Consider the following 57,133-nt stretch of genomic DNA (forward strand, 5'->3'; position numbering starts at 1 on the left):
ATGTGTCCGATGGAGGTCACGGCAGCCCCGGTCGCCCCCTGAACGGCAGCCACCTGGGCGCGGATCTCGTCCGTGGCCTTGGCCGTCTGCATCGCCAGCGCCTTGACCTCGTGCGCCACGACGGCGAAGCCCTTGCCCGCCTCTCCGGCCCGCGCCGCCTCGATGGTGGCGTTCAAGGCCAGCAGGTTGGTTTGCCCGGCGATGCCGTTGATCAAGTCCACGACATGGCCGATCTGGCCCGTCGCCTCCTGCAGGGTGGCCACTTGGTTGGCGGCGCGGCGCGCCTCGTCGGCACCGGTGCTGGAGGTGCCGGCCGTCTCCGCCGCGCGGGCGCTGATTTCCCGGATGGAGGCGGACAATTCCTCGGTCGCGGCCGCCACGGTCTGCACGTTGGCCGCCGTCCGGTTGGTGGCCGTGGAGGCCTGGTCGGTGCGCACGCTGGTTTCCTGCGCCGCCTGTGACAGGTGCTGGGAACTGGTGCGGAGGTGGCCGGCCTCTTCGTTCAAATCCCCCGACATGCCGTTCATCCGCGCGACGAAGGACTCCACCAGGGCCAGCCGTTGGGCCTGCTTGGCCTCCCGCTCCGCGCGGTCGCGCGCCTGTTGCGCTTCCAATTCATCGGCCCGCCGCATCTCATCCCGGCAGACGGTGATGGCCCGCACCATGTCCCCAACCTCATCCGCGCGGTTGGCCCCGGCGAGGTCGAAGGCATAGTCCTTGCTGGCCAGACGAGCCATGGCCTGGGTGACCCGGATTATGGGCTCGGTCACGGCGCGCCGAGCGATCAACAGCGACAGCGCGACGCCCACCACGATGCCCAGCAACGCCGTGGCGATCATGATTCCAAGGGTCGTCGACTGCGTGGCCGACAGGTCGGTCGCCTCCTCGGCGATGCGGGCGATGCCGCGCTCGATCAAGGGGTCGGTCAGCGCGGATGCCGCCCTTTCCGCCGTTCGCACCTGGGTCCGGAAGGTGGCCCGCGCCTCCTCCGCCTTGCCCGCCGCGACCTGGGCGCGTACCAGTTCCAACGCCGCCATGACATCGCGTTCCAGGGGCCCCAGGCGGCCCGCCTCCGGCGCCTTGGCCGCCATCAGCAGCGGTTCCAGCCTATCGTTCAGGTCTGCCATTTCCTTCAAGCGGCTGTTGAAGCGCTGCAGGATTTCGCCGCGGCCGGCCGCTTCCTCGGCGATGAGGTTCAAGGCGTCGCGTTGCAAGGCCCGACTGGTGGCACGAAGTTCAGCGGCGGTCAGGATTTGGGTGTTGGACCGGACCACGGCGTTGGCGCCCTGATTGACCCGGGACAATCCTACCATACCCGACAAGAAGACCAGGAAAGCAACCATGGCAAGAATGATGACCGGCGACAGAATCTTCGTGCCCAGCTTCATCGTCTTCTCCCATGAAATACGGCAGTGATGACTTGTGACCTGCTTTTCCCCGGCGCCACCGGCACGGCAGGGCCCTCAATCCTCCCGTCAACGTGCTTAACAAATAATGAATAGTCTGGTCCTAGACTTATGGACGCGTGGCCTTCCCCTTCACCTCCACACGCCGCCCAGTGAAAGGGTTCCAGCCCACCTCCGCCAGGGCGGCCCAGGCGGTCGCCCCCAGATGGGGTTGGTGGTAGTAGCGGAAGTCGTCGGTGGTGGAGGCCGGCCCCACCGCCAGGCCGGTACTGACCGTGCCGGCGGCGGTGGCGTAGAACAGCCCGCCCGGCTCCCTGGCCGCCTGGACGGTGGCCAGGGCCGCCGCCGCCTTGTCCGGCTGCCCCAGCATCTTATAGGTGAGGGCCGCCTGCGCCGTGCCTTCGATCCACACGCCGTCGCGGTCGTCATTGAAGTCGAAGCCGCCGGCGGTGGCGTGGTGCGCCTCCACCCAGGCCAACGACCGGCGCCAGTCCGCCGGCGCGTCGACGATACCCAGGTGCACCCACAACTGGATGTCCAGCGCCGCCCCGGGCGCCCAGCCGCGGCCGTCGGGCTTGGTGCCGATGCGGAAACGTCCTTCCGTCCCATCCCAAGCCGCCGCCACGAAGCCGCGCGCCAGATCGGCGTGGCGGGTCCAGGCGGCGTCGCCCGTCAAGCGCGCCAGCCAAGCGAAGGCCGCCGCCGCATCGATGTTGTGTTCCGTCGCCTTGTAATTCAGGCGCTGTTGGGCGGGATCGAAACCATCCAGCCCACCGACGAACCCGCCGGGCTGGGCCGGGTCGGCCATCAAATCCGCCACCCAGCGCATCAGGCCGGCGGCACGGTCACGATAGGTCGCCTCGCCCGTCGCCTCGTGCAGCGTCAGCAGGGCCAGCGCCGCCCAAATCACGTTTCCCGTGGCGCTACCGTCCTGATAGCCGTCCTCCGCCCACTGGCCGGCCTTGTCATCCCACCAGCCGGGCGGGAGGGGCGGGCTGGCGGCGGCACCGGCGCGGTAGGCGTTACGCACCCGCCCATCCTTGAAGGTCCGGTCCGTCGTGGCCGCCCGCGCCAGGGCGTCGCCAACAAGGCGGGCATCCTCGACATGGCCGCATGCCACCAAGGCGATGGCGGTCAGGGCGTTGTCGTAGGTGAACGCACTGTGCGCCAGGGCGGGATGGGTGTCGCCGGGGTAGCTGATCACGAAACGGGGGCCAGATCCGGGGGCCGCGTCCCGGGCGGCATGCTGCAGCGCAATACAGGTCTGCGCCGCCGCCGACCCCAGGGGGCTGGCCAGGCAAAAATAGATCGCCGCCAGAGCAATTTTCCTAAAATGCATGGTAATTTCCCAGAACAAACGGCAAGTGTATTCTCACAATTTGTCGGAATGACGGCGGCGGGGCAGTTGGTTGTCCAAATATACACCTCACCGGTTCCACCACCCCGCGTCCGACGCAGCCCAACGATGCATGCGGGACTTGTTTTCATCTTGGTAAGGTTTTGCTAATAAACCGACCGTAAACAATTGGCCGCCGTCGCAGGTGCAGCATAAGGCTTTGGGTCCAACACCCCCTTGTGCTGCGCCGCCCAGAATGGCGGACCACCGGGGCAGCAGAGAAGAGAGATCAGCGATGAACACGAAGTTCCTGGGCATTTTGGCCACCGTTTCCCTTTTTGTCGCCGGCCCCGCGCTGGCCGAGTGCAGCACGCACGCCAACCCGCCGTCCATCCCCGATGGCGCCGGCGCCACCACCGAGCAGATGACCAGCGCCAGCGCCTCGGTGAAGGGCTACATGGCCGACATGCAGGACTTCCTGAAGTGCCTGGAGAACGACAAGGCCGCCGGCTCCGCCAAGTACAACGCCGCCGTCGACCAGATGCAGAGCATCGCCAACGAGTTCAACAAGCAGCTGCGCGCCTTCAAGGCCAAGGGCTGATTGCCCGCGCCCGCAGCGTTCGATTTAAAAAAGGAAGGATGGGCCGCCGCCCGTTCTTCCTTTTTTATTGGCCGCGGCGAAGGCCGCCGTCAGGCGGCGGCCGACCAGTCCAGCCTATCGGCGCGCCGCAGGGCCGGGAACAGCACGCACCACAGGGCCACCACGGCCACGGTGCCGATGCCGCCCACCACCACCGCCAGTTCCGTTCCCAGCCAGGACGCGGTCAGACCGGACTCGAACTCGCCCAGCTGGTTGGACGCGCCGATGAACAGGCCGCTGACGGCGCTGACGCGGCCGCGCATCTCATCGGGCGTGCCCAGCTGCACCAAGGTCTGGCGCACGAAGACGCTGACCATGTCGACCGCCCCCATGACCAGCAGGCTGAGCAGGGCGATGGCCGGTGAATGGGTCAGGCCGAAGACGATGGTCGCCAGGCCGAACACGCCGACACAGGCCAGCATGATGGGCCCAACGCGCCGCTTCAGCGGTCGGGCGGCCAAGGTCAGGCCCACCAGGATCGCCCCGGCCCCCGGGGCGCCGCGCATGACGCCCAACAGCATGGGGCCCGTCAGCCCCAGGAGGCCGGCGTCGACGGAGAACTGATCGCGCGCCAGGGCCGGCAGCAAGGCGGTGGCGCCCCCCAGCAGCACGGCGAACAGGTCCAGGGAAATGGCGCCCAAGACGATGGGCTGCCGGCGGATATAGCGGATGCCACCCAGGATGCCGTCCCAGCTGACCGGGGCGCGGGCCACGGCGCGGGAGGGGGCGGAGATGCCGATGACGATCAGGCCGGCCAGCAGCAGGAAGCCGGCGCCGACGCCGAACACCCAGTCATGCAGGCCAGCATAGAGCACACCGCCCAGCGCCGGCCCCAGCACCCCCGCCACCTGCATGGCCGAAGAACTGATGGCCACCGCATTGGGGAAGTCGGCCTTGGGCACCAGGTTGGGCAGCAGGGCGGATGAGGCCGGCGCCTCGAACGCGCGGGCGGCGCCGAACAGCATGACGGCGGCATAGACCAGCCACACCGGCAGGTCGGGGGAGGCCAACACCACCCCCGTCATGGCCATGGCCGCCGCCTCCACACCCACGCAGATGGTGATGATCATGCGCCGGTCCAGCCGGTCGGCGGCATGGCCGGTGACCAGCACCAGCCCGACGGAGGGCAGGAACTGCGCCAGGCCGATCAGGCCCAGGTTCATGGTGCTGCCGGTACGGTCGTAAATGGCCCAGCCGGCCGCCACCGCCTGGATCTGCAGGGCCCCCATGGACAGGATGCGCGCCAGCCAATAGCGCAGGAAGGCCGGATGGCGCAGCGCCCCGCCCCAGCCCTTGCGGGCCGGCCCGTCCTGGGGCGCGGGGTCAGGGGCGGCGGCGTTGGAAGGGGTGCTGCTCATCACGTCTCTGCTGCTCACGGGCCGGCTGGGTCGGGCACGGCGACAAAGGATCCGGCGGGGCCCGGATAGACCACCGGGCTGGCATAGCCGTCCTTGGAAACGGCCGCGACGCCAAAGAACCAGTCGTCGATGACGACATTGGGCAGGGTCACGGTGGTGGCGTCGCCGGCCCAGCGGTCATGCTGCCAGGTGGGCGCCAGGGTGTCGCGCCACCAGGCGCGGTAGCCTGCAGCGCCCGGCACCTTGGTCCAGCTCAGCGTGGTGTCATGCTTAAGGGCACCCTCGACCTTCACGTCGGCGGGCGGGGCCGGAGCCCAGGCCAGGCTGGCCATGGTCAGCGCGTTCAGGCGGGTCACTTGGGCCAGATAGGTGAAGTCCACGCCGTCGATGGTGTCGCCATACCGCACCCCACCCTCACTGCGCAGGTCCTGGTGCTGGCGGGTGTAGTTCTCATGCGCCTCGGTCACGCGGACGGCGGGGAAGCCCGCCTCGAGGAACGGCACCTGGTCGCCACCGCGACCGAAGCGGTCGGTGCGATAGACCATGCGCACGCTGAAATTATCCAGGTAGCGGGTGGCGATGCCGTCCATGTAGCGCGCCAGGTTGCGCGAAGGGCTGTCAACCTCGCCCCCGGAATAGCGACGCTGGTTGGCCTGCTTCGCCGTCTCCACCGCCTTGGTGCCCTCGGAGAAGACGCGGACATGGGTGTTGTCCACCACGCCGTCCTCGCCCTGGGTGTTGCCGATGATATCGTTGTTGAGGTCGGCCTCCACCTGCCAGCCCTGCTCCTTGGCATAATCGGCCAGCACCTTGCCGCCCAGCAGGCCCTGTTCCTCGCCCGACAGGGCCGCGAACACCAGGGTGGCGCGGAACTTGTGGTGGGACAGCACCCGCGCCGCCTCGATGGCCGCCGCCACGCCGGAGGCGTCGTCGTTGGCCCCGGGCGCGTCGGCCGTGGCGTTCATGACGTCCGTCACGCGGCTGTCCAGGTGGCCGGCGATGACGACCACCCGCTGCGGCACCTCCGTGCCCTTCAGCACGGCCACCACATCCATGACCTCCGTCGGGGTAGGCACGCGCTTGCCCGACACCGTTTGCGCCGGCGTCACCACGGTCAGGCAACCGCCGCAGTCCTTGGAGATGGCCTCGAACCGGCTTTTGACCCAGGCACGGGCGGCGCCGATGCCCCGGTCGGGGGAGTTGGTGTCGGACAGGGTGTGGCGGGTGCCGAAGGATACCAGCTTTTCGATCGTGGCATGCAGCTGCGCCGGGTCCACCTGGGCGGCGATGTCACGCAGCACCGGATGGTCATCCACGGGGCCTACAGGCGACACCTCGGGCGCCGAGGCTTCCGGTTTGGCGGGCTTGGCCCAAGCGTTCACGCCATGGAGCGTGGCTCCGGTCAGCAGGAGGACGGACAGCGTACGCACAGACCGGTGGCGCTGAGGCATGGGGTTTCCCTGTGGTTTGGTGACTGAACTGCCGGATTATTATGGCGCCACGATGCGTTAGCGGTGACATGCAGGCAAGTGCCACCGCGCGGGGCGCATGGTCGCAATCCACAGCCCTGCCATGCCCCACGCGACACGATTGTGTTAGGATCACGAAGGGCCATTCGCGCACGAGGGGTTCCGTGGGAGCGAAAATACGCAAGACCGTCCTGTTCATCGTCATGGCTTTGATGATCGGCGGCGGCGGTTACATCATTGAGCGGCAACTTCTGTCCCACCATGCCATTTTCTGGCGCGGCCTGTTCATGGGTGGCTTCCTGCTGGCCTTCGGCATCTATTTGCTGGTCGACGACTTCATCAATCCGGCGCTACGTCGCCTGCGAGCCAACCCTTAATAGTCCCCAGCCAAATGGGCCGCCGCCGCCCGGGCGATGGCCAGCAGGCGGGCGTCGGCGCCGCGCGGGGCCAGCAACTGCAAGCCCACGGGACAACCGGCGGCGTCCGTGCCCACCGGCAGGGTGACCGCCGCCATGTCCCCCAGATTGGCGACGCAGCAGTTGCGCAGCGCCATCAGGTTGGCGCGGCCATAGGCCGACGGCACCGCCAGGTCGGCCAGCGGCGGCGGGGTGATGGCCACCGTGGGCATCGCCACCACATCGACGTCGTGGAACAGGGCCTGCACGCCATTGGCGAAGCGGTCGAGGAAGGCGACGCGCGCGTCATAGTCCAGCACATCGGCCGAGGCGCGGATACGGGGGCCGACATAGGCGTCCAAACTGGGCAGCCAGGCCGGCAGTTCCTGGCTAAGAAAGCCATAAATCTCCGCCCCCGCCAGGCCGCCCCGGCGGAATAGGGCCAGGGCCTCATCCAATTCCGGAATGGTCACGCTGTCCACCGGGCGGAACACACTGGTCAAGCGGTCCAGCGCGGTGTCCACCGCCGTCACCACGCCGGGGCTGCAGTCCTGCCACAGCGCGTCCGGCGCGCGGCCGATGCGGATGACGCCGGGGTCCGTCAGCGGATCGATGGCGGTGCCGGTCAACAGGCGATAGCCTTGGGCCAGGTCATGTGCCGTCAGCGCCAGGATGCCCACGGTGTCCAGGCGCGGCGACAGCGGCACGATACCGTCGGTCGCCAGGTGCCCCCGCGCGCTTTTGTAGCCATAAAGACCATTCCAGGCCGCCGGGATGCGGACCGACCCCGCCGTGTCGGTGCCCAGCGCCAGCAGGGCGGACCCCTCATGCAGGCTAAGCGGCGCGCCGGTGCTGGATCCTCCGGGCACGCGGTGGTGATCACGGTCCCAGGGGTTGCGCGGCGTGCCCCAATGGCCGTTGGCCCCCAGGCCGCCGAAGGCGAACTCCACCATGCGGGTCTTCCCGGTAACGACCGCGCCCTGGGCCAGCAGGCGGCTGACCACGCCGCCCGGCTGGTTCCACATGGGTGGCAGGCGACGGGGGGACCCGGCGAATACCGGCCACGTGCCGCCACAAACCGTTCCGGTTCCGTAATTGTCCTTCAGCGATACGGGGATGCCGTCGAAGTCGCTGAGCGGCTGACCCGCCGTTCGCCGAACATCGGCGGCGTCCGCCTGGGCGCGCAGCAGGCTGGCGCTGAAGGCGACATAGGGATTGTCGCGGGCGTCGGGCCGCTCCGCCCGGGCGGCGATGCAGGCCTCGGCCAAGTCACGGGCGGTCAGGGTGCCGTCCTTCAGGGCGGCGAGGGCGGTGGTGAGATCCATGGGACGGCGCCTTCGGATGGGGCGTTTTTCGGGGCCGGTGGAACCCTGGCATGGGGACCGTCCCGCCCGCAACCCGGCAAGAGGTGCGACAACCGGACGCCATATCCGGTCGCTATGGATTTCATATCCCCCCTGCATTTCACAGGGCGGGGGGATCGGGGTTAGCGTCTGCCCATCGCAACCACCCACCAAACCTGAGGGGATTTTGAAAATGCAGACCACCACCACTCGCCGCCTGGGCCTGGGCTTGATCGTCGCCACCGCCGTCGCCGGCGCCACCCTGGCCGCCGCCCCGGCCAAGGCCGCGGACATGGAGAAGTGCTACGGCGTCGTGAAGGCCGGCCACAACGACTGCAAGACCGACAGCAACTCCTGCGCCGGCCATGCCACCAAGGACCGCGACCCCGGCGCCTTCATCGCCGTGCCGGCCGGCACCTGCGCCAAGATCTCCGGCGGCAGCACCGAACCCGCCAAGAAGTAAGCCGTAACGCCGTCAAGCCAGGGAGGGAGCCGCCATGGGCATCACCGGTATAGGCCTCAAGGCCCGTCACACGGCCGAGCTGCTGGCCGGCCGCCCCTCCCTGCGCTTTCTGGAAGTGCACGCCGAGAATTACATGGGCGCCGGCGGCCCGGCCCATCGCTGGCTGACCGCCCTGCGTGACATCTACCCCCTGTCCATCCATGGCGTCGGCCTGTCCCTGGGCGGGGCGGAGCCGCTGGACGCCGGGCATCTGGCCGACCTGGCGGCCCTGGTGGAACGCTATCAGCCGGAACTGGTGTCGGAGCACCTGGCCTGGTGCCGTATCGACGGCACCTATCTCAACGACCTGCTGCCCATCCCGTATACCAATGCCAGCCTGGGCGTCGTGGCCGAGCATATCGACCAGACGCAGACGGCCCTGCGCCGCCGCATCCTGGTCGAGAACCCGTCCAGCTACCTGTCCTTCCCGGAAAGCGACTGGGACGAGGCGGCGTTCCTGGCGGAACTGGCCCGACGCACCGGCTGCGGCATCCTGCTGGACGTGAACAACATCCATGTCAGCGCCCACAATGTCGGCCTGGACGCGGGCGCTTACCTGGCCGCCCTACCGGCCAACGTCGTGGGCGAAATCCATGTGGCGGGGCACGAGCCCGTGGACCACGACGGCCGCACCGTCCTGCTGGACACCCATGGCGCCCCCGTCACCGCCGCCGTGTGGGACCTGTACCGCCAGGCCCTGACCCGCTTCGGCCCCGTTCCCACCTTGGTGGAACGGGACGCCAACGTCCCGCCCCTAGCCGACCTGCTGGCCGAGGCCGCCACGGCCGACGGCATCGCCGAGGCCCTATCCACGCGGGAAGGTGGCCATGCCCACGCTGCTTGAACGTCAACGCGAGCTTCGTGACTGGGTGCTGACCCCCAACCGCATACCGCCCTGGCCCAACGCCGGCTTGCATCGCGACAATACCCTGGGTGGCCTGGCCGCAACCCTGGCCGGCACTTTCCCCGTGGTCCAGCGCCTGGTGGGCGAGGCCTGCTTCATCGGCCTGGCCCAGGCCTATGTCCGCCACCAGCCGCCCCATGAGGCGCCGCTGCTGCGCTACGGCGCCGGCTTTCCCGCCTGGCTGGCCGGGCAGGACGTGGCGCGGCAACTGCCCTATCTGGCCGATGTCGCCCGGCTGGAGGCGGCGTGGACCCACGCCTATCACGCGGCGGAGGCCACGCCCGTGGATACGGGCGCCCTGGCCGCCCTGGGCGACGCGGTGGAGGAGACCGTCTGGCGCCTGCACCCCAGCCACCGCTTCGTCGCCAGCCCCTGGCCGGTGGACCGCATCTGGCGGGCCAACCAGCCGGGCTCGGACGACGCGGCGGTGGATTTGGACGGCGACCGCGACACCCATCTGCTGGTGGTGCGGCCGGCGGCCGACGTGCTGCTGATCCGCCTCAGCCCCAGCGCCTTCGCCCTGCTGATGGCTTTGGGCGCCGGTTTACCCCTGGGTAGCGCCTGGGACAACGCGCTGGCCCTGGACGCGGGCTTCAATCTGGAACACGAATTAACCGGCCTGCTGGCGGCGCAGGTCTTCATCGGAGTGGAATTGCCATGACCCTGCCCGTGACCACCACCGCGACGGCCAAGCCGGCACCCGTGGCCTTGGCGCTCGCCCTCATCCACCGGCTGGAACGGTTTCCCCGGGGGCTTGACGCCCTGCTGTGGCGCCTGGCCGCCGCCACCGTCTTCTGGCGTTCCGGCCAGACCAAGGTGACGGGCTTCCACATCAACGACACCACCTTCGACCTGTTCCGGGACGAGTACAAGGTGCCCCTGGTCCCGCCGGAGGTGGCGGCCGTGCTGGCCAGCATCACGGAAAACCTGTGCGCCGTGCTGCTGGTCATCGGCCTGGCGTCGCGCCTGTCCGCCGGCGCCCTGTTCGGCATGACGATGGTGATCGAGATCTTCGTCTATCCTGACAGCTGGCCGGACCACCTGCTGTGGTCGGCGGTGCTGGTCCCCATCATCCTGCGCGGCCCCGGCGCCCTGTCGCTGGACCATCTGATCCGCCGCCGGTTGGATACCGGTCACAACTTGTAAGATCATAGGGATTGGAACAAACCCGTCGAGCGGACATTCTCAGGCCGTTCCCCCTGCCTGAGGAGCACCACCATGAGCGTCCAGTACGGCACCAACATCATCACCTTCCAGCCCACCATCAACATGGCGGGCGACCTGCCCGGCCTGTTCTCCACCACCCTGTTCTTCCCCAACCAGGCCAGCCACGGCGTGAACATCGACACGGGCTCGGTCGGCATCGTGGTGCCCATCGCGGCGCTGCAGGATGGCCAGGGCAATTTCCTGCCCTGGGCCGTGCCCACGGATGAGACGCTGACCTTCACCTATGAGCCCAGCGGCAACACCCGCACCGGGCCGGTGGTGACGGTCACCGGCCTGCAGGTGGGCGACGGCACGCCGCAGGGCACCGCCGTCCTGGCCCCCGTGCGCGTCATGGCCTGCACCAATGACGACACGGTCTACATGCTGGGCGTGGGCATCGGGCTGGAAGCCAAGGCCACGCTGACGCCATCCGGCAACGCCGCCACCGCCCTGGACAATCCCTTCCTGAACCTGCGCGACATGGGCGGCGACAATCCCGGCGTGCTGCCGGCCTATGCCTTGACGGCGGCGCTGCAGGACAATGGCAAGCATGGCCTGGTCACCCTGGGGCAGAACGCCGACAGCCTGCAGGGCTACCGCTTCCTGCCCCTGGCGGCCGACGCCGGCAGCCCCAGCGGCCTGCAGCTGCCGTGGGTGCAACTGACGGTGACGCCGCAGGGCGGCACGCCCATCCAGACCCGGGCGCAGATGCTGATGGATGCCGGCATCACCAACATGTTCATCGGCGTCATCCCCCAGCCCGAGCCCCCCATCCCGTGGCTGAACGCCGCCATCACCATCCAGGCGGAGGATGAGGCCGGTTTCACTGCCCTGAATTACAGCTTCGTCAACACCCAGCCCGCCGACGGGCCGGGCCCCAACGTCAACTGCGACCCCAGCCAGCCAGCCTCGCCCAGCCGCATCCTGAACGGCGGCCCCAGCCCGCAAGGGGGCAGCTTCATCAACACCGGCGTCCACCTGTTGGCCGCCTATGACTATGTGGTCGACGCCGTCAACACCCGCCTGGGCCTGCGCCCCCGGTCCTGAACCCCGTGCGGCGACGTTTCCCCGCGACAGGCGGCGTCCGGCATGGTTCAACAAGGCCGGACGCCGCCGTTTCTAGGGAAATGTCGATCTCATGGAAATGAACCCGCGATGGAAATGAACCAGGTGCGCTACTTCGTGGCGCTGTGCGAAACCCTGAACTTCACCAAGGCGGCGGAGGCCTGCGGCGTGGCCCAGCCCTCGCTGACCAAGGCCATCCAGAAGCTGGAGGAGGAACTGGGCGGGCCGCTGTTCGTGCGCGAACGCACCCTGACCCATCTGTCCGACCTGGGTCGCCTGATGCGCCCGCACCTGGAGGCGGTGTTCCACGCCAGCGAGTTGGCGAAATTGGAGGCGCGCAGCTTTGGCAAGCTGGAACGCGGCCGCGTGCGCCTGGGCGTGATGTGCACCATCGGCCCCACCCGCCTGGTGGGCTTCCTGAAGCGCTTCCGCGCCGCCCTGCCCTCGGTGGAGGTGCTGCTGCGCGACGCGCCGGGACGCGAGGTGCTGGCCCTGCTGATGGAGGGGGAGCTGGACTGCGCCCTGCTGGGCCTGCCCGATCTGCCGGAGCGGGTGGAGGCCCGGCCGCTGTATCACGAGCGCTACACCGTCGCCTTCGCCCCCGGCCACCGCTTCGAGGCCATGGACGTGGTGCCGCTGAAGGAACTGGACCAGGAGGATTACCTGAACCGGGTGAACTGCGAATACCCGCAGCATTTCGACGCCCTGGGCATCCCCGATCCCGCCGATGTCCGCGTCTGTTACGAGAGCGAGCGGGAGGACTGGATCCAGGCCATGATCCTGGCCGGCCTGGGCTGCGCCGTGATGCCGGAATTCCTGCCCATGCTGCCCGGCATCGCCACCCGCCCCCTGATCGAGCCGGAACTGTCGCGCACCGTCAGCCTGGCCAGCGTCGCCGGCCGCCGCCATTCCCCCGCCCTGCGCGAATTCATGGCCCTGGCCCGCCGTTACGATTGGGGTGGCACAGCACAGACGGCCGCCGCTTAAGCCCCTTCCCGGCCCCGATCAATCTGTATATTGTATCCAAAATCGGCCCCGCCAAAGAGGGCTGAAGGAACGGATTGGCAAGGGGTCCTGCGATCATGAAGCGTGAGAACAAGCCGGCCGGGGGGCCGCGCCGCCGTGACGTCATGCTGGCCGCCGGTGGCGTTGCGGCCGGGGCCGTGCTGGCGAGCCGTACCCCGGCGATGGCCGGTGCGGCCAAGCCGGCCATGCACGCCTTCGCCCTCACCTTCGACGGTCCCGGCCTGACCAGCCTGCGGGCATCCGGCGACGCCTTCGACACCGATTACCTGGAGCCTGGGCAGGCGCTGGGCCACGTGGCCCTGGCCTATCGCCGTGACGGCAGCGCCCCCTGGCACGCGGTCGACACGGCCAGCCTGACGCCCGCCCGCTTGGACCAGCAAAACGCCCAAAGCCGCTTGGCCGAGTACGAGATCAATGATGAGTCCGGGCCCGCCCTGGGCCTGACCCTGCGGCTGGGCGTGGCCGACGGCGATCTCGCCTGGCAGGTGGCGCTGACCAACCGCACCAGTGCCCCACTGGAGATCGGCGACCTGGCCCTGCCCCTGCCCTTCCATACCGAGTTCAAGGCCAAGCAGCCGGCGACATCCGCGGTGCTGAAGCACAGCTTCGTCTCCGGCCATGGCTCCTTCCTGTTCTGGATGCGGTCCAACAGCGTCGGCCCCTATCTGGTCATGACGCCGGAACGGGAAACGCATTTCGAATACTGGCAGCCGCGCCAAGGCGCCCGGCAGGACAGCGACAGCCCCGTCCGGCCCTACCGTCCCTATCAGGTCTTCATCCACGCCGCCGCCACGGGCGAGACCATGAAAGCGGAGGGCGGCCGCTGGCGCCAGCCGCTGACCAGCCTGACCCTGGGGGCCGGCGAAACCCGCCGCTTCGGCGCCCGCTTCACCTGGGCCGACAGCTATGCCGGTGTGCGCGACGCGCTGGTGAGCCAGGGCGGCATCGATGTGGAGGTGGCGCAGGGCATGACCCTGCCCACCGATCTGCCCGGCCGCATCGCGCTGCGCACCCTGGACACCATTGAGGCCATCGAGGCGGAGCATCCGGACCAGACCACCATCACGCCCCTGGGCCAGCGCAACGGCCGCCACATCTATAAGCTGCGCTTCCGCCGCCTGGGCGAGAATTTGGTCACCATCCGCCACGGGAACGGGCGCGCCACGCATCTGGAGTTCTTCGCCACCGAGCCGGTGGAAACCCTGATTGCCAAGCGCGCCGCCTTCATCGCCGCCCATCAGCACCGCGACCCGACCAAGTGGTACAATGGCCTGCTGGCGGAATGGAACCAGGAGACCCAGACCCTGCTGGGCCCCGACAATTACGACCGCATCAAAGGTTGGCGCATCTATGAGGTGAGCTGCGACGACCCAGGCCTGAGCAAACCCGCCTACCTCGCCAGCAAGAACGCCGAGCACCCGGTGCAGGCGGAGGTGGCGGCGCTGGATGACTATGTGGAGCACTTCGTCTGGGGCGGGCTGCAACGCACGACGGAGGAGGAGGACAGCTACGCCCTCTACGGTATTCCCGACTGGAAGAAGAACCGGGACAGCCCCGACCCCGGCCCCAAGGGGCGCCAGCATTACTGGCGGCCCTACGACTACCCGCACATCATCGCGATGTACCTGGGCCTCTACCGGGTCGCCACCCGCCATCCCGCCATCACCACCCGGCTGGACGCCGCGACATATCTGGAGCGGGCCTACGGCACCACCCGCGCCCTGTTCACCATCCCGATGAAGATCGAGCAGTGGAGCGCCTACGAGACCGGCTTTTATAACGAGGTGGTGATCCCCGAGCTGATCGACGCCCTGGACGCGGCGGGGAAGACGGCCCAGGCGGCGGAGCTGCGCGGCCATTGGGTGCGCAAGGTCGACTTCTTCGTGAACGGCAAGCCCGACCTCTTCGGTTCGGAATATCCCTTCGATTCCACCGGCTTCGAGTCCACCCAGGCCCTGGCCCGCTACGCCCTCGACCATGCCGGCCAGCCGGGCTTCCCCGTCACCCGCGCCGCCGCCCGGCGCTTCGCTGACGCCCAGATCGCCGCCAACCTGTTCTGCCGCGGCACCATAGAGCCCGCCTATTACTACCTGGGCAGCGACTACCGCGCCGCCGGCGGCGACGCCTTCACCCTCACCTACATGGCGCAGATGGGCGGCTGGGCCTTGGCGGACCATGCCCTGAATGACGCCGAAGACGGGCGGCCCCATCTGCGCCTGGCCTGGACCTCGTTCATGAGCGCCTGGGCCCTGGTGAACAGCGGCACGGCGGAAAGCGGTTACGGCTACTGGTATCCGGGCCAGGCCAACGACGGCGCCTCCGGCGGAGGGTTCGAGCCCGCGTCCCACGGCACCACTTGGCTGGGCCAGCCCCACCACCGGGGCAGCTGGTACTATTCCAGCGAAAGCGACCTGGGCTTCTGCGGCGCCCTGCGCATGGCCGCGACCTTGGTCAGCGACGACCCCGTGTTCGGCCGCTTCTGCTTCGGCGGCACCCTGGTGGAGGCCGACGGCTGGCTGAAGATCACCCCGCGCGATGGCGTCCGCCGCCGCCTGCACGCCCGCCTGCAACACGCCCGCCTGGCCCGCCAGCACCTGGACCTGGAGGTGCAGGGCGCCCGCTTCGCCCCCAGCGAGAGCATCGCCTGGCACCCCGCCGACGCCCGCCTGCGCCTGACCCTGGACGGCGAGGCCCAGCGCCAACCGCCCACCCTGCGCCTGCGCGGCCTGCCCAAGGGGCGCTATCAGGTGACGGGGGGCGGTGCGGTCGAGATGGTCGCTGAAACCGCCTGGGTGACGGTGACGCTGCCGACGGGGGTGCGGAAGGTGTCGGTGGAGCGGGTGTAAGGCGCCGCCCCTTCCCCAACGGGGCCATTCGATGCCATAGAGGACGGGTCTTGCCCCACCACCCCGGCTCACCCCATGACCCGTCTCGACCGAATCTGCAAAGTCGCCCTGTGGGTGCTGGGTTTCCTGCTGATCGTGGGCGGATGCATGGCCATCTTCCCCGCCCTGTTCCTGACGGTGGTGGCGGCCAATGATGGCGCCCAGGGCGGGGCGGCGCCGGGGATGGTGTGGCTGCTGATGCCGCTGGTGGTGGCGGGCGTGCCGGTGCTGATCCTGCTGTCGGCGCGCAAGTTCCCGGCCCACGTCAAGCACCATGCCCTGGCCATGGCGCTGGCCTGGGCGGCGGCGCTGTACCTGTTCGGCCGCTTCTGGCTGCGCCGTTGAAGCGGGCGCCTGGATACGATTACTCTTGCCTTCCCATGGAGGGCAAAAATAGTCTTTCCTGCAATGAAACGGCCATGGAACGGTGACGCAGGGGTGCGACAACCGATCGATGGGAGTGGGGGATGACTTGGGGTCCACGCCAGTAGCGCCGGGCACACATGATGGCCTGATCGATTTTTCCCAATATACAGACGCCCAACTGCGTGACTTGCAGCATATCGTCGACCCCGGCACTTCCCCCCTGAACCATGCGAACTTGACGTCCGAAATCGCACGGCGTGCGGTTGGCGAACAGGCTTTGGCCGTGGATGCAGCCAACCAGAGCTTGCCCCGTTGGGCCGTGCGCTTAAGCCCTCATAATGGCCTACTGGGCTGGTTGGAATTTATCCGCGACCGCCAATCCCTGTACGGCGCAGGATCGGTGGAAATTGATGACACGTGCATCACTTTCCACGGTCGGCGGCGCACATGGTTGGGCGTGCCATTGAGGGCGACCTGTGCCATTTCACGCTCCACCATCCGTAACGTCGGCATTGACGGCACACTGGTGCAGTTCGACCAGCGTGGCCTTTCGGGCTGGCTAGCGACTATCGGCCTGGGTAAGGGGAGATTTTCCTTTCAAGCGGAATCAGCGACGGATGCTCAGGCCATCGTCCGCGCGCTGCCCGCCGCCCGTACGGATGGCTTCGACGACAACTGGGCGGCACTCCGACGGTTCGATCGGTTGATGGCGGCAGGCGGTGGGGCCTGGATCACAGCCGCCTTGGTTCTGGTGAATATCCTTGTCTTCGCGGTGATGGCCTGGGGCGGCCAACGCTTCACCGCTTTCGACCTCCAGTCCTTGCTGAGCTGGGGCGGCAACTTCGGCGTTCTGACCATCAACGGTCAATGGTGGCGTCTGTTCACCGCCATGTTCCTGCACCTGGACCCCGCGCATCTGCTCATCAACATGTGGGCGCTGTGGAACGTGGGGCGGCTTACCGAACGCTTGTACGGCCGCTGGTTGTTCTTAGGCCTTTATATGGCCACGGGCATGCTGAGCGGCTTGGCCAGCGTCATCTGGGATCCCGCGCGCGTGAGCGCCGGCGCGTCGGGCGCCATTTTCGGGCTGTTCGGTTTGTTCCTGGCCTATCTCTCCCTGCGCCGTACCCACGTCCCCAGGACGGTTTTCCGCGCCCACTGGCTGAGCACCGGTGTGTTCGTCGTCTTCAGCCTGACCAACGGCATGCTGCAAACCGGCATCGACAACGCTGCTCATGTAGGCGGCCTGCTTGCCGGGCTGATTTTGGGCCGCATCCTGGCCCAACCCTTGGTCGATACAGGCAGCGCACGGCCACGCCCGCTGGCGATGGGTGGCGCCGTGGCGGTGGTTGCCATCGTCTCAATCGCTGGCGTCATCCAGGCACGCAATGAAGGGATGCAACTCAGTCCGTGGGAGCAATATTGGCAATCACACCAGGATCTGGCCCGGGATAACAGCACGGCGGAGCGCCGCTGGAATCAACTGGGCACGCAGGTCAGCGGCGGGTCGATGAGTGTGGCTGACGCGGCGGCGGCCTTTGAAACGGAAATGGTCCCCGCTTGGCAAAAAATGTACGACCGGCTGCGGCGGGAAAAGCCCCTCCTGCCCGCAAACCAAGCCCGCGCGGGGTCCGACGCCCTGGACTATACGGAAAACCGCCTCAACTGGGCCAAGGAGCTGGTTGCCGTACTGAAGAAGAATGATCAATCCAAAGCTGAGGACCTGCTAGGGTTCAGCAAGAAAAACGACCGCCTGTCCGCATATATGCAATGGCAGAACCTACGCGCGGCCTCGGCCCACCGCCCCACTGCACTGTCGAACAGCACCATTGTAACCTATGCCCGTACACTGCTGCGGCACGGTGGCGTCGATTGTGTCCACGGGCCGGCTGCTTTCGGCCGAATCCCCACCGCTAGCGACGCCAAAGGTGACGGCCCCGCCTTGCGGGAAGCCGCTGGATGCGCCGCACAGCAGGCCCTGCGCAAGGGAGACTATGCCACCTTGGAAGCCGCGTTCGCCGAGGGACTACGAACCATCGGTGAAATGCCCGATGGTGGATCGCGGCTGCAGGGAACCGTTGGCGGCCTGAACGACCTGTTCGACTATGAAGGCCTAGGTGTGGACGACCAGTTCGCCCGTATTGCCAACTGGCGCCGCGCCTACCCGCAGTCCGTCTATCCTGATTTGATGGAAGTGGAGGTTCTTTACACCTGGGCTTGGTGGGCACGCGGGCACGGAGGAGCCGATACCGTCAGCGGCCAGGCGCAGGCCTTTTACAGCTTCCGTCTCGCCATGGCGGCGGCGGCACTTAAGGAAATCAAGGAACGGGCGAATGGCACACCGCTTTGGTACATCATGTCCATGGCCATCGGCATCAGTGAGGGCTCGGAGTTGAAGGAACTGCGGGCGACCTTCGATGAAGGGCACGCCAAGTTCCCTCGCTACTATGCCCTGCATAGACAAATGCTGCGCGCCCTTATGCCCCGCTGGTACGGATCAGCTAAAGACCTCACCGAATTTTTTTCCGATATGCGCAACCAAGCCCCAGAGGCCGAGCGTGAGGAAGTATTCGCGCGCTTGGCGTGGGACTATTCGTCGATGGAAGGCGAAGATTACGACATCACGGTGGAGAACCGTTTCGGCTGGCCTTGGCTTATGACCGGGTATCAGGGCCTGATGAAACGCTATCCGGCCAGCGACTACTGGCTCAATGTCTACGCCAATATGGCTTGTCGGGTGGAGAGCGATCTTGAGTACATCAAGCTACGGCCCGACCTTGACACGAGACTGTCGTCCGTCGTGTGGTCAGACAAGATTTCGGTGGCTACCTGCGACAAGAAATTCGAACGACCCATGAAGCGCTATCGTCAGGATCATCCCGACTGGCGCGGTCCGGCCCTCTGAACCGCCAATACGCTCAGTCGCCGCCCCCCTGGTAGTCGCCGCGCTTAACCAGCATCTGGCACAGCTGCTTCCCGAATGTGCTCATGAACTCGTTGATCAGCGCCTCGTCGCGCCGATAGAAGGTCCATTGCCCCACGCGGTGGGAGGTCAGCAGGCCGGCGCGCTGCAGCATGGCCAGGTAGGTCGAGACGGTGGACTGCGACAGGTCCGTCTTTTCCAGGATACGGGTGACGCACACGCCCTTTTCAACGGGATAGCCGTCGGGCTGGGGGCCGAAGTGGGTGGCGGGGTCCTTCAGCCACAGCAGGATGTCGCGCCGGACCGGGTTGGCCAGGGCCTTCAGGATCGCTTCCACATCCATCGCGTCGACATCCACACCCGTGAAACCGGGGAGGGCTCACCACCCTCCCCGGTCCGAAAATCAAACCACCAGCCGGTCCAGCGCGGCGCGGTCGAAGGGGATCACCTCGCCCACGCGGCCATCGCGGACCTTGATGGCCCAATCGGGATCGCTGAGCAAGACCCGGCCCACGCCCAGCAGGTCGAAATCACCCCGCGCCAGGGCCTGGGCCGCCTGGTCCACGTCGGTGGGCTTGACCTCGAAGGCGTCGCGGTTGGCAAACATGCCGACCTTGAAGGCGCCGTCCAGCCCCACACTGCCCACGGCGATGACGGGCTTGCCCGTCAGGCGCTTGGTCCAGGCGGCCAGCGTGTCGGGTGACCCATCAAAGGCGGGTTCCCAATAGCGCCGGGTGCTGACGTGGAAGACGTCCACGCCGGCCTCGGCCAGGGGCTTCAAAATGCGGCCCAGCTCTTCCGGAGTTTGGGCGATCCGGGCGTTGTAGTCGACGCCCTTCCACTGCGAGAAGCGGAAGACGATGGGGAAGTCGGGGCTGACGGCGGCGCGCACGGCCCGCACGATCTCCACCGCGAAGCGCGCGCGGTTCTCCAGGCTGCCGCCATAGGCATCGGTGCGCTGGTTGGTCTGTTCCCAGAAGAAGTCATCGATGATGTAGCCGTGGGCGCCATGCAGCTCCGCCCCGTCGAAGCCCAGGCGCTCCGCATCGGCGGCAGCCTGGGCGAAGGCGGCGACCACGGCGTCGATGTCGGCCTGGGTCATGGCGCGCACCACCTCGACCCCATCCGTGACGATGGCGGAGGGGCCGTAGCCCGGAACGCTGGGGTCCGGCTCCACCCCCGGGCGGCGGGCAATGCCCACGTGCCACAGCTGGGGAATGATGCGCCCGCCCTCGGCATGCACGGCGTCCACCACCCGCTTCCAGCCGGCCAAGGCCGCCTCGCCATGGAAGGCCGGAACCTGGGGATAGCCGTTGGCGGCCGGGTGGTTGATGGTCGTGCCCTCGGTGATCAGCAGGCCCACACCGCCCTGCACACGGCGGCGGTAATAGGCCACCACATCATCCGTAGGCACCCCACCCGGTGACTTGTTCCGGGTCATAGGCGCCATCACCAGACGGTTGGCCAGGGTGTGCCGGCCAAAGGCAAAGGGCTGGAACAAGGGCGCCACCGCCGCGTTGACGGAATGGGTGCCGATGCCGGCACCAGAGGCGGCCGGAGTTGCGCCGGGATTGGCGGTCGGGGCGGGGGTCGCGGTGTCCATGGAGGGCCTTTGGCTGGTTGGCGGAGAAGAGAGGTTTCGGTATATCGCGTTTTCTCGATATATCAAGTCCCTGGTTTGGCGACATTTTCGCGCGGATGAAATGTTGCGCCGCAAACCAACCAATCATTAAGATTTGATCGGCTATGGTAAGCGCTGGGAAATGCGCTACGCTTTGATGACAGGCTTTGAAGAGGCCAGCAAAACAGCAGACGCAGATTGGGTTTATGCGCGCCAGACGGCGCCGTGACAGCAGGAGGACAGCAGGATGGCGGCACCCGTGTCAGCCCGTGCGAGCCTATTGGAAACCGGGCGTAATGATGCGCTGCAGCGGAGCCTGATCCCCTGTTTCGATGCCTTCTACGGCGCGGCGCTGACCCTGATCGACGACTGGGGCGCCCCGACCCGGCCTCGGGTGCTGGACCTGGGTGCCAATGGCGGCCTGTTCGCCTCGCTGGTGCGCGCCCGCCTGCCCCACGCCCACCTGCACTTGGTGGAAGAGACGCCCCAGGCCATGGAGCAGAGCCGCCGCCGCTTCGCCGGCGACGCCCGCGTCAGCTTCGCCCTGGCGGAGCTGGAGGAGGCGGACCTTGGCGGGCCCTGGGATCTCGTCATCTCCTCCCTCGCCATCCACCACCTGGACCACAGCGCCAAGCGCGACCTGTACGGCCGCGTCAACCAGGTACTGGCCCCCGGCGGCCTGTTCATCAGCGCCGAACAAGTGCTGGGCCCCACCGCCGAGGTGGAAAGCCAATATGACCGGCTGTGGCAATCGGAAGCCAGCGACCTGGGCGTGCCGGCGGTGGAGCTGTCGCGCGCCCGCGACCGCCTGCGCCAGGACCATTGCGCCACCCTGGGCGAACAGCTGATGTGGATGGCGGAGGCCGGTCTGCGCGACGTGGACTGCGCCTTCAAATCCTGGCGCTTCGCCGTGATGAGCGCGCGCCACCACTGACCTTTATTGCCCGGCCAGTCTTTCTGGCCGACCAGCGCGGCTTTGGGTGGCAATTGGCGGCCCCGTCCGTAAAGTGGGACGGGTACCCGCCCTTGAGCCGCAGGCCTGCCCCCATGATCCAGTCCCTGGTCCGCCACATCCATTACCGTGTGGAGCGCTTCCTGGCGCTGGATAACTGGGGCGAGATCCTGCTGCTGGCCTTGTCGTTGGCGGGATTGGCCGTGGCCAACTCCAGCTTGGCGCCAAGCTATTTCCATGCGCTGCATGCGCCGCTGGGCGTCGGCCCCGCCACCCTGTCGGTGGAGCAATGGGTCAACGACCTGTTGATGGCGCTGTTCTTCCTGCTGGTGGGGCTGGAGATCAAACGGGAGATGGTGGGCGGCGACCTGTCATCCCCCTCGCAGATCGCCCTGCCCGGCATCGCGGCGCTGGGCGGCGTGCTGTTCCCGGTGCTGATCTACATCGCCCTGAACCGGGGACACGCCGACGCGCTGGCCGGCTGGGCCACGCCCGCCGCCACCGATATCGCCTTCGCGCTGGCCGCCCTGTCGGCCTTCGGGCGCGGCCTGCCCCGTTCCGCCTTCCTGTTCCTGTCGTCGCTGGCCATCTTCGACGACTTGGCGGCCATTCTGATCATCGCCCTGTTCTACAGCGGCGGCCTGTCCTGGCCGGACCTGGGCCTGGCCGCCCTGGCCCTGGCGGTGCTGGCCGGCATGAACCGCCTGGGCGTGCGCCGGCTGGCGCCGTACCTGGTGGTGGGCCTGGTTCTGTGGGTGGCGGTGTTGCGCTCCGGCATCCACGCCACCATGGCCGGGGTGCTGCTGGCCCTGACCATCCCCCTGGGCAGCGAGGAGGACGAGGCCGCCGGCCGGTCCCCCCTGCACCGGTTGGAGTCGGCCCTGCACTCCATCGTCTATTTCGGTGTGCTGCCCCTGTTCGGCTTCGCCAACGCCGGCGTCAGCTTCCAGGGCCTGGACTGGTCCAGCCTGCTGGACCCCGTGCCGCTGGGCATCGCCCTGGGCCTGTTCCTGGGCAAGCAGTTGGGCATCTTCGCGTTCACCCTGGCCGCCGTGCGCCTGGGCCTGGCCAAGCTGCCGGCGCAGGTGGGATGGGGCGCCCTCTACGGCATCGCCATGCTGTGCGGCATCGGCTTCACCATGAGCCTGTTCATCGCCGGCCTGGCCTTTCCCGAGGCGGGGCTGGCGGGGGAGGCCAAGCTGGGCGTGTTCGGCGGATCGCTGCTCTCCGCCCTGGGCGGCGGGCTGTGGCTGGCCGTGGCCCGCCGCAAAGCTCATACCAGCGGCACGACGAGATAGCGCCTCGTGCCGCTGTAGCCCGCGACCGCGGGCGCCGGAGCGAGTACCGCAGGACGCAGCGAGGAAGCCAAGCCAGCGGATGCTGGCGCCCGGCGACTGAGGGGGCGTTTGAGCGACACGATCAAACGCCACGCGTATTAGAGACTGGCGCCGGCCAGCGCGCCCTGGGCCAGCAGCATGTGCAGCATCGCCTGCAAATCCAGTTCCGGCTCCACCAGCAGGCCGGCCTCGGCGGCTTGCGTCAGCATGTCGCCATTCAGCAGGGATTGGATGGCGGCGGCGGCCCCGGGTGGCAACGAGACGCAGACGATGCCGTCGGCCGGGCGCAGTACCAGCACCTCGCCATCCACGGCGTCCGGCACCGGCAGCGGCAGGGCCTCATCCTCCTGCGCCTGGCGCCAGAGGGGCAGCACGTCGTGGCCCAGCCACAGCACCCGGGCGGCGGGGTGGGCGGTGAAGCGCAGCCGGGCGTAGTCGCCCGGAGGGAAAGCCGCCAGTCGCTCCGCCGTCAGGGCGGGGGCGTCGGCGGCGAAGTAGGCCTCCATCACCGCCCATTCCAGGCGCGCCATGTCCGCCGCCCCGGTGTCCAGCGGCGCCAATGCCGCGGGAAAGCCACCGCCATAGGCCGCCAACTGCGGCCGCGTGGGCGGATGGGCGCGCACGAAATCCAGCGCCGCAGCACGGAAGGCCGGCAGGCCCAGCAGCCGCAGGGTGACGGGAAAGGCGGCGGCCAGCGCCTCCGCCAGCGATTGCTGGACATTGGCGCGGTAAATCTTCAGCCGCGCCTCGGCCACCGCGCCGGGCGCCAGGTCCACCCCGCCCCCGCTGGCGGCCAGCAGGGCCCGCTGCATCTGCCGCTGAAAGGCCTCAAGCATGCGGGGCCACCCCATCCAGCAACGACTGGGCGTGAGCCGCCTCCCCCAGCAGCACCTCCAGCGGCGGCACGTCCATGTCCCATTCCACCAGCACCGGCAGCGGCCCGGTGCGGGCCAGCACGCCGGCCAATAAATCCCAGACGGTGTCCGACACCCGGCTGCCATGGTCGTCGATCAGCACCACGCCGCCGGCCCCCGCATCCGGGCCCACCCAGGGGGCGAAGGCCTCGCGCCGATGGCCGGCCACATGGATCTCACCCACCGCCTCCAGCGGGAAGTCCGCCAGGTAGGCGGCGGCGTCGAAGCCCAGGTTGTGGGCGCAGACCACCACGTTGTTCACATCCAGCAGCAGGCCGCAGCCGGTGCGCGCCACCAGGTCCGCCAGGAACTGCGGCTCGGGAATCGCCTCGACCCCTGGCGGCAGGGTCAGCGGCATGTAGAGGGAGGGGTTTTCCACCAGCAGGCGGCGGCCCAGGACATCCTGGGCATGGGCGATGTTGGCCGCCACCACGTCCCGCGTCTCCGCCGTCAGCGGCAAGGGCAGCAGGTCGTTGAGGTAGGTGCCGCCGGCGCCGGTCCAGGCCAGGTGGTCGGAGATCTGTTCCGGCCGCAGCCGGTCATAGAGGCGGCGCAGATTGGCCAGATGGGTGGTGTCCAGGCCGCCGGCGCCGCCCAGCGACAGGCCGACGCCGTGGCAGGACAGGGCATAGTCGCGGCGGATGGCTTCCAGCGCCGACAGACGCGGCCCGCCCGCCACCAGATAGGTCTCGCTGTGCACCTCCACCCAGGCCACGTCCGGCCGGTCTTCAGCCAAAAAGGCCGGAACGTGGGGATGGCGCAGGCCGATGCCGGCGCGGCGCGGCAGCGCGACGGGGCATGCGGTGCCCGGGACCGGGGCGGCGGTGTCCATGGGCGCCCTTCTGTCCACGGGGGGCCGGCCGTTCAGTCTTGCGCCGGCTTCGGCGTGGCCGCCTTTGGCGCCTTGCCGACGCCTTTGAACGGCTTCAGCTTGCCGCCCAGGGTCTTGCACTCGCCCTTGGCCACGTCGATGTATTCCTGGCCGTCATAGTCGATCTTGGACATGGCGCCGCAATCGTGGGTGCCGGCGGCCGACGCGCAGGAATTCTCACCCGCCTTGGCGACGCCATAGCACTTCTCCCGGCCCGGGGGCGTGGGGGCGTCGTGCGCCGCGGCGCTGAGCGCCGTCAGGGCGCCGGCCAGGGCCAAGGCGGCGGTCAGGGTGGTGGTTCTATCGGTCATCAGGCCATCCTTCGGCAAAGACGGGCGCCATCGCGCGCCCCGAAGCCGCCCCGCTGGGCGGGCCCGCCGACCCTACGCCCTTTGGCGCCGTGACAAAACCCCCGGATTGCGTGTGAAATCGCCGCAAGGAAGGGCCGATTGGTGCGACGAATGGAACAATGAATTCCAGGTGACCTTGATTGTGGGCAAGCGCGGCGCGACTTAGATTAAGCCCGTACCGCCGCCCACCACCCGTCCCGCGGGTGGTGGCGGCGTTCCTTCCCCTCCGGCCGCCCGGCCTGCTTCCACAAGGACCATCTCATGAAGCGCATTCCCGCCCTGTTGCTGGCAGCGAGCCTGCTGGCCGCCGCCCCCGCCACGGCCCTGGCCCAGGCGACCACCGACCTGAGCAAGGTCGAGGGTGGCCACTTCACCCTGGACAAGAGCCACGCCAAGGTGGTGTTCGCCATCACCCACTTCGGCTTCTCCACCTATTACGGCGCCTTCCCTGACCTGGAAGGCACGCTGGACTTCGACCCCAAGGCCCCGGCCAAGAGCAAGCTGGACGTGACCATCAACGTGAAGGGCCTGGCCACCGCCAACCCGAAGCTGGATGAGCACCTGAACAGCCCGGACTTCTTCGACACCGCCAAGTTCCCGACCGCCACCTTCAAGACCACCAAGATCGAGGTGACCGGCGCCACCACCGGCAAGATCACCGGCGACCTGACCCTGCACGGCGTGACCAAGCCGGTGACCCTGGACGCCAGCTTCCACGGCGGCGGCAGCAACCCCATGACCAAGGCCTATGTCGTCGGCTTCGACGCCAAGGCGCAGGTGAAGCGGTCCGAATTCGGCGTCGACAAGTACGTGCCGTACGTCGGTGACGAGGTAGAGCTGCTGATCAGCGGTGAATTCGACCGCGCTCAATAACCGCGTTAGTATAATCGCGTGGTTTAACTGAAGGGGGAGCCGGACCATGACCGTCGCGGCACGCTATAACAGTGTGGCCATCCTGGTCCATTGGCTGACCGTCATCGCCATCCTGTCCCTGTTGATCATGGGCTGGACGATGACGTCGCTGCCGCCCGGCTCCCCCGACCAGTTCAAGCTGTTCCAGTTGCACAAGTCGGTGGGCATCACCGTGCTGGCCCTGACCCTGTTCCGGGCGGCTTGGCGGCTGGCCCACCGGCCTCCGCCCCTGCCGGCCCACATGCCGGCGTGGGAGAAATGGGCCGCCCACCTGGGCCACGCAGGCCTGTACGCCCTGTTGCTGGGCATGCCGCTGACCGGCTGGGCGGTCGTCTCCACCTCGAAATTCAACATCCCGACCGTGCTGTACGGCATCATCCCCTTCCCCCACATGCCGGTCCTGGCCGACCTGGAGAACAAGGCGCCGGTCAACGACGTGGTGTCCGAGGCGCACGAGCTGGCCGCCTGGATCCTGGTGGCCCTGGTGGTGGTCCACGCCCTGGCGGCGCTGCGTCACCATTTCCTGGTCAAGGATGACGTGCTGCTGCGCATGGTTCCCCGTTTCGGCCGCCGGGCGCCCGCCCCGGCCGCCCTGCAAGACTGAGGATGCCTATCATGAAGTTCCTCACCCCCTTTGCCGCCGCCGCTACCCTGGGCGCCCTGCTGCTGGCCGGCCCGGCGTCGGCCGCCGACTGGACCGTGGACACCGCCCACAGCAAGCTGGGCTTCACCGGTAGCCAGAGCGGCACCGCCTTCAGCGGCCAGTTCACCCGCTGGGACGCCACCATCGATTTCGACCCGGCCAACCCGGCCACCGGCCACGCCACCGTCACCATCGACATGACCAGCGCCAAGACCGGCGATGTGCAGAAGGACCAGTCCCTGCCCGAGGCCGACTGGTTCAGCACCAAGGCCTTCCCCAAGGCGGTGTTCGAGGCCACCAGTTTCAAGGCCAAGGGCGGCAACCAGTACGACGCGGTGGGCACCCTGACCATCCGCGGCATCAAAAAGGACGTGACCCTGCCCTTCACCCTGGACGTGGCCGGCGGCAAGGCCCACGCGGTGGGCAAGCTGGACCTGGTGCGCACCGATTACGGCGTGGGCCAGGGCGCCTGGTCCGACGGCAAGATGGTGGCCCTGGCCGTCAGCGTCACTGTCGACCTGAACGCGACGTCCAAGTAAGCCGTAACGCCGTAGACACCAAGACGAGAGTCCTGGGCGCCACCCGCGCCCGGGGCTTTTTTCTTACGCTGTATGCTACGCAAGGTCGCAGACTCCGGCGCTGGCGCGTCCATTATTGTGGGGAACCGTCATCGCCATCCGAGGCCATTACCCCGTGATCCCGCGCCCCGCCCTCCTGATTCCCGCCCTGGCTGTCCTGTCGCTGTCCACCCCTGCTGGCGCCGCGGCCTGGACGGTGGACAAGACCCACAGCCAGTTGGGCTTCGTGGGCAAGCAGAGCGGCAAGGAATTCACCGGCCGCTTCGCCACCTGGGACGCCGCCATCGACTTCGACCCGGCCGACCCGGCCGCCGGCCACGCCAAGGTCATCATCGCCATGGGCAGCGCCGCCATCGGCGACGCGGAGAAGGACGAGGCCCTGCCGGGCGCGGACTGGTTCAATGTCCAGGCCTTCCCCGATGCGGTGTTCGAGGCGACGACCTTCCGCGCCAAGGCCCCCAACCAGTACGAGGCGGTGGGCACCCTGACCATCCGCGGCATCAAGAAAGATGTCGTCCTGCCGTTCATCCTGGACATCACCGACGGCCAGGCCCACGCCGTGGGCCGGCTGGATCTGGTGCGCACCGACTATGACGTCGGCGGCCATGGCCTGTTCAGCAAGGGCCGATCGGTGGACCTGGAGGTGGCGGTGACGGTGGATCTGACGGCCACGGCCCAGCCTTGATGACGAACGGCGCGGAAGCCTTCACCAAAGGGTAGGCCCGCGCGACGCATTCGGGGAAGACCGTCGCTGCCATGATGCAGCGCAAAGACTTCCACCATTTCATCGGGTTATCTTTTCCCATGCGAACCCATTGAAAAAGAGAACCCGGCCCCCATGCGCGCCCATGACGTGATGACCGAGAACGTGCTGACCCTGGCGCCCGACACGCCGGTCAGCCGCATCGCCGCCTTGCTGCTGGAACGGGGTGTCAGCGCCGCCCCGGTGGTGGATGGCCACGGGGGCGTCATCGGCATGGTCAGCGAAGGCGACCTGATCGACCGCGAAGGGGCGGGCGCCGCCCATGAAGCGCGGCGCGACTGGTGGCTGGCGCTGGTGGCGGAGGGCGAGCAACTGCCCGCCTATTGGGCGGAGGTGCAGAAGCGGGAACGCACCGCCCGCGACGTCATGGCCGCCCCGGTCATCACCGTCGACATCAACACCGACACGGCCGAGATCGCCCGCCTGCTGATGACCCACGGCATCAAGCGCGTGCCCGTGGTGCTGGACGGGTCGCTGGTGGGCATCGTGTCGCGGGCCGACCTGCTGAAGGTCCTGGCGGCCGAGCCTGCCGAGAAGACGGAGCCGGCGCACCGGTTCGGTCTGTTCCAGCGGTGGGAGCGGAAGGCGCCGCCACCCGCTCAGGCGCCCGCACGGGAGCCGGCGCATGAACCCTTGTTCCGCGCCGCCGACTTCCGCCACCTGGTGGGCAATTTCCACGACGAGAACGCCCGCCTGCTGGCCAACCAGCGCAAGGAGGCGCTGGCCCGCCGGCAGGAGAAGGTGCAGGAACTGATCGACCACCATGTGGCCGACCACGGCTGGCACAAGCTGCTGGAGGGGGCGCACGACGCCGCCGCGCGGGGCGAGAAGGAATTCCTGCTGCTGCGTTTCCCGGCGGAGCTGTGCAGCGACGGCGCCCGCGCCATCAACGCCCCGGAACCGGATTGGCCCCGCACCCTGCGCGGTGAGGCGGCCGAAATCTACCAGCGCTGGCACCATGAACTGCAGCCGGCGGGCTTCAGCCTGACCGCCCGCGTCCTGGACTTCCCCAATGGCTTCCCCGGCGACGTCGGCCTGTTCCTGGTCTGGGGCGACGCGGAGAGCTGAAGGCCGCTCCATCCATATCGGCCTTGCCTTGGCACAACCTCGCCGGATCAGCTAAAGAGCCTGTGTTCCCATAAGACAGGGTGAGGCTGGATTGACGACAGGACGGCGGCGCAACGCCAGGGGCGAAGGCGGGCAACTGCGCGAGGACATCCTGCGCGCGGCCATTGCGCTGATCGAGCATTGCGGCTCCGCTGAGGCCCTGTCCTTGCGTGCCGTCGCCAAGGAGGTTGGCATCGCCGCCCCCTCCGTCTATCCGCATTTCGAGGACCGCGACCAGCTGCTGATCGCGATTCTGCAGCATTTATTCGATGAGCTGATCGCAATTCGCACCCAGGCGGAAGATGCGGCGGCGGCGGCCGGCGGCGGTGCGTGGGAGCGGTTGCGAGCGGCGATCTTCGCCACCGTGCGCTTCGGCCTGGACCGGCCGGGCCATTACAGGATGCTGTATGAGGGTCGGGTCGTCTCCAGCCTCAGCGACCCAAAGGCCGCCACGTTCGGCCGGGCGATACAGGTCCGCGTCATCGCCCTTATCCAGCAGATCCTGTCGTTGACACCTGGCCGCGAGGTGGAGGATGCCGAGCGGCTGTCGCTGCTGCTATGGGCGTCGGTCCATGGCGTCATTTCCCTTCAGATCAACAAGCCAACCTTGGCATGGCCAGACGCCACGGCACTGGTTGAAGACCTGATGCACGCCCTTCTCCGCCCCTCCTGACACCTGAGCGGATCGCGTAGAAGCGGAATCTTCCCTTCTAAACAAAGGCCTGGACCATGGTGCGCTTCAGATTAACGCACCATGGTCTAAAATCGCAACCCGATGCCCTTCAAGATCCGTCGCACCCGGGGCCATTGACCTCAATAAGGTAACACATGTAAACTTACATATGTTACCTTATGGCCGATCGGAGTTCACATGCCCCTGACCGCCGCTAGCCCCATTCTGGGCGGCACTTACACACCCACCGGCACCAATCTGTCTTTCAATCGCCTGGGCTACGGCGCCATCCAATTGACCGGTCCGGTCGCTTGGGGACCGCCCAAGGACCATGCGGCGGCGTTGGCCATCGTCCGCGAGGCGGTGCGCTGCGGAGTGAACCACATCGACACCAGCGACTATTACGGCCCGCATATCGCCAACCACATCATCAAGGAAGCCATCCATCCCTATCCGGATGGCCTAATCATCGTGACCAAGGTAGGCGCCCGCCGGGGACCGGACAGGTCCTGGCCGACGGCGTTGACCCGCCAGGAATTGACCAGTGCCGTCCATGACAATCTGCGCCATCTGGGCCTGGAGGTGCTGGACGTCGTCAATCTGCGGCTGGGTGGCCAATTCGGGCCGGACACCAATTCGGTCGAGGCGCCACTGTCCGTGCTGGCCGAGTTGAAGGAACAGGGCCTGATCCGCCACATCGGGCTCAGCAACGTCTCACCCACCCAGATCGAGGAAGGTCGGCGGATGGCCGACATCATCTGCGTGCAGAACCACTACAATTTGGCCCATCGCACTGACGACGTCCTGATCGACAACCTCGCCATTCAGGGGATCGCCTATGTGCCGTTCTTCCCCCTGGGTGGGTTCCGGCCGCTGACCTCCCCCATCCTGGATGAGGTGGCGGGAAGCCTGGGGGCGACGACACGCCAGGTGGCGTTGGCTTGGCTGCTGCGGCGGTCGCCCAACATCCTGCTCATCGCCGGGACATCGTCGGTCGAGCATCTGCACCAGAACTTCAAGGCGGCCATCCTGGACCTGCCACCCGAAGCCGTTGAGCGACTTGACGGCATCGCGGCGACGGCAAAGCCGGAACGCTGAGGCGCAGCCCCATGCCCCACCCCTCACGATGCCCAACCGTCTTCACCCTGATCCTGGGCGCGTTGTCAACGCTGGGGTCCTTGTCGATCGATATGGGGCTGCCCGCACTCCCAGCCATAGAACTGGCCTTCCCGGAAGCGATGGGCCATGGCGCCCTCACCCTTAGTCTTTTCCTCGTCGGCTTCTGCCTGTCCCCGCTTTTCGCTGGACTGATCTCGGATCGCGTGGGCCGCAAACCTGTCCTGGTCAAGGGGCTTGCACTGTTCGCAGTGGCGGCTACCACCTGCGCCTCTGCCCAAAGTTTTCCAGGCCTGTTGGCCGCACGGCTTATTCAAGGCCTGGCGGCCGGCGCTTGCGTTCTGCTGCCCATTTCCATGGTGCGCGACACCGCTGAAGGGCCAGCGGCACGGGCCCAGCTTGCCCTCATCACCGCCATTCTCGGGTTGGCGCCCCTGGCAGCCCCCCTGCCCGGCGGCTGGCTCATGACCATCGCGACGTGGCGCGCGGTCTTTGGCGCGCAGGCCATCGCTGGGGCCTTGCTGCTTCTGGCGGCGCTGACGATCCTTCCGGAAACCGTTCCCGAGGCCCGGCGACGCGCCCCGCTGCCCATCAGAGCCGCCTATGGCGCCGTCCTTTCCAACCGGACGTTCTGGCGCTTCTGCATTGTGTTCAGCAGTGCGTTCGCGGCTATGTTCGCCTTCATTTCCGCCGCGCCCGCTATCTTCATGGGCCAATACCACCTCAGCGGCGAGCGGTTCTCATGGGCGTTCTCGGTGACAGCATTGGGCGTTCTTCTTGGGACCACCGCCGGTGGCATCCTGAGCCGGGTGGGGCGGTCTGCCCCCGGCATCATCGGGCTGGGGTTGATCGCCCTACTGGCAGCGGTCGGCCTGTTTCCCGTCATCACCCTGACCGGCAAAGCCGCCTTGACCTCCCTGGCCGTGAATGCGGGCGCCGTATTCTTCGCCTTCGGCCTGATCGGCCCCAACGCCACGCATGAGGCCATGCGCCCCTTCGCGCGGGAGGCTGGGGTTGCCGCAGGCGTCTCCCGGTTTGTCCAGATGATGCTGGCGGCCGTGGCCAGTGGCCTGGTGGCAGCCCTCACCCCGCGCCTGGGCGGGTTGGGCACCGCCGCCATCCTGATGGGCGGCTTTGCGGCGGCGGCGGCACTGGCGTTCCTGCTGATTCCATCGGCGCCGCGCCCAAGGGAGGGCTAAGCGCCCCTCCCCACGCCGCCGGATCAGATGTCCGACGTGTCCCGCACCGCCCCGCGCGAGGCGGAGGTGGCGAAGTAGGCGTAGGCCTTGAGCGCGCCGGAGACCTGGCGGTTGCGGGTGGCGGGCTTCCAGGCTTTCGCCCCCTTGGCCTTCATGGCGTCGCGGCGGCGCTCCAGTTCCGCATCATCCACATCCAGGTGGATGCTGCGGTTGGGGATGTCGATGACGATGCGGTCGCCCTCCTCCACCAGCCCGATGGTGCCGCCCTCGGCCGCCTCGGGTGAGACGTGGCCGATGGACAGGCCAGAGCTGCCGCCGGAGAAGCGGCCATCGGTCACCAGGGCGCAGACCTTACCCAGACCCTTGGACTTAAGGTAGCTCGTGGGATACAGCATTTCCTGCATGCCGGGGCCGCCGCGCGGGCCCTCATAGCGGATCAGCACCACGTCGCCCGCCTGCACCCGGTTGCCCAGGATGGCGGAGACCGCGTCGTCCTGGCTTTCGAACACGCGGGCCTTGCCGGTGAAGGTCAGGGCCGCCGGGTCCACGCCCGCCGTCTTCACGATGCAGCCGTCGACCGCCAGGTTGCCGTACAGCACGGCCAAGCCGCCGTCCTGGCTGAAGGCGTTTTCCTTGCCGCGGATGACGCCGTTCACCCGGTCACGGTCCAGGCTGGTATAGCGTGACGCCTGGCTGAAGGCCTGGGTGGTGCGCACGCCGCCGGGGGCGGCCGCGTAGAACTCGGCGATGTCGGCGTCGTTGGCGCGGGTGATGTCCCAACGGTCCACGGCGGCGCCGATGGTGGGGGCGTGCACCGTGGGCACGTCGCGGTGCAGCAGGCCGGCGCGGTCCAGTTCCCCCAGGATGCCCATGATGCCGCCGGCGCGGTGCACGTCCTCGATATGGACGGTGGCGGAGGACGGCGCCACCTTGCACAGATGGGGCACGCGGCGCGACATGCGGTCGATGTCGGCCATGGTGAAGTCCACCCCGCCCTCATACGCCGCCGCCAGCAGGTGCAGCACCGTGTTGGTGGAGCCGCCCATGGCGATGTCCAGCGCGATGGCGTTCTCGAACCCCTCGAACGTGGCGATGGAACGCGGCAGGACGCTGGCGTCGTCCTGTTCATACCAGCGCTTGGCGATTTCCACCGCCGTGCGGCCGGCCCGCAGGAACAGGGCCTTGCGGTCGGCGTGGGTGGCCAGCACCGTGCCGTTGCCGGGCAGGCCCAGGCCCAGCGCCTCCACCAGGCAGTTCATGGAATTGGCGGTGAACATGCCGGAGCAGGAGCCGCAGGTGGGGCAGGCGTTCTGTTCCAGCGCCTGGACCTCGGCATCGCTGACGCTGTCGTCCGCCGCCGCCACCATGGCGTCGATCAGGTCGACGGAGCGGATCTCGCCATGCACGGGGGCCTTGCCGGCCTCCATCGGGCCGCCGGAGACGAACACGGTGGGGATGTTGAGGCGCAGGGCGGCCATCAGCATGCCGGGCGTGATCTTGTCGCAGTTGGAGATGCAGACCAGGGCGTCGGCGCAATGCGCGTTGACCATGTATTCCACGGCGTCGGCGATGACCTCGCGCGAGGGCAGGCTGTACAGCATGCCGGCATGGCCCATGGCGATGCCGTCATCCACCGCGATGGTGTTGAATTCCTTGGCCACGCCACCGGCCGCCGCCACCTCGCCCGCCACCAGCTGGCCCAGGTCCTTCAGATGCACGTGGCCGGGCACGAACTGGGTGAAGGAATTGGCGATGGCCACGATGGGCTTGCCGAAGTCGGCATCCGTCATACCGGTGGCGCGCCACAGGCCGCGGGCGCCGGCCATGTTGCGGCCATGGGTGGTGGTGCGGGAGCGAAGCTGGGGCACGGAACCAGATCCTGAAAGATTGTTACCTGACTGGGGCCAATTTCTAAAACTATCTGGCCGCAGAGGCAACCTTTCCGGCGTTGGCCTGGGCGATCCCCCGGCATGCCCGGCGCGCGGGTCAGCCCCGGGGCAGCCCCGCCGACTTCAGTGCGCCCCGCCGGCGTCCGCCCCGGCGGCAGCCTTTTTTAGGAACAAGATGGCGACGGCCGACAGGGCCATGGCGCTACCCAGGAAGAAGAAGGCGTCGCTGTAGGCCATCAGCCAGGCCTGGGTGCGGACCCCGGCATCCACCTCCGCCACCGCCTGGCGCCAGGCGGTGATGGCGTCAGGCACACCATGCTCCATGAACTTGCCCTGCAGCGTGGCCAGGTGCTGGCGCGTGCTTTCGCCGAACAGGCTGACCTGCCCTGTCATGACGTTGGAATGGAACTGCTCGCGCTTGGTCAGCCAGGTCTGGGTCAGCGCGATGCCGACGGCGCCGCCCAGGTTGCGCATCATATTGAACAACCCGGAGGCGGAGCCCGCGTTCTCCTTCTCGATGCCGCCGGTGGCCAGCACCGACAAGGGCGTCATGACCAGGGCCTGGCCGAAGGCGCGCACGATGTTGGGCCAGAACAGCTGGTCCGACGCGCTGCCCAGCCACAAATGGATGTTCATGAAGTTGCTGCCGGCGAAGACCGCCGCCCCCACCAGGGCCAGCCAACGGGCGTCGAAGCGTTTCATCAGCAGGGGCACCAGGGGGATCAGCACCAGTTGCGGCAGGCCCACCCAGGCCATGACCGACCCGATCTGCTGCGCGTTGTAGCCCTGGATTTGGCCCAGATAGCGCGGCAGCAGGTAGGAGGAGGCGTAGAGCACCACCCCCAGCAGGACATTGGCCACGATGCCCAGGCCGAAATTACGCCGCGCCAGCAGGCGCAGGTTCAGCAGCGGCTTTTCCACCTTAAGCTCGATGACCAGGAACGCGCCCAGCGCCACGGCGGCGATGACCGCCAGCCGCACGATGTAGGCCGAGCCGAACCAGTCATCCTTGTTGCCCTCCTCCAGCACCGTCTGCAGGCAGGCCAGGCCCATCGCCATGGTGGCGATGCCCCACCAGTCGCCCTGGCGCAGCAGGTTCAGGCGCAGGGGCGCCCGTTCCAGCGAGGCCCACAGGGCGGCCACCATGAACACGCCCGGCACCAGGTTGATGTAGAAGATGTACTTCCAGCCGTAGGTCTCGGTCAGGTAGCCGCCGATGGTGGGGCCGATGGCCGGGGCGAAGGTGGCGGTCAGCGCGAACAGGGCCAGCCCCAGCGGATGCCGCGACTTGGGCAGCAGGGTGATGATCAGCGTGAAGGCCATGGGAATCAGCACGCCGCCGCAGAAGCCCTGGATGGCGCGCAGCACGATCATCTGCTGCAGGTTCTGGGCGAAGGCGCAGGCCACGGAGAACAGCAGGAACAGCACCGTGTTGCTGATCAGGTAACGGCGCACGCTGAAAACCTGGCTCATGAAGCCGGACAGCGGAATGACGATGATCTCGCCAATCAGGTAGGCGGTGGCGATCCAGCCGCCGTCATCCACGCCGGCGCCGATGCCGCCCTGGATGTCGGCCAGCGAGGCGTTGACGATCTGGATGTTCAACACGGCCATGAAGGCGCCCAGCACCGAACCCAGCACGGCCAGCCAGGTCTTGAACGGCACATGGTCGGCCGCGGGCGCCAGAGGGGGCGCCAGAAGGGGCGCGGCCTGGCTTCCCCCATGGGAGGAGGCCAGGCCGCTGGCCGGCGGCAGGGTGCGGGGGAGGGTGCCGCCGGCGGTCAGGGTAGGGGTGCTGTCGAGGGGAGCCATGGCGTGTGCGCCTTGAGCGATCCGTAGGGGCCCTCAGCGGGCCATGGGATAGAGACCGGAGGTGGACGTGGCCAGCTGCGGCGCCTGGGGCGCATGCGCCGGCTGCACCCGGGTGTCGATCACCGGCTCGGCCGACATGCCGGGACGCAGCAGTCCGGCCAGGGGCTGGCCCTGGTCCAGCACGATCTTGATGGGGATGCGCTGCACGATCTTGGTGAAGTTGCCGGTGGCGTTGTCCGGCGGCAGCAGGGCGAAGCTGGTGCCGCTGGCGGGCGAGAGGCTATCCACGCGGCCCTTCAGCGTCGTGCCCGGGAAGCTGTCCACCGTCACCTGCACCGGCTGGCCGGGCCGCACCTCGGTCAGCTGCGTTTCCTTGAAGTTGGCCAGCACATAGACCTGGGACAGGGGCACCACGGCCATCAATTGCGTGCCGGCCTGCACCAGCTGGCCAACCCGCAGGCTCCGGGCGCCCACCGTGCCGTCAATGGGGGCGGCGATGGTGGTATAGGACAGGTTCAGCTCCGCCTGGCGGGCCACCGCCTGCGCGCGGTCCAGCACGGTCGCGGCCTTGGCCTCGGCCGTGGCCAGCACATCCACCTGCTTCTGCGCCGCCACCAGGGCCGCCTGGTCGCGCTGCAGGCCGGCGGCCTTGTCGGTCACCGCCGCCTCGGTCTGCTGGGCGCGCTGCACGGTGCCGAATCCGGTCTTCATCAGGTCGCGATAGCGGTCGCGGTCCTGACGGGCGAAGGTCAGGTTGGCCTGGTCGGCGGCCAGCGCCGCCTGGGCCTGGGCCACCACCGCCTGCTGCTGCGCGCGCTGGGCCTGGATGTTGCGGATGTCGGCCTCGGCCGTGGCCACATCGGCCTTGGCCTGGTCCAACGCCGTGCGGAAATCACGGTCATCGATGCGGGCCAGCACCTGGCCGGCCTTGACCGCCTGGTTATCCTCAACCAGCACTTCCGCGATATAGCCCGACACCTTGGGCGCCACCGTCGTGTAATCGGCCTGGACGTAAGCGTCGTCGGTCGATTCGAGGAAGCGCCCCGTTTTCCAATAGTAATTCCCGCCGACGGCGGCCCCACCCAAAAGCGCTATGGCCGCGACGGCGCCGGCCAATACTTTAACGGAAGACTTCTTTACAGCCCCGCTCACCGCTACTCTCCTTACATCCGGGTCCCGCAAGGACGGCCGGCGACGTTCCGGCCCACGAAGGTGGGTCGGGAAGTGAACCGGCGGTCGGCGGGAAGGACCATTTCGCTATGGTCCGTTTCGTAACGGTAAGGTAGTGTGAAACCGGTGTGAGGAGCACTGCGACAAACGAAACGCTGTGTAGCGTTTCATATCCGTGACGGTGCGACGCGCATCACAGACCGGCCCCGGCCAAACAGGGGCCGGCTTAATAACCGGGGCTTCATTATGAGCGAGGAGAGAGGGTGACGGACAAAGCCATGCGGGGGCCTGGGCGGCCCCGGTCAGACCAGGCCCGGGACGCGATCCTGGACGCCGCCTTCCAACTGCTGGAGGAAAACGGCCTGGAACGGTTCACCATCGAGGGAGTGGCCGCCCGTTCGGGCACGGCGAAGACGACCATCTACCGCTGGTGGCCAGGCAAGGGGGCCCTGGCCATGGAGGCGCTGCTGGCGCACGCGGAACTGACGGTGCCGATTCCGCACACGGCGTCGGCCGTGTCCGACCTGCGCACCGTGCTGGACGGCATCGCCCGCAGTTTCGCCGGCGCCACCGGCCGGGTGGTGGCCAGCATCGTGCTGGCGGGCCAGAACGACCCGCCCACGCTGAAGGTCTATCATGAGAAGGTGGTGGAACCCCGGCGCCAGCGCCTGCGCGATATCATCGAGCGGGGCAAGCGCAATGGGGAGTTCCGCCCCGACCTGCATGTGGAAACGCTGGTGGAGGCGATGTACGGCGCCCTCTACACCCGCCTGCTGATCCGCTTCAGCCCGCTGGACGAGCCGGGCTGGATGGACCGCCACATCACCCAGTTGCTGGAAGGCGCCCTGCCCCGGCCGTTATGCGGCCAGGGGATCAAATAGAAAAGGGCCCGGGAACCGTGTGATTTCCGGGCCCTTTCTTTTGGAACCCAGCCCGGCTCTTGTGACCGGGCCGGGCGTCAGGCGGCCAGCGCCGCGGTACCGGTCTTGGCCTGGGCGCCACGGGCCGGGCGCCGGCCCCGCTCCTTCGCCTGGTCGCGCAGGGCCACCAAGGCGCGGGCCCAGTCGCCCAGTTCGTCGCCCCGGGCGGCGGCGGCCATGACGGCGCGCAGATCGTCGTTGCCGGCCCCGGACCACCGGGCCAGCGGGCGGCGCAACAGCATCAGCAGAAACAGGGCGCCCGCCATCATGGCGGCGACCGTGCCCAGCACGCCGCCCCAGGCCGACAGCCCACCGGTCTGGGACCGCAGTCGGCCAGCGTCGGACGCCAGGCTGTCCATGGCCTGGTCCTGGCTGTCGATGAAGGCCTGGGCCAGGCCGGCCGCCTGGGCGTCCAGGGGTCCAACACTGGTGCGTAGGCGGGTCAGGGCCCCGGCCTCGTCACCCGCGCGCACCGCCGTCACCATGGCCGTCATTTCCGTCAGCACCTGGACCTGCGGCGTCAGGAAGGCCGCGTCGGCGGCCCGGTCATGCAAGCCGGCGACCAGCACCCCCATTTCCGTCAGCCGCGCGGACGCGCGGTCGACGAAGGCGCCGCGCTCGCCGCCGGTTCCATCAGGGTATTCAGCGTGTCGCGCTGCACGGCCCGGCTGAGCGCCCGCACGTCGGCGGCCTGCACCAGCACGGTGCGCGCCTGGTCCAGCGACTGGGCCACCCGCGCCGCCCGGTCCTGGCCCATCTGGCCAGCGGCCACCAGCACCCCACCCAGCGCGGCAACACCAATGACAGGCAACAACAACTGGACCTTCACGCGCATCTCTCAAATCCCCCGGATCGTTTCAAAGTCCCGCAGGCGGAACGCCTCAGGACAACCCACCTCGCTTGCTGGAAATACGACCGATGGCATCCCCTTGATCCCATCAGCCCCTCCTACATTCATGATGCTGAATGCATCCTGACCGCCTGGTCAACCAGTATTGGCCACACATAACCGAATGGTCAGATGATGTTGTGGATAGGGTGTCGCGCTGAGTACGGGTGGCTACCCGTGTGCGATGCGACATTTACAGGAAATGGCGCACGATCAGCATGCGCGCGGATAGTTAACATACCGTTAAATACTTGCCGGTCTGATGGTGGCCGCGCCGTCCGGCGGCAGCCCCGCACCTGTGGCATCGGCGCCGCAGCAGGCCTGCCATCCGCCAAGCGCCGGTGCCCAACCCTTTCCCCTCCGCACCACGGAAGTGATATGGTCCGCGCCGATTGACGAGCGATGGGGACCGGAAGGCCGATGGCCGAGACGCAGCGACTGTTCATCACCGGGGCGACGGGGTTCGTCGGCGCGGCCGTGGCTCGCGTGGCCCTGGCGCGTGGCCATGACGTCACCGTGCTGAAGCGCCCGGCCACGCCGCCGACCAACCTGGCCGGCCTGGATGTGCGGGTGGTGGAAGGCGACCTGAACGACCCCGACAGCCTGGCGCGGGGCATGGACGGGGCGGACGCCCTGTTGCATGTGGCGGCCGACTACCGCCTATGGGCGCCCAACCCGGAAGAGATCGTCCAGAACAACCTGCGGGGCACCCGCGCCATCCTGGAACTGGCGCTACGGCACCGGCTGAAGCGCGTCGTCTACACCAGCAGCGTCGCCGTGCTGGCCCCCCGCACCGACGGCGTGGCCGTGGACGAACGCGCGGTGATGGCCCCGGACGCCGCCATCGGCGCCTATAAGCGCAGCAAGATCCTGGCGGAACAGGCCGTGCTGGACATGGTGGCGCGCGACGGCCTGCCGGCCGTCATCGTCAACCCGTCCACCCCCATCGGCCCCCGCGACCTGCGCCCCACCCCCACCGGCCGCATCATCGTGGAGGCCGCCACCGGCAAGATGCCGGCCTTCGTCGACACCGGCCTGAACCTGGTGCACGTCGATGACGTGGCCGAGGGCCACCTGCTGGCCTTCGAGAAGGGCCGGGTGGGTGAACGCTATATCCTGGGCGGACAGGATGTGTCGCTGCAGCGGATGCTGGCCGACATCGCCCACCTGGTGGGCCGCAAGCCACCCACGGTGGCGGTGCCGCGCGGCCTGATCCTGCCCATCGCCGTGGTGGCGGAAGCGGTGGCCAAGGTGACGAAGCGGGAGCCCTTCGTGACCGTGGACGGCCTGCGCATGTCCAAATACCGCATGTTCTTCTCCTCGGCCAAGGCCGAGGCCGAGTTGGGCTATACCGCCCGGCCCTACGGCCAGGCCCTGGCCGACGCCCTCACCTGGTTCAAGACCGCGGGGTATCTTGCATGAGCCTGATCTTCCTCATTGGCCTCATCAGCCTGGCGATCTGGGTGGTCCTGGTCTTCGCCCGCGGCCAGTTCTGGCTGGGGCTGGAACGGGACGACATGGCGGTGGTGCCGGCCAACAGGCCGGGGGACCTGCCCAGCGGCCCAGCTCATGGCCATGGCGGGCTGGAGGGCGGCTGGCCCTCCGTCACCGCGATCATCCCCGCCCGCAACGAGGCTGACGGCATCGCGCAGGTGATCGCGTCCCTGGGCGCGCAAGACTATCCGGGCCACCTCAACATCGTTCTGGTGGATGACGGCAGCGACGACGGCACCGCCGACCTGGCCCGCCATGCGGCGGAGTCCTCCGGCTCCACCGCCGCCCTGACCGTGCTGAGCGGCGCGGAGCTGCCACCGGGCTGGACGGGCAAGCTGTGGGCCGTGCGCCAGGGCATCAATCATGTGCAGGAAGGCGACTTCCCGCCCGATTACCTGTGGCTGACCGACGCCGACATCGCCTACGCCCCCGACACGCTGACCCGCCTGGTCACCCGCGCCCAGACGGAGAACCGCGTGCTGGTCAGCCTGATGGCCAAGCTGCGTTGCCAGAGCTGGGCGGAAAGGGCCTTCATCCCCGCCTTCATCTATTTCTTCCAGATGCTGTACCCCTTCGGCCGGGTGAACGACAGCGGTTCAACCGTCGCGGCCGCCGCCGGCGGCTGCATGCTGGTGGACCGCCAGGCCCTGGCGCGGGCCGGCGGCATCGACAGCATCCGCGACGCCCTGATCGACGATTGCGCCCTGGGCCGCCGCCTGAAGACGCAGGGCTCCATCTGGCTGGGTCTCAGCGACCGCGCCGTCAGCCTGCGCGCTTATGACAAGGTGGATGACATCCGCCGCATGGTCATCCGCAGCGCCTACGCGCAGCTGAACTATTCCCCGGCACTGCTGGCGGGCACGGTGCTGGGCATGCTGCTGACCTATGTGGCGCCCGTGCTGCTGGCCTTGTTCAACCGTGAGGCGGCCGGCATCTTCGGCGCGCTCGCCGTCGGCCTCATGCTGGCCAGCTTCGCCCCCATCCAGGCGTTCTATCGCCTGTCGCCTATGCGGGCCGTCACCTTGCCGCTGATCGGTATCGTCTATACCGTGTGGACCGTGGACAGCGCGGTCCAGCATTGGATGGGCCGTGGCGGCATGTGGAAAGGGCGCGCCCAGGCCCAGCACGTGCATCCGGTGCAACCATCGGGTCAGAACGGAACCACCGCGCCATGACGGCAGCCAACCACCGCACCGGCAAGGGTCACACCGATGAGAATTTCCCCGTCGCCTCGCTGATCATCCGCAAGGACGCCCGGGCCCCGGTCATGGCCTATTACGCCTTCGCCCGCGTGGCCGACGACGTGTCGGACAGTCCCGTGCTGGCGCCGGACATGAAGCTGAAGCTGCTGGACGCCATGGGCGCCAGCCTGCGCGGTGAGCGGGAGAACGAGCCCGAGGCCGTGGCCCTGCGCGAGGTCTTGCGGGAGCGCGGCCTGTCCGACCAGCACGGCCACGACCTGCTGACCGCCTTCCGCCGCGACGTCACCCAGCTGCGCTACACCGACTGGGACGATTTGATGGACTATTGCCGGTATTCCGCCATGCCGGTGGGCCGCTACGTCCTGGACGTGCATGGCGAGAGCCGCGACACCTGGCCCGCGTCCGACGCCTTGTGCGCCGCCCTGCAGGTCATCAACCACCTGCAGGACTGCGGCAAGGACAAGCGGTCGCTGGACCGCGTCTACATCCCCCTGCCCCTGCTGATCGCGGGTGACCTGACGCCCGACGTGCTGCTGGAGCCGGCGGCGCCGCCAGCCCTGCTGGACATCATCCACCATCTGGCCAAGCGCACCGACGCCCTGCTGGACCAGGCGGAGCCGCTGGCCGCCCAGGTGAAGGATTTGCGGCTGGCCATCGAGGTCGCCATCATCCAGCGCCTGGCCCGTCGCCTGGTGCGCCTGCTGCTGATCCGCGACCCGCTGTCCGATCGCGTGCACCTGACCAAGATGGAAACGCTGTGCACCGCCGCCGGGGCCGCCCTGTCCACCCTGTGGCAGCGCCTGACCGGCGGCAGCGCCCGCGCCGTGCCGGCGGGGAAAAAGCCATGAGCCTGGCCGCCGAGATGACCGAGACCAATCCCAATATCCCGGGCCAGAACGAGACCGCCGCCAAGTCGGCCAGCGGCAGCTCGTTCTACACCGCCATGCGCGTCCTGCCCCCGGCGGAACGCGACGCCATGTTCCACATCTACGCCTTCTGCCGGGCGGTGGACGACATCGCCGACGGCGACGACCCGACCGTGGCATCCACCAAGGCGGCGCGGCGCGAGGCGTTGGACAAATGGCGGCGCGATATCGCCGCCGTATGTGAAGGCAAGGGGCCCGCCAAGCTGGCCGGGCTGCAGGCCGCCACCCTGCGCTTCGCCCTGCGGTACGACGACTTCATCGCCGTCATCGACGGCATGCAGATGGACCTGGACGCCGACATCCAGGCGCCGGATATGGCGACCCTGGACCTGTACTGCGACCGGGTGGCCAGCGCCGTGGGCCGCCTGTCCGTCCGCGTCTTCGGCATGCCGGAGGACAGTGGCATCGCCCTGTCCCACCACCTGGGCCGCGCCCTGCAGTTGACCAACGTGCTGCGCGACGTGGATGAGGATGCGGCGATCAACCGGCTGTACCTGCCGGCCGAGCTGCTGCGCAAGCACGGTATCACCGCCACCGACCCCAATGCCGTGGTGGCCGACCCGCGCATCGACGGCGTGGCGCGCGACCTGGCGGTGCGCGCGGCGGAGCATTTCGTTGCGGCTGACCGCCTGTTGGCGGCCGCCCCCCGCCGCGCCGCCCGGGCCCCCCGCCTGATGCGGGACGTCTATAAGGTGTACCTGGACCGCCTGTTGGTGCGCGGCTGGGCCGGGCCCCGCCCCAAGGTTCGCATCGCCAAGCCGCACCTGCTGTGGATCGTGCTGAAGGCCTTCCTGTTCTGATGACCACCCCTGTTCATTTCCCCGGGGCCGCTTCCCCCGGGCCGACCGTGCACGTCGTCGGCGCCGGCCTGGCCGGCCTGGCCGCCGCCGTGCGCCTGACCCAGGCCGGGCGCCGCGTGCGCCTGTATGAGGCCGCGGCCCAGGCCGGCGGCCGCTGCCGCTCGTATGATGAGCCCAACCTGGGCATCCGCATCGACAATGGCAGCCACCTGATGGTCAGCGGCAATCACGCCGCCATGACCTATTTGCGCGCCACGCATGGCCCCGGCCGGGAACCGGCGCTGGAAAAGGTGGAATACCGGTTCTGGGACGGCGCCACCGGCCGGCGCTGGCAGGTGCGGCCCAACGACGGCAAGCTGCCGTGGTGGGCCCTCGTGCCCTCGCGCCGCGTGCCGGGCACCAAGGCCAGCGACTACCTGGCCGGGTGGAAGCTGATGCGGGCCGACCCGCTGGCCCCCATCGGTGAGGTGCTGGCCTGTTCCGGCCCCGCCTGGGACACCTTCTTCCGCCCGGTCCTGCTGGCGGCGCTCAATACCGAGCCGGAGCAGTCGGCCGCGGGCCTGGCCGGCGCCATCATCCGCGAGACCCTGGCCCAGGGCGGTGCGGCCTATCAGCCCTTGCTGGCCAGCGGCGGCCTGTCGCCCGTTTTCGTCGACCCGGCACTGGAGTGGCTGGCGGCGCAGGGGGCAGAGATCGTGTGGCGCCGCCGCCTGCGCGCCCTCACCCGTGTGGACCAGCTGGTCACGGCTCTTGATTTCGGTACCGAAACGATTGAGCTGAAGCCGGAGGACCGGGTAGTGCTGGCGGTGCCGGCCTGGGTGGCGGCCTACTTGTTGCCCGGCCTGACGACGCCGACGGAACACCGCTCCATCCTGAACGTTCATTTCCGCCTGGACCGGCCGGCGGGCATGCCCCGGATGACGGGCATGATCAACACCGTTGGCGAATGGGCCTTCGCTTATGACGACCATGTGTCCGTCACCGTCAGCGGCGCCGACCGCCTGATGGAGTCGGACCGGGAAGAGACCGCACGCGCCATTTGGGGTGAGATCGCGGCCCTCGCCAACCTCGATCCCACCACGCCGCTGCCCCCGTGGCAGGTGGTGAAGGAGAAACGGGCCACCTTTGCCGCACTGCCAGAACAGGCAAAGCGTCGCCCGAATGCAACGGCCGCCGGAAAAAACCTTGTATTGGCAGGGGATTGGACCGCTACCGGATTGCCATCCACCATCGAAGGCGCCATACGTTCAGGATTCACTGCTGCGGATGCGATCCTGACCGCACCGTGAGTTGCCTGAGCATTTCAGGCATGAGCTTGAGGTGTGCGCTGGCGCACAGCCCGGCTTGGCGTTTGTTGAATCATCCCGCTTCAGGTTAAGTCGCGTTTGTAGAGGTCGCTTGGTCATGGATGTTCGTATGGAAGCCGATTTCGTCGGCACCGGCGCCGCTTCGGCCCGCGTCAACGAAGGGGTGCTGCAGCGGTCGATCGACCGCGCGGCCCGCGTCCTGATGGACCGCCAGGCGGCCGACGGCCATTGGGTTTTCGACCTGGAGGCCGACGCCACCATTCCCGCCGAATACATCCTGCTGAAGCACCATCTGGGTGAGGAACCGGATCCCGAGATCGCGCGCCGCATCGGCAACTACCTGCGCCGCATCCAGGGCGACCACGGCGGCTGGCCGTTGTTCCACAACGGCGCCTTCAACATCAGTGCCAGCGTGAAGGCCTACTTCGCGCTGAAGGCCATCGGCGACGACATCGACGCGCCGCACATGGCCCGCGCCCGCCAGGCCATCCGCGACAATGGCGGGGCGGCCGCCAGCAACGTCTTCACCCGCATCATGCTGGCCCAGTTCGGCGCCGTGCCGTGGACCGCCGTGCCGGTGATGCCGGTGGAAATCATGCTGCTGCCCAGGTGGTTCCCCTTCCATCTGACCAAGATCAGCTATTGGGCGCGTACCGTCATCGTGCCCCTGCTGGTCCTGATGGCGCTGAAATCCAAGGCCAAGAACCCGCGCAACCTGCGCATCGATGAGCTGTTCCTGGTTCCGGCCGACCAGGTGAAGTCCTGGCCCAAGGCGCCCCACGTGAAGAAGCCGTGGGGCGAAATCTTCGGCGTCATCGATCGCGTGCTGCGCCTGATCCAGCCCTACTTCCCCAAGAAGAGCCGTGACAGGGCCGTCGAGAAGGCGGTGGCCTTCGTGCGGGAGCGCCTGAATGGCGAGGATGGCCTGGGCGCCATCTACCCCGCCATGGCCAACACCGTCATGATGTTCGACCTGCTGGGCTGGTCGCCCAAGCATCCCGAGGTCGCGACAGCCCGCCATGCCATCGAAAAGCTGCTGATCATCGACGAGGCGCGGGACGAGGCCTTCTGCCAGCCCTGCGTCAGCCCCGTCTGGGACACCAGCCTGCTGTGCCACGCCATGCTGGAGGTGGGCACGGACGAGGCGCTGGCCCGCACCGGCCAGGCCCTGGAATGGCTGAAGGGTGAGCAGGTGCTGGACGTGAAGGGCGACTGGGCCGACCAGCGCCCCAACGTCCGCCCCGGCGGCTGGGCCTTTCAGTACGGCAACGACCATTACCCCGACCTGGACGACACCGCCGTGGTGGTTATGGCCTTCAACCGTGCCCAGCTGCGGCTGGCCGCCGCCGGCCTGCCCGCCGACTACGACATGACGGTGGCCCGCGGCGCGGAATGGGTGGAAGGCCTGCAGAGCCGCAACGGCGGCTGGGGGGCGTTCGACGCCGACAACACCCATTACTACCTGAACTACATCCCCTTCTCCGACCATGGCGCCCTGCTGGACCCGCCGACCTCCGACGTTACCGGCCGCTGTCTGGGCATGATGGCCCAGCTGGGCGCCGACAAGGACGGCAAGGCCATGCGGGAAGGTGTCGACTACCTGCTGAAGGAGCAGGAGAAGGACGGCAGCTGGTTCGGCCGCTGGGGCGTGAATTATATCTACGGCACCTGGTCGGCCCTGAACGGCCTGAACGCCGCCGGTTTGACCCCGGACCATCCCGCCATGAAGCGGGCCGTGGAGTGGCTGGTGCAGATCCAGAACCCCGACGGCGGCTGGGGCGAAGATTGTGAAAGCTACGCCCTGGACTACAAGGGCTACCAGCCCTTCCCCTCCACCGCCTCGCAGACCGCTTGGGCGCTGCTGGGCCTGATGGCCGCCGGCGCGGTGGAGCATCCGGCCGTGGCGCGCGGCATCGACTGGCTGACGCGCAACCAGGGCGAGGATGGCCTGTGGAAGGAAGAGTATTACAGCGGCGGCGGCTTCCCCCGCATCTTCTACCTGCGCTACCACGGCTATTCCAAGTACTTCCCCCTGTGGGCCATGGCGCGCTACCGCAACCTGTCCAACAGCAACAGCAAGCTGGTCCACTACGGTCTGTAGTGGCCAGCTTCCTGCACCGTAATTTTGGTTTATTGCGGCAGGACGATCACCCCGATAATTTGCGGCCGCTGTAAATAACAACCGTTCAAGATCAGTTGCACCTGGCGTCCTGCGAGGTATGCGGATAGCAGCGTACTCTGGTAAAGGGTGGAGCCTGGATCATTGGGATTGGTCAGATAGCCGTCCGGAAGGCCACAGCCCAGATCCACAAGTGGCGCCGTCGTGACTACGCGTGCCACATTCAGGCCATAGCCCGCCGCATATAGAGTGATGCGTCCCGCATCCGTCTGCCCTGTCTGAGCCTGGGCTGTATGGGCGGACAACACAACCGCAGCACCAATTGCCAATATTCTCTTTAAATGTTTCACAACTTCCCCCATCACGCATGCCCACTTGAACATGGTAATCCTGGCAGAACCGCAGTGGCGACGCTAATTTTAAGGGAACCCCTCTCTTGCCGGGGACGTCCGTACGGCGCAAAACCAGACAAGCAGCGCTTCAATAAAACGCGCGCTGTAAATTCCGGCAAAACCGATTAATAAGAGCATCCATCATGAACCGTCTAGAACATGGTTCATTTGAGCGCTTAGTAGTTCACCGGAAAAGATATGGTCCAGGCTCAGCGGCGTGTCATGGCGCGCCCCATCATCGTCGTCACCGGGTTGAAGCGGGAAGCCGCCATCGCCCAGGGGCGCGGCTGGTTGCCACTGATCAGCGCGGGTGACTTGGAACGGACGGAGCGGGAGCTGACGGCCCATGCCCCGGGCGCCAGCGGTTTCCTGAGCTTCGGTCTGGCCGGCGGCCTGCAGCCGGGCCTGGAGCCGGGGACCCTGGTCATCGCCAACCGCATCGTCACAGAGGGTGGCGACTTCCTGCCCGATGCCGAGTGGACGGCCGGCCTGGCCGACGCCCTGCCCCGGGCCATGGTGGCGCCGGTGGCGGGGCAGGGGCGCATCATCGACACGGTGGCGGACAAACAGGCCCTGTTTGCCGCCACGGGGGCGGCGGTGGTCGACACCGAATCCCAGATCGCGGCCCGTGTGGGCGCCCGCTTCGGCGTGCCGGTGGCGGTGCTGCGGGCCGTGTGCGACCCGGCGCACATGACCCTGCCGCCGGCGGCCACATCCCCCCTGAAACGCAACGGGACGCCGGACCTGTTGCGGATCCTGGCGTCCCTGTGGCGTCAGCCGGGCCAGATTCCGCAACTGATGCGGCTGGCCCGGGATTCCGAGGCGGCGTTTAAGGCCTTACTCGGCGGCTTTGCTGGCGTCGCGCGCGCGGATGTCAGCCAGCGCCTTCTCGACATGGCGTGAGAACACGAACTCCGCCGGGCGCTGGTTGGCCAGGCTGATCTCCGGCGCCATGTCACCGCTGGTCTTCACGCCGCGCAGGCCGACCCAGGCGGCCTTCAGCGGGTTGGCCAGGGTGTCGGTGACGGCGGTGGCCTCATACCCGCAATGGACCATGCAGTCGGCGCACTTCTCATAGTTGCCGGTGCCGTACTTGTCCCACTCCGTCTCCTCCATCAGTTCCTTGAAGGTCTTGGCGTAACCTTCGCCCAGGAGGTAGCAGGGACGCTGCCAGCCGAAGTAGGTGCGGCAGGGGTTGCCCCACGGGGTGCAGTGGTATTCCTGGTTGCCGGCCAGGAAGTCCAGGAACATGGTCGACTGGTTGAACCGCCAGTTCTTGCCGCCGTTGCCGCGCTTGAAGACCTCGCGGAACAGGTTCTTGGTGGCCGTGCGGTTCAGGAAGTGCTGCTGATCGGGCGCGCGCTCATAGGCGTAGCCCGGCGAGACGGTGATGCCTTCCACGCCCATCTCCATGACGCTGTCGAAGAAGCGGGCTACGCGCTCCGGATCGGCGTCGTTGAAGAAGGTGCAGTTGATGCTGACACGGAAGCCCCGGTCCTTCGCCGCCTTGATGGCGGCCACGGCGCGGTCGTAGGTGCCCTTCTGGCAGACCGACTTGTCGTGCGCCTCGCGGTCGCCGTCCAGGTGCACCGACCAGGTGAAATACGGGCTGGGCTTGAACAGGTCCAGCTTCTTTTCCATCAGCAGCGCGTTGGTGCAGAGGATGGCGTACTTCTTCTTGGCGATGATGCCTTCGACCATCTGGTCGATTTCTTTGTGCAGCAGCGGCTCACCGCCGGCGATCACCACCACGGGCGCGCCGCACTCGTCCACCGCCGACAAGCAATCCTCCAGCGGCAGCCGCTGGTTCAGGATCTCATCCGGGTAGTCGATCTTGCCGCAGCCGGCACAGGCCAGGTTGCACCGGAACAGCGGTTCCAGCATGAGGACCAAGGGATAGCGCTTCACGCCCGTCAGCCGCTTCTTGAGAAGATACGAGCCGATACGGACGACCTGATGCAGCGGAATACCCATGCCTTCAATCTCCTTGAACCCCAGCGCCATTAACCACGGCGGCGCTGGTTGAAACATTTTCTCTACCGAATTGGCGGCCAAAAGACCACCAACCGGCGTGCGCGTCAGGCCAGCGTTTCCGGCAAGCGGAACTGAACGTCTTCCACGATGCCCGGCAATGTCGACAATTCGATGGGACCCAGGCGCCGCAGCGCCGCGATCACACCGTCCACCAGTACTTCCGGCGCCGAGGCGCCGGCTGTGACGCCCACCACACCGCGCCCCGCCAGCCAGGCCGGGTCGATGGCGTGCTCGTCAGGGACAAGGTAACTGGGCACGCCCAATTCCTCACCAATTTCCCGCAGGCGGTTGGAATTGGAACTGTTTGCCGACCCAACCACCAGGATAAGATCCGCCACCTTGGCCAGTTCCCGCACCGCCGCCTGCCGATTTTGCGTGGCGTAGCAGATATCCTTGGTGTCGGGACCCAAAATATCCACGAATTGATACTTCAGCGCCGCGATGACGGATCGGGTGTCATCGACGCTGAGCGTCGTCTGCGTCACATAGGCAAGCGGCGTCTCCGCCGCCAGGGGCAAGGCCTCCACGTCATCGACACTGGACACCAGGTACGTGCGGCCCGGTATCTGGCCAAGGGTGCCTTCCACCTCGGCATGGCCGGCATGGCCGATGAGGATGACCGTCCGGCCCTGCGCCACGTAGCGCTTGCCCTCCGTATGTACCTTGGACACCAGCGGGCAAGTGGCGTCGATGATGCGCAACTCACGCGTCTCCGCCTCCACCTCCACGGCGCGCGACACGCCGTGGGCGCTGAAAATGGTCAGGGCGCCGGCCGGCACCTCCGCCAGATCCTCGACGAACCGGGCACCCTTGGCCCGCAACTCCTCAACGACGTGCTGGTTATGGACGATCTCATGCCGCACATAAACGGGTGCGCCGTAGCGCTCCAGCGCCCGCTCGACGATGTCGATGGCGCGGATCACTCCGGCGCAGAAGCCCCGCGGCTGGGCGAGAACTACCTGCATTGCGGAAACCCCTGGAGGGATACCCCAAGTCCATCATCGGCAACGGACCCGCCAGGGCACCCCACTTGAACATGTTAGCGATACCAACAGTCCCCCGCCGGACAGGGTCCGCCAGGTCCATATTGGCTACGGATGGTAAAACCGACCCCCCGCCCCGATCGAACACCGGCGATAGATACCCGTGCCAATCGAATCCGCCACCGCCCTATGGTCAGGCCAGACTTGCACAAAATTTAAGGCGTGCCAATGCGCGGCGATTGCTTGAACGATCTACGCTTCATGTGTGGCATCGCGGCAACGGGGGGCCTAGACCTTGGCTAACGGCATCTTTAGTGGACAGGAAACCCGAACATCTTCCGGCGGGAGGGCTATAGGGGAAGAACCTCTCCCTGCCCAGTGATAGCGGATACGCCGATGACGCATATGCAACAAAACGTCACGCGCGGCGCAACCGCCACGCCCCCAAATGCGACCCAGATGCGCTATGCATGATGCTTGATCTCCGTCGCCGCAGCCGGAACGATGACGGAAAGAATTGACATAGACCCTGTCGCGCCCGACACCGACCCCGTAAAACGTCGCCTGACGCACGCGGATCGGTCCCGGCAGCGGCCCATCCGACCAGGCCCAATCGCCCCCACCCCGTCACGAGGGCGGCGCCGGGCCTTATACCTGTTTCGTGGTACCCAGAGGAGAACACCCCCCGTGTCGACCGTACGGCCCCCCGTTTCCCGCCCCACCCGCCCCTTCCTGGGTCTGGTGGCCCTGGCGGGCGCCGCGCTGGCGCCCCTGCTGGTCCCCGCGGCCGCCCAGGCCCACGCCATCGTCATCGACAGCAGCCCCAAGGTGAACGACACGCTGGGCGCGGGCGGCAACGTCCTGAAGGTCCATTTCAACAGCCGAATTGACCGCGCGCGGTCCAAGCTGACCGTCATCGCCGCCGACAAGACGGAAGTGCCGGTGACCATGTCCCAAAGCCCGGACGACGAGACGCTGACCGGCCAGGTCACCCTGCCCTTCGCCGGCAGCTATAAGCTGCGCTGGCAGGTCCTGGCCGTGGACGGGCACACCACCCGCGGCGACATTCCCTTCACCGTGACCCAGCCGTAACCGGGGCCTGCCGCACGTGGATACCCTTGTCGATATTTTCGGTTACCTGACCGTCGTCCTGAACGGCATCAACCTGGTGGCCATGACCATGGCCTTCGGCAGCGTGCTGTTCCTGACCTGCCTGGCCCTGCCGCTGGCGCCCCAGTTGAAGCTGTCCGCCGACGCGGTGGCCGACGCCGGCGCGCGATACGCCCGCTGGGGCGGCATCGCCACCGCCATCGCCACCCTGTCGTCGCTGACGCTGAACGCCCTGGTGCTATCCGGCACGCTGGAGATGCCGGTGCTGCAGGTGGCGGGCGCCTTCTTCATCGAGGCCGGCATCGTCCAGGTGCTGGCGGCCGTCGCCATCGTGGTGGTGGCGCGCGGCCACATGACCCGCCCCCGCGTCGCCATCCTGACGGCCCTGGCCCTGCTGATGCTGGTGGCGTCGCTGGCCACCAGCCACGCCGCCGCCCGCCCGGGTGAGCGCCTGTGGATGCTGCTGGCCACCTTCTCGCATATCCTGGGCGCCGGCTTGTGGCTGGGTGGCCTGCCCGCCTTCCTGTCGTCGCTGGGCCAGGCCCAGTCGCGTGACGAGGGGGCGGCCATCGGCCAACGCTACAGCCTGATGTCCATCACCGGCGTCATCCTGATCGTGCTGGGCGCCATCGGCATCAGCATCGGCTTCATCGGCGGCCTGCAGGGCTTCTACGGCACGGCCTACGGCGCCATGGCGGCGACCAAGGGTGTCATGCTGGGCATCCTGCTGCTGTTGGGCCTGGGCAACTTCCGCACCATCCGCCGCTTCGCCGCTGGACAGGGGGAAAGCCTGACCCGGGTGCGCCGCTTCGTGGAAGTGGAGATCGCCTTCGCCATCGCCATCCTGCTGGCGGCCGGCTCCATCACCTCGCAGCCACCGGCCAGCGACCTGACGGACGACCGCGCCACCTGGGCCGAGGTGGTGGAGCGCATGACCCCCGTCATCCCGCCGCGATTGGAAAGCCCCAGCCACGACAGCCTGGCCATTCCCGCCCTGCAGGAGAAGCTGGACAAGGAATGGCGCGACCAGCAGGCCAGCAACCGGCCCCAGGCCTTCGTGCCCGGCGCCGGCGAGCTGCCGCCCCGCAACGCCGACGACATCGCCTGGTCGGAGTACAACCACCACTGGGCGGGCCTGGTCGTGCTGCTGGTCGGCGTCTTCGCCCTGCTGGAACGGGCGGGTCTGCGCTGGGCCAAGCATTGGCCCCTGCTGTTCCTGATCCTGGCGGGCTTCCTGTTCCTGCGGTCGGACCCCGAGACCTGGCCCATGGGCGACGTCGGCTTCTGGGACAGCTTCCGCGATCCGGAGGTGGTGCAGCACCGGTCCTTCGTGGTGCTGATCATCGCCTTCACCGTCTTCGAATGGGGCGTGCGCACCGGGCGGTGGAAGAACCAGGCCCTGGCCCTGGTCTTCCCCGTGCTGACCACCGTGGGCGGCGACCTGCTGCTGACCCACAACCACGCCATCAGCAACATCAAGGAACAACTGCTGATCGAACTCAGCCACCTGTTCCTGGCCGTGCTGGGCGTGGCCGCCGGTGCCGCCCGCTGGCTGCAGATACGGGGCACGGGGCGCGACGCCCGCTGGGCCGGCTGGATCTGGCCCACCTGCTTCGTCCTGGTCGGCCTGTTGTTGCTGGCCTATCGCGAGGCCTGATATTTAAGTGGGGAAAGTGGGAAGAAGGGGCGCCGGGAAACCGGCGCCCTTTTGGCGTGTTCAAGAAGGGAATCCAGGAATGGCGCGCGCCGGAGGAAAAATGGGTCTGAACGACCGCGTGGCCCTGCTGGTGGCCGCCTGCTGCCGCCTCTGGCGGCTGACGCTGCTGGCCGGCCTGATACTGGGGGCGGCCGCGGCCTTCCACGTCGGGACCCATTTCACCATCGATACCGACGCGGTGAAGCTGCTGTCGCCCCAGTTGCCCTGGCGCCAGCGCGAGATCGCCTTCGACAAGTTGTATCCGCAAAAGGTGCAGCAGACCGCCATCGTCGTGGACGGCGTCACGCCGGAACTGGCGGAACGCGCCACCCGCATGCTGGCCAACGCCTTGGCCAAGCGCACCGACATCGTGCGCAACGTCTTCCGCCCCGACGGCGGCCCCTACTTCGACCGCGAAGGCCTGATGCTGCTGCCCACCGAGGAAGTGCAGTCCACCATGCAGTCGCTGATCCAGGCGCAACCGCTGCTGGGGCCGTTGGCCGCCGACCCGTCGGCGCGCGGCCTGCTGGACACGCTGGGCACCTACCTGCAGGGCGTCAGCTACGGGCAGGCCAAGCTGGAGGATCTGCAGCGCCCCTTCGACGCCCTGTCCGGCACGCTGGAGGCGGCGACCCAGGGCAAGATGGTGCCGCTGAACTGGCGCGGCCTGGTGTCGGGCCAGCCGCCCAACCCCATGGAACTGCGCCGCTTCATCCTGGTGCAGCCGGTGCTGGACTTCAACGACCTGCAGCCGGGCGCCATGGCGTCCGACGCCATCCGCACCACCGCCAGGGACTTGGGCCTGACACCGGAAAACGGCATCCGTGTCCGCCTGACGGGCGAGGTGCCCATGGCCGACGAGGAATTCGGCACCCTGGGCGAGGGGGCGGCCTTCAACGGCAGCCTGACCGGCATCGCCGTGCTGGTGCTGCTGTGGCTGGCCGTGAAGTCCTTCCGCATGGTGGGCGCCATCCTCCTGACCGTGGTCATCGGCTTGGCCGCCACCGCCGCCTTCGGCCTGATCGCCACCGGCCCCTTCAACCTGCTGTCCATCGCCTTCACTGTGCTGTTCGTGGGCCTGGGCGTGGACTTCGGCATCCAGTTCTCCGTCCGCTATCGCGCCGACCGGCTGGCCCATGACGACCTGGCCGAGGCCCTGACCGCCGCGGGCCGCGGCGTCGGCCGTGGCCTGACCATCGCGGCGGCGGCCACCGCCGCCGGCTTCCTGGCCTTCCTGCCCACCGATTACCGTGGCGTGTCGCAGCTGGGCATCATCGCCGGCGTGGGCATGGGTGTCGCCTTCCTGCTGTCCGTCACCTTCCTGCCGGCCCTGCTGATGCTGCTGCGCCCGAAGGGAGAGCAGGTGGAGGTGGGGTACAAGGCGTTGGCACCTCTGGACCGCCTGGTACTGAACCGCCGCGGCTGGGTGCTGGGCGCCGGCGCCGTGCTGGCCGTGGCCTGCGCCGCCCTGCTGCCGCGCCTGTCCTTCGACTTCAACCCGCTGAACCTGCGCAGCCCCAAGACGGAGGCGGTGTCGGTGGTGCTGGAGCTGATGAAGGACCCCCTGTTCACGCCCAACACCATCGACGTGCTGGCCAATTCGGAGGATGAGGCGCGGGCCCTGGCCGACAAGCTGTCCAAGCTGCCGGAGGTGGCGCAAGCCATCACGCTGGACGACTACATCCCCACCGACCAGGACGCCAAGATGGCGGCCATCTCTGACGCCGCGTCGCTGATCGGCCCCAGCCTGGCACCCACCGACGTGCGCCCGGCCCCCAGCATCGAGGATGTGCGCCAATCCATGACCGGCATCGTCGCCGCCCTGGACAAGCTGGCCCCCGACGCCGCCAGCCCGGCCGGCACCTCCGCCCTGCGCTTCAAGAAGGCGCTGGAGGGGGCCCTGGCCGGCCCGGCGGAGAGGCTCGTGCCCATTTTCCAGAAGGCGGTGGAGCCCGGCCTGCAGACCATGCTGGCCCAGGTGAACGACAGCCTGCAGGCCACGCCGGTGACCTTCAAGGACCTTCCGGAGGATCTGAAGCGCGATTGGGTGGCGGCGGACGGGCATGCCCGCATCTCCGTCTTCCCCAAGGGCGACAGCAACGACAACCGGGTGCTGAAGCGCTTCGTGAAGGCCGTCCGCACCATCGCCCCCGACGCCACCGGCACGCCCATCAGCATCCAGGAAAGCAGCGCCACCATCATCCACGCCTTCCTTCAGGCGGGCATACTGGCGGTGATCCTGGTGACCATCCTGCTGGCCGTCACCCTGCGCGACGTGGGCGACGTGCTGAAGACCTTGGCGCCCCTGGCCCTGGCGTCCCTGCTGACCCTGGCCGCCGCCATCCTGGCAGGCAAGCCCATCAACTTCGCCAACATCATCGCCCTGCCCCTGCTGTTCGGCATCGGCACGGCCTTCAACATCTATTACGTCATGGCCTGGCGGCAGGGTCAGACCAACCCGCTGACCTCCAGCCTCACCCGCGCCACCATCCTGTCGGCCCTGACGACCGGCACCGCCTTCGGCAGCCTGTGGACCAGCCACCACCCCGGCACCGCCAGCATGGGCGAGCTGCTGGTGTTCTCGTTGGCGAGCATCCTGGTCACGGCGCTGCTGTTCCTGCCGGCCCTGCTGGGCCCGCCCAAGACGCCGGCGGAATAATTTTTCAGGGGTGTTGTCGACCGTAGGGGGCGCTGGTCGTCCTTGGGGGGAAGGCGCATAGTCTGCCCGCGCCTTTCTCCAGAAAAAGGACGAGGACATGCCCAACATCAACCCCTTCCTGTGGTTCGACACCCAGGCGGAAGACGCGGCCCGCTTCTACGTCAGCGTCTTCCCCAATTCACACATCACCACCATCAGCCATTACGGCGAGTCGGGCCCCCGTCCCGCCGGCATGGTCATGACCGTGGCGTTCGAGCTGGACGGCAAGCCCTTCATCGCCCTGAACGGCGGCCCCCACTGGAAGATCAACGAAGCCATCTCTTTCGTCATCGACTGCGCCGATCAGGGGGAGGTCGATCGCTATTGGGAGACGCTGACCGCCGATGGCGGCAAAACCCACGCCTGCGGCTGGCTGACGGACAAGTTCGGCGTCACCTGGCAAGTCGTGCCAACCGGATTCATCGAGCTGGTCACCAGCCCGGACCCGGTGACGGCGGCCCGCGCCATGGACGCCATGCGGCAGATGATCAAACTGGACATCGGCGCCCTACGCCGGGCCGTCGAGGGCTGAGCCCAAAAAGCGGAGGGGCGGCCCTGATGGACCGCCCCGGCGGCTGTTGGCTGGGTCGTCTCTATACCAGCGGCATGAAAGTGCGTTTCGTGCCGCTTAGCCCGCGACCGCGGGCGCCGGAGATTTCCGGGAAGCCGAAGGCGAACTGGAAATCGAGGACGAGGACGCGGATGCGTGCTCCCTCAGAACAGGTGGCGGAACAGCCAGAACAGGCCGCCGGCCAGGGCGATGGAGGCCGGCAGGGTCAGTACCCAGGCCATGGCCATGTTGCGCACGGTGGACCACTGCAGGCCCGAGCCATTGGCCGCCATGGTGCCGGCCACGCCGGACGACAGCACGTGCGTGGTGCTGACTGGCAAGCCGAAGGCGTCGGCGGCGCCGATGGTGGCCATGGCCACCAGTTCGGCCGAGGCGCCCTGGCCGTAGGTCAGGTGTTCCTTGCCGATCTTCTCCCCCACCGTCACCACGATGCGCTTCCAGCCCACCATGGTGCCCAGGCCCAAGGCGATGGCCACACCCACCTTGACCCAGGTGGGGATGAAGCGGGTGGCGTGGTCATAGCGGCCCAGCAGTTCCTTCAGCACCGGCTGGTCGGCGGCGGCGATGGCGGGATCGCCCTTCTTCTGGATGATGCGCAGGGCCTCGGCCGACAGGTAGATGTCGTTGCGGACGTTGCGCACCTTTTCCTGCGGCACCTGGTCGACCGAGCCATAGGCGCGGATCTGGTCGGCGATGCTGGCCGTCAGGTCGTGGATGGCGCCCATGGTGCCGTCGGTCACCTGGCGGGTGCGGACGAAGTCCTCAACCGTGGCGCGGGGATCGGCCGGGGTTTCCTTGACATAGTGGCTCAGCACCTCGCTGGCGCGGTCGAAGGTGGCGATGTAGGCCGGCGTGTCATGGATGGTGACGGCGCGGTTCAGGGCGTAGGCGGTGGGCACCGTGCCGATCAGGATCAGCATGATCAGGCCCATGCCTTTCTGCCCGTCGTTGGAGCCATGGGCGAAGCTGACGCCGGAGCAGGTCAGCACCAGTAGGCCGCGGATCCAGGACGGCGGGGCCTTGTTGCCCTCGGGCGCTGTGAACAGCTTCTTGTCCTTGATCAGCGTGCGCATGATGACCAGCAAGGCGGCGGAGCAGAGGAAACCCACCAGCGGCGACAGGATCAGCGACCAGCCGATCTTGGTGGCTTGGCCCCAGTCGACGCCGCTGGTGGCGGTGCCGGAGGTGGCCATCAGCTGGTTCATCAGGCCGACGCCGATGATGGACCCGATCAGGGTGTGGGAGCTGGAGGACGGCAGGC

The 57,133-nt window shown here is 67.8% G+C and carries 52 protein-coding genes (2 of these 52 only partly in view); 33 read left to right on the plus strand and 19 right to left on the minus strand.

The genetic code is table 11. The annotated features are described in order from the left end of the window. Positions 1-1,388: the 5' portion of a methyl-accepting chemotaxis protein gene (locus tag UAA55_RS02475; RefSeq protein WP_322951085.1), read on the minus strand. Its footprint begins 280 nt before the window's first position; 1,388 of the gene's 1,668 nt are visible here — the first part of the coding sequence; it begins with the start codon at positions 1,386-1,388; the stop codon falls past the left edge of the window. Positions 1,389-1,515: 127 nt separating this feature from the next. Next, a complete protein-coding gene (locus UAA55_RS02480; protein WP_322951086.1) occupies positions 1,516-2,745 on the minus strand; it encodes a hypothetical protein in 1,230 nt (409 codons plus the stop codon). A gap of 292 nt (positions 2,746-3,037) precedes the next feature. On the opposite strand from UAA55_RS02480, the gene UAA55_RS02485 reads away from it, so the two are divergent. Continuing rightward, complete coding sequence (locus UAA55_RS02485; RefSeq protein ID WP_145612383.1) at positions 3,038-3,343, plus strand: hypothetical protein; 306 nt, start codon at positions 3,038-3,040, stop codon at positions 3,341-3,343. Positions 3,344-3,432: 89 nt separating this feature from the next. Here the strand turns inward: UAA55_RS02485 and UAA55_RS02490 are convergent, their stop codons facing one another. Next, positions 3,433-4,740 (minus strand): MFS transporter, encoded by a 1,308-nt coding sequence (locus UAA55_RS02490; RefSeq protein ID WP_322951087.1) that lies wholly within the window; start codon positions 4,738-4,740, stop codon positions 3,433-3,435. Positions 4,741-4,754: 14 nt separating this feature from the next. Further along, positions 4,755-6,191: a M20/M25/M40 family metallo-hydrolase gene (locus UAA55_RS02495; RefSeq protein ID WP_322951088.1), complete on the minus strand. Its 1,437-nt coding sequence runs from the start codon at positions 6,189-6,191 to the stop codon at positions 4,755-4,757. A 182-nt stretch (positions 6,192-6,373) separates the two neighbouring features. Between UAA55_RS02495 and UAA55_RS02500 the strand changes: the two genes are divergently transcribed. Continuing rightward, positions 6,374-6,586, plus strand: coding sequence for a hypothetical protein (locus UAA55_RS02500; RefSeq protein WP_322951089.1), 213 nt, complete (start codon positions 6,374-6,376; stop codon positions 6,584-6,586). Here the strand turns inward: UAA55_RS02500 and UAA55_RS02505 are convergent. After that, positions 6,583-7,929, minus strand: a complete 1,347-nt coding sequence (locus tag UAA55_RS02505) for an amidase (RefSeq protein WP_322951090.1) — start codon at positions 7,927-7,929, stop codon at positions 6,583-6,585. The genes UAA55_RS02500 and UAA55_RS02505 overlap by 4 nt on opposite strands. Before the next feature lie 211 nt (positions 7,930-8,140). Here UAA55_RS02505 and UAA55_RS02510 point away from each other — a divergent pair, with 211 nt between their 5' ends. From UAA55_RS02510 to UAA55_RS02550, 9 genes are all read left to right on the plus strand, one after another. After that, positions 8,141-8,410 carry a BufA1 family periplasmic bufferin-type metallophore gene (locus UAA55_RS02510; protein WP_145612387.1) on the plus strand — a complete coding sequence of 90 codons (270 nt, stop codon included), beginning with the start codon at positions 8,141-8,143 and terminating at the stop codon, positions 8,408-8,410. Between the two features lie 34 nt (positions 8,411-8,444). Further along, positions 8,445-9,293 carry an MNIO family bufferin maturase gene (bufB, locus tag UAA55_RS02515; RefSeq protein ID WP_322951091.1) on the plus strand — a complete coding sequence of 283 codons (849 nt, stop codon included), beginning with the start codon at positions 8,445-8,447 and terminating at the stop codon, positions 9,291-9,293. Then, positions 9,277-10,014, plus strand: a complete 738-nt coding sequence (locus UAA55_RS02520; protein WP_322951092.1) for an HvfC/BufC N-terminal domain-containing protein — start codon at positions 9,277-9,279, stop codon at positions 10,012-10,014. Before bufB (UAA55_RS02515) ends, UAA55_RS02520 begins: the two co-directional genes overlap by 17 nt. Continuing rightward, positions 10,011-10,499, plus strand: a complete 489-nt coding sequence (locus tag UAA55_RS02525; RefSeq protein WP_322951093.1) for a DoxX family protein — start codon at positions 10,011-10,013, stop codon at positions 10,497-10,499. Before UAA55_RS02520 ends, UAA55_RS02525 begins: the two co-directional genes overlap by 4 nt. A 72-nt stretch (positions 10,500-10,571) precedes the next feature. Then, the gene (locus tag UAA55_RS02530; RefSeq protein WP_322951094.1) at positions 10,572-11,606 is read left to right on the plus strand and encodes a hypothetical protein; all 1,035 of its coding nucleotides are present in this window, start codon (positions 10,572-10,574) and stop codon (positions 11,604-11,606) included. Between the two features lie 108 nt (positions 11,607-11,714). Further along, positions 11,715-12,611, plus strand: a complete 897-nt coding sequence (locus tag UAA55_RS02535; RefSeq protein ID WP_322951095.1) for a LysR family transcriptional regulator — start codon at positions 11,715-11,717, stop codon at positions 12,609-12,611. A 95-nt stretch (positions 12,612-12,706) separates the two neighbouring features. After that, a complete protein-coding gene (locus tag UAA55_RS02540) occupies positions 12,707-15,496 on the plus strand; it encodes a DUF5695 domain-containing protein (RefSeq protein WP_322951096.1) in 2,790 nt (929 codons plus the stop codon). Positions 15,497-15,571: 75 nt separating this feature from the next. Beyond that, the gene (locus UAA55_RS02545) at positions 15,572-15,880 is read left to right on the plus strand and encodes a hypothetical protein (protein ID WP_322951097.1); all 309 of its coding nucleotides are present in this window, start codon (positions 15,572-15,574) and stop codon (positions 15,878-15,880) included. A 127-nt stretch (positions 15,881-16,007) separates the two neighbouring features. Next, a complete protein-coding gene (locus tag UAA55_RS02550) occupies positions 16,008-18,806 on the plus strand; it encodes a rhomboid family intramembrane serine protease (RefSeq protein ID WP_322951098.1) in 2,799 nt (932 codons plus the stop codon). Positions 18,807-18,819: 13 nt separating this feature from the next. Here UAA55_RS02550 and UAA55_RS02555 read toward each other — a convergent pair whose 3' ends face one another. Both UAA55_RS02555 and UAA55_RS02560 read right to left on the minus strand, forming a co-directional pair. Continuing rightward, positions 18,820-19,167 carry an ArsR/SmtB family transcription factor gene (locus UAA55_RS02555; RefSeq protein WP_322951099.1) on the minus strand — a complete coding sequence of 116 codons (348 nt, stop codon included), beginning with the start codon at positions 19,165-19,167 and terminating at the stop codon, positions 18,820-18,822. Between the two features lie 60 nt (positions 19,168-19,227). Then, positions 19,228-20,427 carry an NADH:flavin oxidoreductase gene (locus tag UAA55_RS02560; protein WP_322951100.1) on the minus strand — a complete coding sequence of 400 codons (1,200 nt, stop codon included), beginning with the start codon at positions 20,425-20,427 and terminating at the stop codon, positions 19,228-19,230. Between the two features lie 277 nt (positions 20,428-20,704). Here UAA55_RS02560 and UAA55_RS02565 point away from each other — a divergent pair, with 277 nt between their 5' ends. Further along, a complete protein-coding gene (locus tag UAA55_RS02565) occupies positions 20,705-21,379 on the plus strand; it encodes a class I SAM-dependent methyltransferase (RefSeq protein ID WP_322951101.1) in 675 nt (224 codons plus the stop codon). Between the two features lie 113 nt (positions 21,380-21,492). Beyond that, positions 21,493-22,695, plus strand: coding sequence for a Na+/H+ antiporter NhaA (gene nhaA / locus UAA55_RS02570; protein ID WP_322951102.1), 1,203 nt, complete (start codon positions 21,493-21,495; stop codon positions 22,693-22,695). A 137-nt stretch (positions 22,696-22,832) separates the two neighbouring features. Here the strand turns inward: nhaA and UAA55_RS02575 are convergent, their stop codons facing one another. From UAA55_RS02575 to UAA55_RS02585, 3 genes are read right to left on the minus strand one after another with little or no spacing between them, the layout of a single operon-like run. Continuing rightward, positions 22,833-23,570 (minus strand): DNA-binding domain-containing protein, encoded by a 738-nt coding sequence (locus UAA55_RS02575; RefSeq protein WP_322951103.1) that lies wholly within the window; start codon positions 23,568-23,570, stop codon positions 22,833-22,835. Further along, complete coding sequence (gene bufB, locus UAA55_RS02580; RefSeq protein ID WP_322951104.1) at positions 23,563-24,480, minus strand: MNIO family bufferin maturase; 918 nt, start codon at positions 24,478-24,480, stop codon at positions 23,563-23,565. Before bufB (UAA55_RS02580) ends, UAA55_RS02575 begins: the two co-directional genes overlap by 8 nt. Before the next feature lie 32 nt (positions 24,481-24,512). Next, positions 24,513-24,830: a BufA1 family periplasmic bufferin-type metallophore gene (locus tag UAA55_RS02585; protein ID WP_322951105.1), complete on the minus strand. Its 318-nt coding sequence runs from the start codon at positions 24,828-24,830 to the stop codon at positions 24,513-24,515. Positions 24,831-25,130: 300 nt separating this feature from the next. On the opposite strand from UAA55_RS02585, the gene UAA55_RS02590 reads away from it, so the two are divergent. From UAA55_RS02590 to UAA55_RS02625, 8 genes are all read left to right on the plus strand, one after another. Next, entirely contained in the window at positions 25,131-25,742 is a 612-nt protein-coding gene (locus UAA55_RS02590; protein WP_088874263.1) for a YceI family protein, read from the plus strand. Positions 25,743-25,788: 46 nt separating this feature from the next. After that, the gene (locus UAA55_RS02595) at positions 25,789-26,385 is read left to right on the plus strand and encodes a cytochrome b (RefSeq protein ID WP_322951106.1); all 597 of its coding nucleotides are present in this window, start codon (positions 25,789-25,791) and stop codon (positions 26,383-26,385) included. 11 nt (positions 26,386-26,396) lie between these two features. After that, the gene (locus tag UAA55_RS02600; RefSeq protein ID WP_322951107.1) at positions 26,397-26,963 is read left to right on the plus strand and encodes a YceI family protein; all 567 of its coding nucleotides are present in this window, start codon (positions 26,397-26,399) and stop codon (positions 26,961-26,963) included. A gap of 154 nt (positions 26,964-27,117) precedes the next feature. Then, positions 27,118-27,687, plus strand: coding sequence for a YceI family protein (locus UAA55_RS02605; RefSeq protein WP_322951108.1), 570 nt, complete (start codon positions 27,118-27,120; stop codon positions 27,685-27,687). Positions 27,688-27,840: 153 nt separating this feature from the next. Further along, on the plus strand, positions 27,841-28,833 hold the full coding sequence (locus UAA55_RS02610; RefSeq protein ID WP_322951109.1) for a CBS domain-containing protein: 993 nt from the start codon (positions 27,841-27,843) through the stop codon (positions 28,831-28,833). 91 nt (positions 28,834-28,924) lie between these two features. Then, positions 28,925-29,545 (plus strand): TetR/AcrR family transcriptional regulator, encoded by a 621-nt coding sequence (locus UAA55_RS02615; RefSeq protein WP_322951110.1) that lies wholly within the window; start codon positions 28,925-28,927, stop codon positions 29,543-29,545. Positions 29,546-29,743: 198 nt separating this feature from the next. Next, the gene (locus tag UAA55_RS02620) at positions 29,744-30,643 is read left to right on the plus strand and encodes an oxidoreductase (protein ID WP_322951111.1); all 900 of its coding nucleotides are present in this window, start codon (positions 29,744-29,746) and stop codon (positions 30,641-30,643) included. 11 nt (positions 30,644-30,654) lie between these two features. Next, positions 30,655-31,860 carry a multidrug effflux MFS transporter gene (locus UAA55_RS02625; RefSeq protein ID WP_322951112.1) on the plus strand — a complete coding sequence of 402 codons (1,206 nt, stop codon included), beginning with the start codon at positions 30,655-30,657 and terminating at the stop codon, positions 31,858-31,860. A gap of 23 nt (positions 31,861-31,883) precedes the next feature. Here UAA55_RS02625 and ilvD read toward each other — a convergent pair whose 3' ends face one another. The 3 genes from ilvD to UAA55_RS02640 all read right to left on the minus strand — a co-directional run bounded on the left by ilvD (position 31,884) and on the right by UAA55_RS02640 (position 36,713). Continuing rightward, entirely contained in the window at positions 31,884-33,728 is a 1,845-nt protein-coding gene (ilvD, locus tag UAA55_RS02630; RefSeq protein ID WP_322951113.1) for a dihydroxy-acid dehydratase, read from the minus strand. A gap of 144 nt (positions 33,729-33,872) precedes the next feature. Further along, complete coding sequence (locus tag UAA55_RS02635) at positions 33,873-35,561, minus strand: MDR family MFS transporter (protein ID WP_322951114.1); 1,689 nt, start codon at positions 35,559-35,561, stop codon at positions 33,873-33,875. Between the two features lie 33 nt (positions 35,562-35,594). Further along, on the minus strand, positions 35,595-36,713 hold the full coding sequence (locus tag UAA55_RS02640; RefSeq protein ID WP_322951115.1) for an HlyD family secretion protein: 1,119 nt from the start codon (positions 36,711-36,713) through the stop codon (positions 35,595-35,597). A 281-nt stretch (positions 36,714-36,994) separates the two neighbouring features. On the opposite strand from UAA55_RS02640, the gene UAA55_RS02645 reads away from it, so the two are divergent. Then, the gene (locus tag UAA55_RS02645) at positions 36,995-37,612 is read left to right on the plus strand and encodes a TetR/AcrR family transcriptional regulator (RefSeq protein WP_322951116.1); all 618 of its coding nucleotides are present in this window, start codon (positions 36,995-36,997) and stop codon (positions 37,610-37,612) included. A 77-nt stretch (positions 37,613-37,689) separates the two neighbouring features. Here the strand turns inward: UAA55_RS02645 and UAA55_RS02650 are convergent, their stop codons facing one another. Together UAA55_RS02650 and UAA55_RS02655 are read right to left on the minus strand one after the other, a co-directional pair. After that, positions 37,690-38,226 carry a hypothetical protein gene (locus UAA55_RS02650; protein WP_322951117.1) on the minus strand — a complete coding sequence of 179 codons (537 nt, stop codon included), beginning with the start codon at positions 38,224-38,226 and terminating at the stop codon, positions 37,690-37,692. Between the two features lie 5 nt (positions 38,227-38,231). Then, positions 38,232-38,486 carry a hypothetical protein gene (locus UAA55_RS02655; protein ID WP_322951118.1) on the minus strand — a complete coding sequence of 85 codons (255 nt, stop codon included), beginning with the start codon at positions 38,484-38,486 and terminating at the stop codon, positions 38,232-38,234. Positions 38,487-38,960: 474 nt separating this feature from the next. On the opposite strand from UAA55_RS02655, the gene hpnA reads away from it, so the two are divergent. The 6 genes from hpnA (at position 38,961) to shc (ending at position 46,370) form a co-directional block, all read left to right on the plus strand. After that, complete coding sequence (hpnA, locus tag UAA55_RS02660) at positions 38,961-39,962, plus strand: hopanoid-associated sugar epimerase (RefSeq protein ID WP_322951119.1); 1,002 nt, start codon at positions 38,961-38,963, stop codon at positions 39,960-39,962. Continuing rightward, positions 39,959-41,209 (plus strand): glycosyltransferase, encoded by a 1,251-nt coding sequence (locus UAA55_RS02665; protein WP_322951120.1) that lies wholly within the window; start codon positions 39,959-39,961, stop codon positions 41,207-41,209. Before hpnA ends, UAA55_RS02665 begins: the two co-directional genes overlap by 4 nt. Next, complete coding sequence (gene hpnC / locus UAA55_RS02670; protein WP_322951121.1) at positions 41,206-42,084, plus strand: squalene synthase HpnC; 879 nt, start codon at positions 41,206-41,208, stop codon at positions 42,082-42,084. Before UAA55_RS02665 ends, hpnC begins: the two co-directional genes overlap by 4 nt. Further along, on the plus strand, positions 42,081-42,962 hold the full coding sequence (gene hpnD, locus UAA55_RS02675; protein ID WP_322951122.1) for a presqualene diphosphate synthase HpnD: 882 nt from the start codon (positions 42,081-42,083) through the stop codon (positions 42,960-42,962). Before hpnC ends, hpnD begins: the two co-directional genes overlap by 4 nt. Next, the gene (hpnE, locus tag UAA55_RS02680; protein WP_322951123.1) at positions 42,962-44,251 is read left to right on the plus strand and encodes a hydroxysqualene dehydroxylase HpnE; all 1,290 of its coding nucleotides are present in this window, start codon (positions 42,962-42,964) and stop codon (positions 44,249-44,251) included. Before hpnD ends, hpnE begins: the two co-directional genes overlap by 1 nt. A 115-nt stretch (positions 44,252-44,366) precedes the next feature. Next, complete coding sequence (gene shc / locus UAA55_RS02685; RefSeq protein ID WP_416235152.1) at positions 44,367-46,370, plus strand: squalene--hopene cyclase; 2,004 nt, start codon at positions 44,367-44,369, stop codon at positions 46,368-46,370. 29 nt (positions 46,371-46,399) lie between these two features. Here shc and UAA55_RS02690 read toward each other — a convergent pair whose 3' ends face one another. Continuing rightward, complete coding sequence (locus UAA55_RS02690; RefSeq protein WP_322951124.1) at positions 46,400-46,771, minus strand: hypothetical protein; 372 nt, start codon at positions 46,769-46,771, stop codon at positions 46,400-46,402. Between the two features lie 231 nt (positions 46,772-47,002). Between UAA55_RS02690 and UAA55_RS02695 the strand changes: the two genes are divergently transcribed. Continuing rightward, entirely contained in the window at positions 47,003-47,683 is a 681-nt protein-coding gene (locus UAA55_RS02695; protein WP_322951125.1) for a phosphorylase family protein, read from the plus strand. On the opposite strand, the gene hpnH is transcribed toward UAA55_RS02695, so the two are convergent. Beyond that, entirely contained in the window at positions 47,618-48,754 is a 1,137-nt protein-coding gene (hpnH, locus tag UAA55_RS02700; protein ID WP_040850176.1) for an adenosyl-hopene transferase HpnH, read from the minus strand. The two genes, UAA55_RS02695 and hpnH, sit on opposite strands and share 66 nt — an antisense overlap. 104 nt (positions 48,755-48,858) lie before the next feature. Continuing rightward, positions 48,859-49,779, minus strand: a complete 921-nt coding sequence (ispH, locus tag UAA55_RS02705; protein ID WP_322951126.1) for a 4-hydroxy-3-methylbut-2-enyl diphosphate reductase — start codon at positions 49,777-49,779, stop codon at positions 48,859-48,861. A gap of 705 nt (positions 49,780-50,484) precedes the next feature. On the opposite strand from ispH, the gene UAA55_RS02710 reads away from it, so the two are divergent. From UAA55_RS02710 to UAA55_RS02725, 4 genes are all read left to right on the plus strand, one after another. Next, positions 50,485-50,889, plus strand: coding sequence for a copper resistance CopC family protein (locus UAA55_RS02710; protein ID WP_322951127.1), 405 nt, complete (start codon positions 50,485-50,487; stop codon positions 50,887-50,889). Between the two features lie 16 nt (positions 50,890-50,905). After that, a complete protein-coding gene (locus tag UAA55_RS02715; protein ID WP_322951128.1) occupies positions 50,906-52,564 on the plus strand; it encodes a CopD family protein in 1,659 nt (552 codons plus the stop codon). Positions 52,565-52,664: 100 nt separating this feature from the next. Continuing rightward, positions 52,665-55,262, plus strand: a complete 2,598-nt coding sequence (locus UAA55_RS02720; RefSeq protein WP_322951129.1) for an MMPL family transporter — start codon at positions 52,665-52,667, stop codon at positions 55,260-55,262. Between the two features lie 97 nt (positions 55,263-55,359). Beyond that, a complete protein-coding gene (locus UAA55_RS02725; protein WP_322951130.1) occupies positions 55,360-55,833 on the plus strand; it encodes a VOC family protein in 474 nt (157 codons plus the stop codon). A gap of 182 nt (positions 55,834-56,015) precedes the next feature. Here the strand turns inward: UAA55_RS02725 and UAA55_RS02730 are convergent, their stop codons facing one another. Continuing rightward, a protein-coding gene (locus UAA55_RS02730; protein ID WP_322951131.1) for an inorganic phosphate transporter crosses the window boundary here: on the minus strand, positions 56,016-57,133 show its 3' portion. The gene runs 472 nt beyond the window's last position; the window shows 1,118 of its 1,590 coding nt (coding positions 473-1,590); the start codon falls outside the window, past its right edge; the stop codon is at positions 56,016-56,018.

The organism is Nitrospirillum guanabarense, from assembly GCF_034653355.1.
In the GTDB taxonomy this organism is placed as follows: Bacteria; Pseudomonadota; Alphaproteobacteria; order Azospirillales; family Azospirillaceae; genus Nitrospirillum.

Excerpts from the sequence above, each read along its gene's own strand:
- UAA55_RS02545 (WP_322951097.1), top strand. The coding sequence starts at position 15,572 with ATGACCCGTCTCGACCGAATCTGCAAAGTCGCCCTGTGGGTGCTGGGT.
- UAA55_RS02590 (WP_088874263.1), top strand. The coding sequence starts at position 25,131 with ATGAAGCGCATTCCCGCCCTGTTGCTGGCAGCGAGCCTGCTGGCCGCC.
- bufB (WP_322951104.1), bottom strand. The coding sequence starts at position 24,480 with ATGGACACCGCCGCCCCGGTCCCGGGCACCGCATGCCCCGTCGCGCTG.
- UAA55_RS02555 (WP_322951099.1), bottom strand. The coding sequence starts at position 19,167 with ATGGATGTGGAAGCGATCCTGAAGGCCCTGGCCAACCCGGTCCGGCGC.
- UAA55_RS02575 (WP_322951103.1), bottom strand. The coding sequence starts at position 23,570 with ATGCTTGAGGCCTTTCAGCGGCAGATGCAGCGGGCCCTGCTGGCCGCC.
- UAA55_RS02525 (WP_322951093.1), top strand. The coding sequence starts at position 10,011 with ATGACCCTGCCCGTGACCACCACCGCGACGGCCAAGCCGGCACCCGTG.
- UAA55_RS02665 (WP_322951120.1), top strand. The coding sequence starts at position 39,959 with ATGAGCCTGATCTTCCTCATTGGCCTCATCAGCCTGGCGATCTGGGTG.
- UAA55_RS02635 (WP_322951114.1), bottom strand. The coding sequence starts at position 35,561 with ATGGCTCCCCTCGACAGCACCCCTACCCTGACCGCCGGCGGCACCCTC.
- UAA55_RS02625 (WP_322951112.1), top strand. The coding sequence starts at position 30,655 with ATGCCCCACCCCTCACGATGCCCAACCGTCTTCACCCTGATCCTGGGC.
- UAA55_RS02620 (WP_322951111.1), top strand. The coding sequence starts at position 29,744 with ATGCCCCTGACCGCCGCTAGCCCCATTCTGGGCGGCACTTACACACCC.
- UAA55_RS02485 (WP_145612383.1), top strand. The coding sequence starts at position 3,038 with ATGAACACGAAGTTCCTGGGCATTTTGGCCACCGTTTCCCTTTTTGTC.
- UAA55_RS02610 (WP_322951109.1), top strand. The coding sequence starts at position 27,841 with ATGCGCGCCCATGACGTGATGACCGAGAACGTGCTGACCCTGGCGCCC.
- hpnH (WP_040850176.1), bottom strand. The coding sequence starts at position 48,754 with ATGGGTATTCCGCTGCATCAGGTCGTCCGTATCGGCTCGTATCTTCTC.
- UAA55_RS02600 (WP_322951107.1), top strand. The coding sequence starts at position 26,397 with ATGAAGTTCCTCACCCCCTTTGCCGCCGCCGCTACCCTGGGCGCCCTG.
- UAA55_RS02690 (WP_322951124.1), bottom strand. The coding sequence starts at position 46,771 with ATGTTCAAGTGGGCATGCGTGATGGGGGAAGTTGTGAAACATTTAAAG.
- UAA55_RS02495 (WP_322951088.1), bottom strand. The coding sequence starts at position 6,191 with ATGCCTCAGCGCCACCGGTCTGTGCGTACGCTGTCCGTCCTCCTGCTG.
- UAA55_RS02540 (WP_322951096.1), top strand. The coding sequence starts at position 12,707 with ATGAAGCGTGAGAACAAGCCGGCCGGGGGGCCGCGCCGCCGTGACGTC.
- nhaA (WP_322951102.1), top strand. The coding sequence starts at position 21,493 with ATGATCCAGTCCCTGGTCCGCCACATCCATTACCGTGTGGAGCGCTTC.
- UAA55_RS02725 (WP_322951130.1), top strand. The coding sequence starts at position 55,360 with ATGCCCAACATCAACCCCTTCCTGTGGTTCGACACCCAGGCGGAAGAC.
- UAA55_RS02535 (WP_322951095.1), top strand. The coding sequence starts at position 11,715 with ATGGAAATGAACCAGGTGCGCTACTTCGTGGCGCTGTGCGAAACCCTG.
- UAA55_RS02560 (WP_322951100.1), bottom strand. The coding sequence starts at position 20,427 with ATGGACACCGCGACCCCCGCCCCGACCGCCAATCCCGGCGCAACTCCG.
- UAA55_RS02520 (WP_322951092.1), top strand. The coding sequence starts at position 9,277 with ATGCCCACGCTGCTTGAACGTCAACGCGAGCTTCGTGACTGGGTGCTG.
- hpnA (WP_322951119.1), top strand. The coding sequence starts at position 38,961 with ATGGCCGAGACGCAGCGACTGTTCATCACCGGGGCGACGGGGTTCGTC.
- UAA55_RS02655 (WP_322951118.1), bottom strand. The coding sequence starts at position 38,486 with ATGCGCGTGAAGGTCCAGTTGTTGTTGCCTGTCATTGGTGTTGCCGCG.
- hpnD (WP_322951122.1), top strand. The coding sequence starts at position 42,081 with ATGAGCCTGGCCGCCGAGATGACCGAGACCAATCCCAATATCCCGGGC.
- UAA55_RS02720 (WP_322951129.1), top strand. The coding sequence starts at position 52,665 with ATGGGTCTGAACGACCGCGTGGCCCTGCTGGTGGCCGCCTGCTGCCGC.
- bufB (WP_322951091.1), top strand. The coding sequence starts at position 8,445 with ATGGGCATCACCGGTATAGGCCTCAAGGCCCGTCACACGGCCGAGCTG.
- UAA55_RS02505 (WP_322951090.1), bottom strand. The coding sequence starts at position 7,929 with ATGGATCTCACCACCGCCCTCGCCGCCCTGAAGGACGGCACCCTGACC.
- UAA55_RS02480 (WP_322951086.1), bottom strand. The coding sequence starts at position 2,745 with ATGCATTTTAGGAAAATTGCTCTGGCGGCGATCTATTTTTGCCTGGCC.
- UAA55_RS02595 (WP_322951106.1), top strand. The coding sequence starts at position 25,789 with ATGACCGTCGCGGCACGCTATAACAGTGTGGCCATCCTGGTCCATTGG.
- hpnC (WP_322951121.1), top strand. The coding sequence starts at position 41,206 with ATGACGGCAGCCAACCACCGCACCGGCAAGGGTCACACCGATGAGAAT.
- UAA55_RS02695 (WP_322951125.1), top strand. The coding sequence starts at position 47,003 with ATGGCGCGCCCCATCATCGTCGTCACCGGGTTGAAGCGGGAAGCCGCC.
- UAA55_RS02530 (WP_322951094.1), top strand. The coding sequence starts at position 10,572 with ATGAGCGTCCAGTACGGCACCAACATCATCACCTTCCAGCCCACCATC.
- shc (WP_416235152.1), top strand. The coding sequence starts at position 44,367 with ATGGATGTTCGTATGGAAGCCGATTTCGTCGGCACCGGCGCCGCTTCG.
- hpnE (WP_322951123.1), top strand. The coding sequence starts at position 42,962 with ATGACCACCCCTGTTCATTTCCCCGGGGCCGCTTCCCCCGGGCCGACC.
- UAA55_RS02585 (WP_322951105.1), bottom strand. The coding sequence starts at position 24,830 with ATGACCGATAGAACCACCACCCTGACCGCCGCCTTGGCCCTGGCCGGC.
- UAA55_RS02510 (WP_145612387.1), top strand. The coding sequence starts at position 8,141 with ATGCAGACCACCACCACTCGCCGCCTGGGCCTGGGCTTGATCGTCGCC.
- UAA55_RS02490 (WP_322951087.1), bottom strand. The coding sequence starts at position 4,740 with ATGAGCAGCACCCCTTCCAACGCCGCCGCCCCTGACCCCGCGCCCCAG.
- UAA55_RS02650 (WP_322951117.1), bottom strand. The coding sequence starts at position 38,226 with ATGGGGGTGCTGGTCGCCGGCTTGCATGACCGGGCCGCCGACGCGGCC.
- ispH (WP_322951126.1), bottom strand. The coding sequence starts at position 49,779 with ATGCAGGTAGTTCTCGCCCAGCCGCGGGGCTTCTGCGCCGGAGTGATC.